Annotated in this window: 53 protein-coding genes (2 of these 53 cut by a window edge); 26 read left to right on the plus strand and 27 right to left on the minus strand. The window is 66.1% G+C overall.

Annotated features, from left to right (window positions below):
* On the minus strand, nt 1–421 hold the start of the coding sequence (nasA, locus tag ACSBP4_RS00280; protein ID WP_435551346.1) for an assimilatory nitrate reductase NasA. Its footprint begins 1,694 nt before the window's first position; the window shows 421 of its 2,115 coding nt (coding positions 1–421); it begins with the start codon at nt 419–421; its stop codon lies off the left edge, out of view.
* Nucleotides 422–770: 349 nt separating this feature from the next.
* A complete protein-coding gene (locus tag ACSBP4_RS00285; RefSeq protein ID WP_435551032.1) occupies nt 771–1,721 on the minus strand; it encodes a twin-arginine translocase subunit TatC in 951 nt (316 codons plus the stop codon).
* Nucleotides 1,722–1,851: 130 nt separating this feature from the next.
* Between ACSBP4_RS00285 and ACSBP4_RS00290 the strand changes: the two genes are divergently transcribed.
* On the plus strand, nt 1,852–4,173 hold the full coding sequence (locus ACSBP4_RS00290; RefSeq protein ID WP_435551033.1) for a twin-arginine translocase subunit TatC: 2,322 nt from the start codon (nt 1,852–1,854) through the stop codon (nt 4,171–4,173).
* 158 nt (nt 4,174–4,331) lie between these two features.
* Nucleotides 4,332–4,511: a hypothetical protein gene (locus ACSBP4_RS00295; protein ID WP_006648586.1), complete on the plus strand. Its 180-nt coding sequence runs from the start codon at nt 4,332–4,334 to the stop codon at nt 4,509–4,511.
* Here ACSBP4_RS00295 and ACSBP4_RS00300 read toward each other — a convergent pair whose 3' ends face one another.
* A complete protein-coding gene (locus ACSBP4_RS00300) occupies nt 4,512–5,285 on the minus strand; it encodes a 23S rRNA (uridine(2552)-2'-O)-methyltransferase (protein ID WP_435551034.1) in 774 nt (257 codons plus the stop codon). It lies immediately after the preceding gene.
* A gap of 228 nt (nt 5,286–5,513) precedes the next feature.
* On the opposite strand from ACSBP4_RS00300, the gene ACSBP4_RS00305 reads away from it, so the two are divergent.
* Nucleotides 5,514–6,257, plus strand: coding sequence for a DNA polymerase sliding clamp (locus ACSBP4_RS00305; RefSeq protein WP_006183237.1), 744 nt, complete (start codon nt 5,514–5,516; stop codon nt 6,255–6,257).
* Between the two features lie 82 nt (nt 6,258–6,339).
* Nucleotides 6,340–6,657: a HalOD1 output domain-containing protein gene (locus ACSBP4_RS00310; RefSeq protein ID WP_435551035.1), complete on the plus strand. Its 318-nt coding sequence runs from the start codon at nt 6,340–6,342 to the stop codon at nt 6,655–6,657.
* A gap of 42 nt (nt 6,658–6,699) precedes the next feature.
* Here ACSBP4_RS00310 and ACSBP4_RS00315 read toward each other — a convergent pair whose 3' ends face one another.
* Nucleotides 6,700–7,569, minus strand: a complete 870-nt coding sequence (locus tag ACSBP4_RS00315; RefSeq protein ID WP_049965159.1) for an alpha/beta fold hydrolase — start codon at nt 7,567–7,569, stop codon at nt 6,700–6,702.
* 254 nt (nt 7,570–7,823) lie between these two features.
* On the opposite strand from ACSBP4_RS00315, the gene priL reads away from it, so the two are divergent.
* Nucleotides 7,824–8,915 (plus strand): DNA primase regulatory subunit PriL, encoded by a 1,092-nt coding sequence (priL, locus tag ACSBP4_RS00320; RefSeq protein WP_435551036.1) that lies wholly within the window; start codon nt 7,824–7,826, stop codon nt 8,913–8,915.
* 93 nt (nt 8,916–9,008) lie between these two features.
* Here the strand turns inward: priL and ACSBP4_RS00325 are convergent, their stop codons facing one another.
* Nucleotides 9,009–9,272, minus strand: a complete 264-nt coding sequence (locus ACSBP4_RS00325) for a DUF7472 family protein (RefSeq protein ID WP_006183232.1) — start codon at nt 9,270–9,272, stop codon at nt 9,009–9,011.
* Between the two features lie 189 nt (nt 9,273–9,461).
* Between ACSBP4_RS00325 and ACSBP4_RS00330 the strand changes: the two genes are divergently transcribed.
* Entirely contained in the window at nt 9,462–10,100 is a 639-nt protein-coding gene (locus ACSBP4_RS00330; RefSeq protein WP_435551037.1) for an SWIM zinc finger family protein, read from the plus strand.
* A 95-nt stretch (nt 10,101–10,195) separates the two neighbouring features.
* Nucleotides 10,196–12,031 carry an acyl-CoA dehydrogenase family protein gene (locus ACSBP4_RS00335; protein WP_435551038.1) on the plus strand — a complete coding sequence of 612 codons (1,836 nt, stop codon included), beginning with the start codon at nt 10,196–10,198 and terminating at the stop codon, nt 12,029–12,031.
* A gap of 6 nt (nt 12,032–12,037) precedes the next feature.
* On the opposite strand, the gene hjc is transcribed toward ACSBP4_RS00335, so the two are convergent.
* From hjc to ACSBP4_RS00350, 3 genes are all read right to left on the minus strand, one after another.
* The gene (gene hjc / locus ACSBP4_RS00340) at nt 12,038–12,559 is read right to left on the minus strand and encodes a Holliday junction resolvase Hjc (RefSeq protein WP_006648579.1); all 522 of its coding nucleotides are present in this window, start codon (nt 12,557–12,559) and stop codon (nt 12,038–12,040) included.
* Between the two features lie 83 nt (nt 12,560–12,642).
* Complete coding sequence (locus tag ACSBP4_RS00345; RefSeq protein WP_049965164.1) at nt 12,643–13,455, minus strand: CPBP family intramembrane glutamic endopeptidase; 813 nt, start codon at nt 13,453–13,455, stop codon at nt 12,643–12,645.
* A gap of 76 nt (nt 13,456–13,531) precedes the next feature.
* The gene (locus ACSBP4_RS00350) at nt 13,532–18,028 is read right to left on the minus strand and encodes a PAS domain S-box protein (RefSeq protein WP_435551039.1); all 4,497 of its coding nucleotides are present in this window, start codon (nt 18,026–18,028) and stop codon (nt 13,532–13,534) included.
* Between the two features lie 262 nt (nt 18,029–18,290).
* Here ACSBP4_RS00350 and ACSBP4_RS00355 point away from each other — a divergent pair, with 262 nt between their 5' ends.
* Both ACSBP4_RS00355 and ACSBP4_RS00360 read left to right on the plus strand, forming a co-directional pair.
* Complete coding sequence (locus tag ACSBP4_RS00355) at nt 18,291–18,548, plus strand: HalOD1 output domain-containing protein (RefSeq protein WP_435551040.1); 258 nt, start codon at nt 18,291–18,293, stop codon at nt 18,546–18,548.
* Nucleotides 18,549–18,611: 63 nt separating this feature from the next.
* On the plus strand, nt 18,612–19,385 hold the full coding sequence (locus ACSBP4_RS00360) for a PAS domain-containing protein (RefSeq protein WP_435551041.1): 774 nt from the start codon (nt 18,612–18,614) through the stop codon (nt 19,383–19,385).
* A 3-nt stretch (nt 19,386–19,388) separates the two neighbouring features.
* On the opposite strand, the gene ACSBP4_RS00365 is transcribed toward ACSBP4_RS00360, so the two are convergent.
* The 3 genes from ACSBP4_RS00365 to ACSBP4_RS00375 all read right to left on the minus strand — a co-directional run bounded on the left by ACSBP4_RS00365 (nt 19,389) and on the right by ACSBP4_RS00375 (nt 23,362).
* Complete coding sequence (locus tag ACSBP4_RS00365) at nt 19,389–20,678, minus strand: adenosylhomocysteinase (protein WP_006648574.1); 1,290 nt, start codon at nt 20,676–20,678, stop codon at nt 19,389–19,391.
* Nucleotides 20,679–20,930: 252 nt separating this feature from the next.
* Nucleotides 20,931–21,914, minus strand: coding sequence for a hypothetical protein (locus ACSBP4_RS00370; protein ID WP_435551042.1), 984 nt, complete (start codon nt 21,912–21,914; stop codon nt 20,931–20,933).
* Nucleotides 21,915–22,063: 149 nt separating this feature from the next.
* On the minus strand, nt 22,064–23,362 hold the full coding sequence (locus tag ACSBP4_RS00375) for an amidohydrolase (RefSeq protein WP_435551043.1): 1,299 nt from the start codon (nt 23,360–23,362) through the stop codon (nt 22,064–22,066).
* Nucleotides 23,363–23,495: 133 nt separating this feature from the next.
* Here ACSBP4_RS00375 and ACSBP4_RS00380 point away from each other — a divergent pair, with 133 nt between their 5' ends.
* On the plus strand, nt 23,496–24,173 hold the full coding sequence (locus ACSBP4_RS00380; RefSeq protein ID WP_049965169.1) for a stage II sporulation protein M: 678 nt from the start codon (nt 23,496–23,498) through the stop codon (nt 24,171–24,173).
* A 101-nt stretch (nt 24,174–24,274) separates the two neighbouring features.
* Nucleotides 24,275–25,246 (plus strand): DUF4382 domain-containing protein, encoded by a 972-nt coding sequence (locus ACSBP4_RS00385; protein WP_435551044.1) that lies wholly within the window; start codon nt 24,275–24,277, stop codon nt 25,244–25,246.
* Nucleotides 25,247–25,345: 99 nt separating this feature from the next.
* Here ACSBP4_RS00385 and ACSBP4_RS00390 read toward each other — a convergent pair whose 3' ends face one another.
* Both ACSBP4_RS00390 and ACSBP4_RS00395 read right to left on the minus strand, forming a co-directional pair.
* A complete protein-coding gene (locus ACSBP4_RS00390) occupies nt 25,346–27,943 on the minus strand; it encodes a heavy metal translocating P-type ATPase (RefSeq protein ID WP_435551045.1) in 2,598 nt (865 codons plus the stop codon).
* 84 nt (nt 27,944–28,027) lie between these two features.
* A complete protein-coding gene (locus tag ACSBP4_RS00395; protein ID WP_049965172.1) occupies nt 28,028–28,618 on the minus strand; it encodes an AsnC family transcriptional regulator in 591 nt (196 codons plus the stop codon).
* A 126-nt stretch (nt 28,619–28,744) separates the two neighbouring features.
* Here ACSBP4_RS00395 and ACSBP4_RS00400 point away from each other — a divergent pair, with 126 nt between their 5' ends.
* Complete coding sequence (locus tag ACSBP4_RS00400; RefSeq protein ID WP_049965173.1) at nt 28,745–28,942, plus strand: CopZ family metallochaperone; 198 nt, start codon at nt 28,745–28,747, stop codon at nt 28,940–28,942.
* Between the two features lie 28 nt (nt 28,943–28,970).
* Here the strand turns inward: ACSBP4_RS00400 and ACSBP4_RS00405 are convergent, their stop codons facing one another.
* The gene (locus ACSBP4_RS00405; RefSeq protein WP_435551046.1) at nt 28,971–30,368 is read right to left on the minus strand and encodes a permease; all 1,398 of its coding nucleotides are present in this window, start codon (nt 30,366–30,368) and stop codon (nt 28,971–28,973) included.
* A gap of 405 nt (nt 30,369–30,773) precedes the next feature.
* On the opposite strand from ACSBP4_RS00405, the gene ACSBP4_RS00410 reads away from it, so the two are divergent.
* From ACSBP4_RS00410 to hisG, 3 genes are all read left to right on the plus strand, one after another.
* The gene (locus tag ACSBP4_RS00410) at nt 30,774–31,142 is read left to right on the plus strand and encodes an SHOCT domain-containing protein (RefSeq protein WP_049965175.1); all 369 of its coding nucleotides are present in this window, start codon (nt 30,774–30,776) and stop codon (nt 31,140–31,142) included.
* 10 nt (nt 31,143–31,152) lie between these two features.
* Nucleotides 31,153–31,791 (plus strand): hypothetical protein, encoded by a 639-nt coding sequence (locus tag ACSBP4_RS00415; RefSeq protein ID WP_006648566.1) that lies wholly within the window; start codon nt 31,153–31,155, stop codon nt 31,789–31,791.
* Nucleotides 31,792–32,004: 213 nt separating this feature from the next.
* Nucleotides 32,005–32,862 (plus strand): ATP phosphoribosyltransferase, encoded by an 858-nt coding sequence (hisG, locus tag ACSBP4_RS00420; RefSeq protein ID WP_435551047.1) that lies wholly within the window; start codon nt 32,005–32,007, stop codon nt 32,860–32,862.
* 16 nt (nt 32,863–32,878) lie between these two features.
* Here hisG and ACSBP4_RS00425 read toward each other — a convergent pair whose 3' ends face one another.
* On the minus strand, nt 32,879–33,298 hold the full coding sequence (locus tag ACSBP4_RS00425; RefSeq protein ID WP_435551048.1) for a DUF7344 domain-containing protein: 420 nt from the start codon (nt 33,296–33,298) through the stop codon (nt 32,879–32,881).
* A 452-nt stretch (nt 33,299–33,750) separates the two neighbouring features.
* Nucleotides 33,751–34,311 carry a TATA-box-binding protein gene (locus tag ACSBP4_RS00430; protein ID WP_004267580.1) on the minus strand — a complete coding sequence of 187 codons (561 nt, stop codon included), beginning with the start codon at nt 34,309–34,311 and terminating at the stop codon, nt 33,751–33,753.
* A gap of 170 nt (nt 34,312–34,481) precedes the next feature.
* Here ACSBP4_RS00430 and ACSBP4_RS00435 point away from each other — a divergent pair, with 170 nt between their 5' ends.
* Together ACSBP4_RS00435 and ACSBP4_RS00440 are read left to right on the plus strand one after the other, a co-directional pair.
* A complete protein-coding gene (locus tag ACSBP4_RS00435; RefSeq protein ID WP_435551049.1) occupies nt 34,482–35,603 on the plus strand; it encodes a TIGR01177 family methyltransferase in 1,122 nt (373 codons plus the stop codon).
* A 274-nt stretch (nt 35,604–35,877) separates the two neighbouring features.
* Entirely contained in the window at nt 35,878–36,816 is a 939-nt protein-coding gene (locus ACSBP4_RS00440; protein ID WP_211249102.1) for a hypothetical protein, read from the plus strand.
* Nucleotides 36,817–37,515: 699 nt separating this feature from the next.
* Here the strand turns inward: ACSBP4_RS00440 and ACSBP4_RS00445 are convergent.
* Nucleotides 37,516–37,953 carry an acyl-CoA thioesterase gene (locus tag ACSBP4_RS00445; RefSeq protein ID WP_435551050.1) on the minus strand — a complete coding sequence of 146 codons (438 nt, stop codon included), beginning with the start codon at nt 37,951–37,953 and terminating at the stop codon, nt 37,516–37,518.
* Nucleotides 37,954–38,042: 89 nt separating this feature from the next.
* Between ACSBP4_RS00445 and ACSBP4_RS00450 the strand changes: the two genes are divergently transcribed.
* Nucleotides 38,043–38,606, plus strand: a complete 564-nt coding sequence (locus ACSBP4_RS00450; RefSeq protein ID WP_435551051.1) for a hypothetical protein — start codon at nt 38,043–38,045, stop codon at nt 38,604–38,606.
* Nucleotides 38,607–38,816: 210 nt separating this feature from the next.
* A complete protein-coding gene (locus ACSBP4_RS00455; RefSeq protein ID WP_435551052.1) occupies nt 38,817–39,173 on the plus strand; it encodes a hypothetical protein in 357 nt (118 codons plus the stop codon).
* Between the two features lie 57 nt (nt 39,174–39,230).
* Here the strand turns inward: ACSBP4_RS00455 and ACSBP4_RS00460 are convergent, their stop codons facing one another.
* The 3 genes from ACSBP4_RS00460 to ACSBP4_RS00470 all read right to left on the minus strand — a co-directional run bounded on the left by ACSBP4_RS00460 (nt 39,231) and on the right by ACSBP4_RS00470 (nt 42,719).
* The gene (locus ACSBP4_RS00460) at nt 39,231–40,340 is read right to left on the minus strand and encodes a hypothetical protein (protein WP_435551053.1); all 1,110 of its coding nucleotides are present in this window, start codon (nt 40,338–40,340) and stop codon (nt 39,231–39,233) included.
* Nucleotides 40,341–40,531: 191 nt separating this feature from the next.
* The gene (locus ACSBP4_RS00465; protein WP_435551054.1) at nt 40,532–41,536 is read right to left on the minus strand and encodes an AAA family ATPase; all 1,005 of its coding nucleotides are present in this window, start codon (nt 41,534–41,536) and stop codon (nt 40,532–40,534) included.
* Nucleotides 41,537–41,600: 64 nt separating this feature from the next.
* Nucleotides 41,601–42,719 (minus strand): DUF7282 domain-containing protein, encoded by a 1,119-nt coding sequence (locus tag ACSBP4_RS00470; RefSeq protein ID WP_435551055.1) that lies wholly within the window; start codon nt 42,717–42,719, stop codon nt 41,601–41,603.
* Nucleotides 42,720–42,984: 265 nt separating this feature from the next.
* Here ACSBP4_RS00470 and rnz point away from each other — a divergent pair, with 265 nt between their 5' ends.
* Nucleotides 42,985–43,929: a ribonuclease Z gene (rnz, locus tag ACSBP4_RS00475; protein WP_006648559.1), complete on the plus strand. Its 945-nt coding sequence runs from the start codon at nt 42,985–42,987 to the stop codon at nt 43,927–43,929.
* Between the two features lie 106 nt (nt 43,930–44,035).
* The gene (locus ACSBP4_RS00480; protein ID WP_435551056.1) at nt 44,036–46,012 is read left to right on the plus strand and encodes a DUF460 domain-containing protein; all 1,977 of its coding nucleotides are present in this window, start codon (nt 44,036–44,038) and stop codon (nt 46,010–46,012) included.
* Between the two features lies 1 nt (nt 46,013).
* On the opposite strand, the gene ACSBP4_RS00485 is transcribed toward ACSBP4_RS00480, so the two are convergent.
* On the minus strand, nt 46,014–46,268 hold the full coding sequence (locus ACSBP4_RS00485; RefSeq protein ID WP_435551057.1) for a hypothetical protein: 255 nt from the start codon (nt 46,266–46,268) through the stop codon (nt 46,014–46,016).
* Between the two features lie 60 nt (nt 46,269–46,328).
* Nucleotides 46,329–46,508: a DUF7470 family protein gene (locus ACSBP4_RS00490; protein WP_435551058.1), complete on the minus strand. Its 180-nt coding sequence runs from the start codon at nt 46,506–46,508 to the stop codon at nt 46,329–46,331.
* 136 nt (nt 46,509–46,644) lie between these two features.
* Between ACSBP4_RS00490 and eif1A the strand changes: the two genes are divergently transcribed.
* Together eif1A and ACSBP4_RS00500 are read left to right on the plus strand one after the other, a co-directional pair.
* A complete protein-coding gene (gene eif1A / locus ACSBP4_RS00495; RefSeq protein ID WP_006183204.1) occupies nt 46,645–46,935 on the plus strand; it encodes a translation initiation factor eIF-1A in 291 nt (96 codons plus the stop codon).
* A 448-nt stretch (nt 46,936–47,383) separates the two neighbouring features.
* Nucleotides 47,384–48,727, plus strand: a complete 1,344-nt coding sequence (locus tag ACSBP4_RS00500; protein WP_435551059.1) for a S8 family peptidase — start codon at nt 47,384–47,386, stop codon at nt 48,725–48,727.
* An 18-nt stretch (nt 48,728–48,745) separates the two neighbouring features.
* Here the strand turns inward: ACSBP4_RS00500 and ACSBP4_RS00505 are convergent, their stop codons facing one another.
* The 4 genes from ACSBP4_RS00505 to ACSBP4_RS00520 all read right to left on the minus strand — a co-directional run bounded on the left by ACSBP4_RS00505 (nt 48,746) and on the right by ACSBP4_RS00520 (nt 52,566).
* Nucleotides 48,746–49,858 (minus strand): pyridoxal-phosphate-dependent aminotransferase family protein, encoded by a 1,113-nt coding sequence (locus ACSBP4_RS00505; protein ID WP_049965186.1) that lies wholly within the window; start codon nt 49,856–49,858, stop codon nt 48,746–48,748.
* 71 nt (nt 49,859–49,929) lie between these two features.
* Nucleotides 49,930–50,517: a plastocyanin/azurin family copper-binding protein gene (locus ACSBP4_RS00510; RefSeq protein WP_435551060.1), complete on the minus strand. Its 588-nt coding sequence runs from the start codon at nt 50,515–50,517 to the stop codon at nt 49,930–49,932.
* Nucleotides 50,518–50,743: 226 nt separating this feature from the next.
* Nucleotides 50,744–51,211 carry a plastocyanin/azurin family copper-binding protein gene (locus ACSBP4_RS00515; RefSeq protein WP_435551061.1) on the minus strand — a complete coding sequence of 156 codons (468 nt, stop codon included), beginning with the start codon at nt 51,209–51,211 and terminating at the stop codon, nt 50,744–50,746.
* 122 nt (nt 51,212–51,333) lie between these two features.
* Nucleotides 51,334–52,566 (minus strand): MFS transporter, encoded by a 1,233-nt coding sequence (locus ACSBP4_RS00520; protein WP_006183197.1) that lies wholly within the window; start codon nt 52,564–52,566, stop codon nt 51,334–51,336.
* Between the two features lie 117 nt (nt 52,567–52,683).
* Between ACSBP4_RS00520 and ACSBP4_RS00525 the strand changes: the two genes are divergently transcribed.
* The gene (locus ACSBP4_RS00525; protein WP_049965191.1) at nt 52,684–53,340 is read left to right on the plus strand and encodes a DUF6517 family protein; all 657 of its coding nucleotides are present in this window, start codon (nt 52,684–52,686) and stop codon (nt 53,338–53,340) included.
* A gap of 32 nt (nt 53,341–53,372) precedes the next feature.
* Here the strand turns inward: ACSBP4_RS00525 and ACSBP4_RS00530 are convergent, their stop codons facing one another.
* Nucleotides 53,373–53,711 (minus strand): DsrE family protein, encoded by a 339-nt coding sequence (locus ACSBP4_RS00530; RefSeq protein WP_049905497.1) that lies wholly within the window; start codon nt 53,709–53,711, stop codon nt 53,373–53,375.
* 147 nt (nt 53,712–53,858) lie between these two features.
* Between ACSBP4_RS00530 and ACSBP4_RS00535 the strand changes: the two genes are divergently transcribed.
* Both ACSBP4_RS00535 and metX read left to right on the plus strand, forming a co-directional pair.
* Nucleotides 53,859–55,238 carry an O-acetylhomoserine aminocarboxypropyltransferase/cysteine synthase family protein gene (locus ACSBP4_RS00535; protein ID WP_435551062.1) on the plus strand — a complete coding sequence of 460 codons (1,380 nt, stop codon included), beginning with the start codon at nt 53,859–53,861 and terminating at the stop codon, nt 55,236–55,238.
* A protein-coding gene (gene metX / locus ACSBP4_RS00540) for a homoserine O-acetyltransferase MetX (protein ID WP_049965193.1) crosses the window boundary here: on the plus strand, nt 55,235–55,767 show its 5' end (the start). The gene runs 727 nt beyond the window's last position; 533 of the gene's 1,260 nt are visible here — the first part of the coding sequence; the start codon lies at nt 55,235–55,237; its stop codon lies off the right edge, out of view. Before ACSBP4_RS00535 ends, metX begins: the two co-directional genes overlap by 4 nt.

The raw sequence follows: 55,767 nt of genomic DNA on the forward strand, positions 1-55,767 counted from the left end.
CGCTGCCGAAGGCGTCGTAGTACGCGGTGACGGCCGACGCCATACACAGCGTCGTGTTGGCGTCGTAGTAGGGCGTCCCGAAGCCGCCACGAGCGAGTTTGCCCAGCGCGTAGGCGGCCTCGTTGGTCTGCTGGCCGCTCCCGAGGACCGCGACGCCGTCGTCGCCACCCTCGAGCGCGGCCTCGAGTCCCTCCGCGGCGCGTTCTACGGCCGACTCCCAGGTCGTCGGTATGAAATCGCCGTCCTCGCGGACGAGCGGCCGGGTCAGCCACTCCCCGTCCGGGTCGGCGGTTTCGCTGACGCCGCGTTGACACGCCAGTCCCTGATTGACCGGGTGGCCGGCGTCGCCCCGGACGGTGTCGAGACCGTACCCGCGGTCGGGGGCCTGCTGGACGTGTCCGCAGCCGACCGCACACCGCATACACGTGGTCGGAACGAGATCAGTCACGGGACCACCGCCGTGGGCCGGCTCGAATCACGGCGTGTGATTTACAATCACACCCTCCGCGAGAGTATTTGCTCGATATCATGGGGCTGTTCACGGGACAGGGAAACGTTTGCACCCACTAAACGCTGATCGTTTACGAACTATTGCTTTTCTTTCGGAGAGGAGCTGGCCCCGACAGTATGCGAACGGATAGGAGGTGTATAAGGGAATTATCCGTCGAGTATCGCCGGGTCGATGTGGCCGTTCGGTCACGAAACTCGAGTCCGCTGGACCGATTGGGGGCCGAATAGCGACGGCGGCGAGCGGGCGCGATCCGGGACGGCTACTCGGTTCCGACCCACTTGAGGACGAACAGCGTCCCCTCGAACAGCAGGATCATCGTGACCGCGACCAGGATGGGCGCCATCCCCGTCGGGTCGAGGGTGAACATGAACGACAGCCCCGCGAAGGCCGCCCAGAAGTACAGTCGCTTCTGGGCCAGCCAGCGGCGGGTCGTCACGCCCATCATGATCGCCAGCATGATAAACAGCGGAATCTGGAAGACGATCGCCAGAAAGCCCGTCAGCGTGATGATCAGGTTAAACGTATCGCCCAGCGCATAGGCGACGTCGGCGCTGCCCTCGGCGTAGTAGGTGAAGTATCGAAAGAGGATCGGCAACACCAGCACGTACGAGAACAGCATCCCGAGCGCGCCGAGGACGACGCTCGTCGGCACGGCCGCGAGGTAATACTTCCGTTCGTGGGGGTACAGCCCCGGTCGCATAAACAGGTAACACTCGTAGACGAACGCCGGCAGCGCGACCATGATCCCCAGCAGCGAGGAGATCTTGATCCGGGTCAGCCACAGCTCGAGCGGGTTGTAGAGATGCGGCGGCGGCACCTCTCCCTCGGCATAGGGGAAGACGTTGAACCAGACGTACTGGATCGCGTCGGAGGCCCACAGCAGGCCGATCGCCGTCCCGCCGGCCCCGAACAGCAACACGACCGCCAGCCGGAGGACCATCTCCTCGATGTGGTCGGCCAGCGGCATCTCCTCGTCGTCCGGCGGCGTCTCGATCCCGCCGATCTCCTCGTCGGCGTCGGGATAGGTCGGCGTCGGATCGTGTCGATCGCCGACGACGCCCTCGCCGTCCGTCTCGAGGTCGGGCCGCTCCGCGGCGGGGTCGGACGCCGGCCGATCGAACTCGGGCTCGTCCGGCGATTCCGAGGGAGCGTCCTCCCGCGGCTCTTCGGGCGCCTCGGCGTCCCGTCCGTCCACCGGCTCGTCCGACATCTACGGGATATTGATAGGCCACCGGTTATAGGCCTTTTTCTTACGGTGACCCCGAGAGAGTGAGAAGCCCGCTGACTCGCCCGTATCCACACGAAAGGTTGATAACTGGATGTCAGTTACCACCTACCCAATGAGTTCTGCCGTCGACGAGGACACCGCCCAGGCCATAAACACCGGCCGGGAGACGATCGGCGCACTACTCTCGGGCGCCCAGCAACACCTCAAGAAGGTGTTCGTCGTCTTTCTGCTCGGGTTCCTCGGCTCCTTCTACGCGCTTCGGATCGTCGTCTGGGACTTCCTCGAGGCGACCGCCAAAGCTCGGATGAGCGAGGGGGTCGCCGGATCGACCGACATCATCACCCGGACGCCGTTCGAGGTGATCCTGTTACAGGCCAAGATCGGGATGATAACCGGAATCATCGTCGCGATTCCTGCGCTTCTCTTTTTCTCGCGGAAGGCGCTTCGCCGTCGAGGCTACACCAGCGCCGTCCCGATCTCGAAGGGGTATATCGCCGGCTTCGTCCTGCTGGCGCTGTCGCTGTTCGTGACCGGCGTCGTCTACGCCTACACCGTCTTCTTCCCCTACGCGTTCGGCTTCCTCGCGAAGAACGCCGTCAGCGCCGGCGTCAAACCGAGCTACGGCATCACCGAGTTCACCGAGTTCATGGCGCTGCTGACGCTTTCCTTCGGGCTCGCCGCCCAGCTCCCGCTGTTGATGGGGGCGCTCTCGTACACCGAGATCATCCCCTACGAGACCTTCCGCGACAAGTGGCGGTTCGCCGTCGTCGGGATCGTGATCTTCGGGGCCCTGTTCTCGCCGCCGGACCCGTTCACGCAGGTCATGTGGGCGATGCCGATGGTCGTCCTCTACGTCTTCAGCCTCGGGCTGGCCAAGGTCCTCACGAACGTCCGGCGACGCGGGGCGGCGAAATCGGCTGGCACCGGGACCGGCCACGTGAAAGGGCGTCTCCTCCAGTTCGGCGGGGTCCTCGCGGTCGTCGCGGTCGCGGCCACCGTCGCCGTCAATCAGGGCGCGTTCGGCTACCTCCGCGAATCGGTGTATCCCGCGTTCCCCTCGGTGATCCGCCCCAGCGGAGCGGGTCCCCTCGAGACGATGGCGGCGAACGGGCTCGCCGGCGAAGCGGCGGTCGGGCTCGTCGTCGCCGCCGGCGTCGGCTTCCTCGTCCTGCTCGGCTACACGATCTACGCGCTGCAACAGCCGGTCTATCCGCGGCCGGACGACATCCGGCGGGCAGACAGCCACGAGGACGTCGACTTCGAGACGCTCTCGACCGAGGACATCGCGGACGTGTCGGCACAGGTCTTCCGGACGATGAGCGAGGATCAGGCCCTGGAGTACTCCCGGCAGGCGATGTACGACGACGACCGGGAGAAGGCCCAAGCGATCCTCGATCGCTTCGACTCGATTCAGGAGTCGGCGGACGCCGGAGACGGGGGCGCGGCGGCGGGCGGTGCGGGGGCGGCGGCCGGTGCCGGCGAGGCCGACGACGACGGGCTCTTCGCGAGTACCGCCGCCGGCATGCTCGATCCGTTCACGGAGGACGAGACCACCGAGGACGACATCGGTGGCTACGCCTACGACATCGCCTTCATCCTCAACAGCCTCACCTCGAAGGTGTTCCGCATCGTCGGCCTCTTCATGGTCGTCATGGGCGGGACCTTCTTCTGGCTGTACTCCGGCGGCCTCGGCGACGTGTTGCGGCTCTTCCTCGATCGGGTCCCCCAACACGTCCTCGACGAGGTCGCGGCCCGCAACGATATCGATCCCAGCCAGATGAGCCTCGACGAACTCATCGAAGCGATGGATATCGTCGTCGCGCTCCATCCCGTCGAGGTCCTCATCTTCGAGGCGAAGGTGAGCGCGCTCGCCGGCATCGTCGCCGTCCTCCCGCTGATCCTGTACTACGCCTGGCCGGCCGCCAAGGAGCGCGGACTGGTCTACGGCGACCGACGCACGTTCGTCGTCTGGGGTGGCGGTCTGCTGGCCGGCTTCGCCCTCGGAACCTACCTCGGGTTCTTCTGGATCGCGCCGTCGGTCATCTCGTATCTGGTCTCCGACGCGCTTGCCAATCAGATGGTCGTCTCCTATCGGATCAAGAGCTTCTTCTGGCTCGTGATCTTCACGACCGTCGGGATCGGCTTCCTGCTGAACATCATCGTCACGATGGCGCTGTTCCACGTCGGCGGGGTCGTCAGCTATCGCTCGATGCTCGAGCGCTGGCGGCCGGTGGTCGTGGGCATCTTCGTCCTCGCGGCTTTCTTCAGCCCGAAGGGCGTGCTGATGATGCTCATCTTCTCGATCCCGATCGCGCTTACCTACCTGCTCGGGCTGGGGATCCTCTACGTCCTGACCGGCGGTGGCCGGCTGTTCGGCGGTGGTGGCGGCGGATCGACCGCCGAACCCGACGAGACAGGCGCGGCCCCGGAGTGAGGATCGACCGACGAGACGACGCACTTTCGAACCGTCCCCCGTGCCACGATAGCGGATCGCCGCTCGAGCGACCGAGAAGCGCAGTTCTCCCTCGAGCGAGACGAACGTCGCCGACCAGCTACGCTTAAGGCCGCGACTTGTGAACGATCGACCGACTGATGCCAAAGATCAGCGTCGAAATTCCGCAGGAACTCCTCGATGATCTCGACGACCACGTCGGCGACGACGGCAAGTTCGTCAACCGCAGCGACGCGATCCGGTCCTCGATCAGAAAGAATCTCGATATCTTAGACGAGATCGACGAACGCCACGACCGCCTCGAGAGCGACGGGGAGTGACTACTCCCGGTCGACGCGCTGGGCGAACCCGAACGTCGGTTTGACGTCCTCGACGCGGACCGCGACCGTCTCGCCGTCCTCGGCTCCGGGCACGAACAGCCGGTAGCCCTCGACCGAGGCGATGCCGTCGCCCTCGCTGCCGACGTCGGTGATCTCGACCTCGAGTTCGTCGCCGGGGCGCACGGGGGCGGTGAGCCGCCCCTTCCCGATGAAGTAGACCTCGGAGGACTCGTCGCGGCTCGCGTCGGGCGAGGTCGCGCGGACGTACTGGAACTCCTCCTCGACGTCGGCCCGGAAGTCGTCGACGTCGGGGCCTTCGAAGACCTTCACGACGAAGTCGCCGCCGGCCTCGAGCAGTTCGCACGCGGTCTCGAAGGCCTGGCGCGCGAGATGCAGCGACCGGGCCTGATCCAGCGAGTACTCGCCGGACATGTTGGGTGCCATGTCCGAGATGACCGCATCGACGGTGCCGTCGGCGGCGTCGACGACCCGCTTGCGGGTCTTCTCTTCGGTCATGTCCCCGCGGAGCGTCTCGACGTTGTCATGGTCCGCGAAGTCGTCGATCCGCTGGAAGTCGACGCCGATGACCTGTCCCTCCGGGCCGACCTCCTCGGCGGCGACCTCGAGCCAGCCGCCGGGCGCGGCCCCGAGGTCGACGACGGTGTCGCCGCGGTCGATGACGTCCTCGAGTCGGTCCAGTTGTTTGAGCTTGTAGGCCGCTCGGGAGCGATACCCCTCCTGTTTGGCCTTGTTGTAGTAGTGGTCGCGAGCCATATATCGTTCTTGAACGGGCTAAGCGGCCGGGACGGATAGGTGTGGCGAGAGCGGGCCGCGCGCGCTGCTCGCTCGGGCCGGCCGAGCCGCGTCGATGGTCGAGGTCCGAGGCAGGCTCGAGTCCGGCCTCGAGATCGGCAGTCGCGTCGGCCGGCTCGAGGACGCTCCACCCTCCCGCCCGCGCGTAAAGGGTGCCTTTTTATGCCGACCGTCCGTACCCCGATCTATATGTTCAAGGCCATCGTGAGCGCCGAAACGCTCACCAGCGCGCTCGATTCGATCAGCGTGCTGGTCGACGAGTGCAAAATCCACCTCGAGGAAGACGGGCTGGAGATCCGGGCCGTCGATCCGGCCAACGTCGGGATGGTCGACCTCTCGCTCGATGCGTCTGCGTTCGAGTCCTACGAGGCCGACGGCGGGCTGATCGGTGTCGATCTCTCGCGGCTCGAAGACATCGCGGGCATGGCCGACGCCGGCCAGCTCATCCAGCTCGAACTCGACGAGGAGACCCGCAAGCTCCACATCCAGATCGACGGGCTCGAGTACACGCTCGCGCTCATCGACCCCGACTCCATCCGACAGGAGCCCGACATCCCGGACCTCGACCTCCCTGCCGAGGTCGTCCTCGAGGGGAAAGACGTCAACCGCTCGGTGACCGCCGCCGACATGGTCTCCGACCACATCGCCCTGGGCGTCGACGAGGGCGAGGAGTACTTCTACGTCGACGCCGCGGGCGACACCGACGACGTCCACCTCGAGCTGACCCAGGAAGATCTGATCGACCTCCAGCTCGGGCCCGCCCACTCGCTGTTCTCGCTGGACTATCTCAAGGACATGAACAAGGCGATCCCCGGCGACACCGAGGTCACGCTGGCGCTGGGCGAGGAGTTCCCCGTCAAGATCTACTTCGGCTTCGCCGAGGGACAGGGGCAGGTCACCTACATGCTCGCGCCGCGCATCCAGAGCGACTGACCGACTCGACCGTTCTCACAACCACTTAAACGTTCGATATGCGAAGGGGAGTTGCTACCCGACCGCTAGCCGACGATCGGGTATGCCCTCCGCGAACGATACGACCGACGACCAGGAACCGGACGATCTCGAGTTCGTGACGACGTTCGACCCCGACGGTGAGCCGGCCAGCGAAGCCGTCGTCACCGCCGTCGCTGCGGTCCGTGGCTCGAAACCGGCCGCGCTCGAGCCGCTACACGCGGTCGTCGATCCGGACGCGCTCGATTCGCTGGTCGGCCACGCCGACCGGGTCGGCACCGCGGGCAGCCATCAGGTCTGGTTCACCTACGAGGGGTTCGACATCGCCGTTCGCACCGACGGCGAGGTTCGGCTCCGGGACGCGACCGTGACGGCCGACTGAGGCGGTTTCGAACCGTCTCGGAGCGGGACGCGGGGTCGTCCGTCAGTCCTGCTCGTCCAGAAACGAACGCAGCAAGTCGGTGACGGTGTCGGCTTCCTCGATGAAAAACAGGTGAGAACCGCCCTCGACGAGTTCGAGTCGACTGTCCCGGATCTTCTCCTCGAGCAGCCGCGCGTTCGTAACGGGGACCACCTCGTCGTTCGTCCCGTGACAGACCAGTGTCGGTACGCGGAGTCGCTCGAGGCGGTCGCTGACGTCGAAGTTCTGGACTGCGGCGGCCTGTGCCTCGCGTGCGGGGTCGTCAGCGTCCTGTTCGAGTCGCCACTCGAGGATCCGGTCGATGAGGTGGGGGTTGCGGTTGGTGAACCGGTCGTTGAACGCCGGCCGCATGCGGTGGCGCAACACCTGGCGTTCGGTTGCGCCGTCCGGCGTATCGAACATGTGTTCCTGCGTCTCGTCGGGGACCGGCGCGGCGTCGGGGCCGCCGTGGCTCGTACAAAACAGCGTCAGCGACTTCGTCCGGGAGTACTCGAGGGCGTAGCGCTGGGCGATCATCCCGCCCATGCTCGCCCCGACGATGTGGGCGTCGTAGACCCCCGCGTCGTCGAGGACCGCCTCGAGGTCGGCTGCCAGCCCGCCGATCGAGTAGCCGGCGAGTTTGAGCAACACGAGCCCCCGAAGCGTGCCGGGCAGCCGCGCGACGAGCGGCGGGAGGCCGACGTCGGAGCGACCCGTCCCCCGGTTGTCGGGGGCGATCACGTCGTACTCGTCGGCGACGGCTTCCCGCTGCCAGCGCCACATCCACCGTCCGAACCCGAGCCCCTGCACGAAGACGACGGGCGACCGACCGTCGCCGTCGCTTCGCTCGTACTCGTAATAGATCGACACGCCGTCTCTCGTCGCCTGTGGCATGGCCGAACCGACGTGTCGAACGCCCTTGAAATCGATCCTCGAGGCTGGGCGGGACGACGACCGCCGGCCGGGACCGATCGGCGATCGCCCGATGGCGTCGGGTAATACGGGTATACCGTCGCTGCAAGGGTCGAGTGGGGGCGAGATCTCGGCGGCCGGTCGCCCGTCTCGGATCGGCGAGCCCGACTGCCACATATAAAAGACGATTATCGCAATCAGGGTGTTTATCCCGCCGGAGTAAAACGTAATTACCGATGCAGCGACTCCACGCCCGGTATCCGTTCCTCGAGGCCGCTCGCGAGACCGTCGCCACGGAAGCGGTCGATCTGGCGACCGTCGTCGAGGGGGACGAAGCGGTCGTCAACCGGGCGCGTCAACGGGTTATTACCGCGATCGAGTCGGGGGAGACGGGGGAGCCACACCGCGATACTCGGATCGAGTTGCTCTCGTATCCGGTCGCGCGGGTACTGGTCTCGATGGTCGACGAACGCGTCCTCGTACGCAAGTACGCCCGCGCCGAGGCCGCGACGGCCTACGACCGGTTCACCGAGGACATGACCGACACGACCGAACTGAAAAGCGTCGAGTCGACGGGACTGGACCTCTCGGACCTCCTCGCCGAGTTCGACCTGCGGGACGCGGTCCGCGAAGGGGCCGACGACGAGTACCGGATCGACGTCGGGACCTACCTGCCGCTGGCCGAGGACCTCTGGGACGACGGCTGGCGGCTCGTCAACCAGCCCCTCGCGGCCGGCGAGGTCCCCGTCGACGAGGACGAACTCCTGACGCTGGTCCGCGAGGCGATCCGGGGCCGGATCGACGACGGGCTCCCCTTCGAGGTGCCCGAGTCCATCGCGACCGCCCTCGAGGACGAGGCCGACGAGATCCGCGAGGTACTCGCGGAGATGGACCTAACACAGGACATCGACACCGTCGTCCCCGACCTCTTCCCGCCGTGTATGAAGGCGCTGCTCGACCAGATCCAGAAGGGCGAGCATCTGCCACATCACTCCCGGTTTGCGATCACGGCCTTCCTGACGAGCATCGGGATGGACACCGACGAGATCGTCGACCTCTATCGGGTCAACTCGTCGTTCGGCGAGGAGATGACCCGCTACCAGACCGACCACATCCGCGGGGACACCTCGCCGACGGAATACTCGCCGCCCTCGTGTGCCACGATGCAGTCCTACGGCGACTGCGTGAACAAGGACGACCTCTGCGAGCGGATCCCCCACCCGATGGCCTACTACGAACAGCGGATCGACGACGCCGACGACGAGGAGTTAGAGGACTGGCGGGAGAACGACGACGGGAGCGACGGCAGCGCCGCGAGCGGCGACTGACGGCGTTCGCTCGCGCGGAGGAAGTGGTACTGCACGGTCGGTTCTCGAGCAGTATCGGCCGGGACGAACCGAAAACGGTGACCGAATACCGCCTCAGAACGTTCCGTTCGTTTCCGTCTCGTCGGCCGTCGCGTCGAGGTCCTCCTCGTCTTTCAGGGTGTAGGCCAGCCCGATACCGACTGCCGTCACCAGGAGGATAAAGCCAGTAATAGCCACAACGAGCAGCTGTGCCCCTTCGGAGGAGAGACTGCCGTTGTCGGCAGTGTAGGAAGAGCCGATGGCGATCATCGTCGCAAGCAATAGGAGGACCGCACCGACCGCCGAAACGATTTCGATGAGCTGTTCGCGATCGAGCATTGTCGGATCGGTTTCGTCGGCCCGGTGAAAAGCGCTTCGAAGGGGGCCTCGGCGGTGGTCGGACGGGAGCCGTCTCGCTTGCTCCTTTAAACGCCGACCTTGCGAGTTCAGGCGAGTTCGTTATCCCCATCGGCCCCCTAGCGCGCTCGAATCGCCAGCCGACCACCGAGTTCACCCCTTGACGCATCCATGAAAACAACAGCGTCACCGAAAGCGCCGCTGCCAGTACCGTCCGCGGATCACCTCACCGAGCGATCCCGCCGCGCCCGCACCGAACCGATGTCGGTGCTGGCGCTGGGCGACGGCCTCTACGAGGTCGAGTCCGCGAGCGACCACACCTATCTCGTCGATCTCGAGGCCGGCAGGTGTACCTGCCCGGATCACGTCTTCCGCGAGGCCCGCTGTAAGCACGTCCGCCGGGTCGCGATCGAGATCACGGAGGGTCGGACCCCGCCGCCGGGCGAGATCGCCGTCGCGTGTCACGACTGCGGCGAGACGTGTTTCGTCGCGGACAACGACCCCGCGCCGTGTTACTGCGACGACCACGCAATTTCGCCGGGCGACATCGTCGTCGATCGCGAGACCGGCGACCGGCTCACTGTCGTCGACATCTCCGAACTCCGTTCCGACGCCGTCGAGATCGGGGCGGCCGACTGTACCGTCGCCGAGTACGGGTCCAACGAGGACTACGATCCCGACGTCCCGGTCGTCGGCGCGGTCTACCCCCACGCAACCGTCGCCGCGAACGGTGTCGTCCCCTCGTCGCTGAAAGTGTACGTCTTCCCGCGGACCCGCCTCGAGCGAGCGACACCGAGGGCGAGCGACTGAGACCGCCGTTCCCTCCAGTCGGGAGACAACGGCTTGCAACGCGCGTGTCGTTGCTATCGTCCCGTTTCTTGTGACCCGGTATCGAATGACGACCCATGGGAACCGGTATCGAGTACGGCGAGTTCGACGAGGGACGGCACGTGAACTACTGGGAACTCGACCGCACGCTCCAGCGGGAACTACGGCGGGTGTACGACGCCGACGAGTTCGAGTGGGCCGAGCCCCGACTCGCCGAGTTCGGCGAGCTGATCGGGCACACCGTCGCCGACAACGCCGATTACGTCGACGACCACGGGCCGGAACTCGAGACCTACGACAAGTACGGCGACGTACACAACGCCGTCCGGTATCCGGCCGAACAGCTCGAGAACGACGAACTGGCCTACGGGGCGGGCATCGTGGCCGACGCCTTCGAGGCCCCGCCGGACCGCGACGAGCCGATGCCGATCAGTCACTTCCTCGGGATGTTGCAGCTGCTGTGTTACGCCGACGCCGGGTTCGGCTGTCCCGTCGCGATGACCGCCGGGTCGGCGCTGGTCCTCGAGCGCTTCGACGACGGCGACCTCGAGCCGTACTACCGGGCGCTGACCAGCCGCGACTACGACGACCTGATCGAGGGCGCGATGTTCCTCACCGAAGAGCAAGGCGGCAGCGACGTGGGAGCCAACGAGACGACGGCGCGGTACGACGACGAGGCGGACTGCTGGCGGCTCACCGGGGAGAAGTGGTTCTGCTCGAACATCGACGCCGAGGGGACGCTCGCGCTCGCTCGGACCGAGGACGCCCCCTCGGGGACCGACGGCCTCTCGATGTTTCTCGTGCCCCACGGCGATCCCGACGAGGGGGTCCTGACGAAGGGGGATCGCCGCGAGTTCGAGGGCCCGCCGCCGGGCGACGCGCTCAACGACCAGCTGTACCGCCGCCTGAAGGACAAACTCGGAACCACCGCCGTTCCGACCGGCGAGGTCGAGTTCGACGAGACGAAGGCCGCCCTCGTCGGCGAGGAGGAAGCCGGCTTCAGACAGATGACCGAGATGCTGAACCTCGAGCGGCTCGCGAACGCCGCGGCCTCCTGCGGACTGATGGGGCGGGCCCTGCTCGAGAGCAAGGTGCAGGCGGCCACCCGCGAGGCCTTCGGGACGACGATCGACGAGTTCCCGCTGATGCGCGAGGACCTCGTCGACATGACCGTCGACTACGAGGCCGCGACGGCGTACGTCCACGAGGTCGGGCGGCTGTTCTCGGCGCGCGAACGGGCGCGACGCAGCGATGCGGCGACCGAGGACGAGGATGCCTACCGGCTGCTGCGACTGCTGATCCCGATCGCTAAGCTCCGCACGGGTCGGATGGCCGTCGACACCGCCTCCTACGCCATGGAGATCCAGGGCGGGAACGGCTACGTCGACGACTTCGTCACCAACCGCCTGCTCCGGGACGCGCAGGTGCTGCCGATCTGGGAGGGGACCGAGAACGTTCTCTCGCTCGACGTCGTCCGCGCCCTCGAGCGCGAGGAGGCCCACGAGCCGTTCACGGAGACGGTCGAGCGGCGACTCGAGGCCGTCACCCACCCCGCGCTCGCGGACGCGGCCGAAACCGTCGCCGCCGAGTACGAGGACCTGACCGGCGCGCTACTGACGCTGGCCGGCGAGGATTCGGAGTACGCCCAACTGTCGGCCAAGCGGCTGGCACACTACCTCTTCGAGGTGTTCACGGCCGCGCTGTTGCTCGAAGAGGCACAGGCCGACCTCGAGGACGGCGACGGACGGACGGCGATGGTCGCACGGCGGTTCGTCACGAACGAACTCGAAGCCGAGGAGGCGCGGGGGATCACCGACGGCGACCGGTTCGTCCTCGAGGCGTTCGAGCCGATCGTCCACCACGCGGCGGTCGATCCCGAGGCGGTCGCGGAGGCGGTGCCGGCAGACGACTGAGATAGGCTACTCGAGGGCGTCGGCGGCCTCGTCGACGTCCATCACGCCCTGCTTGACGGCGTTGAGGACGCGCCGCAGGTCCTCGTCGGTGTCGTCGTCGCCCCCGTCGGCGGCCTCCTCGAGGGTGACCTTCTCGGACTGCCCAGTGAATTCGGGGAAGTCCGTGCCCTCCGCCAGCGCCGTTTCCTTCTTGACGCGGTAGTTGCCCCCGTCGGTGACGTAGAGATCGCCGGGGTGGAAGAAGTACCAGTCCTCGCGGTCGAAGCGGACGCCGATCCGGGGTTTCGCGCCGAAGTTCCGCGCGAAGAAGGTCAGCGCCTCGACCTCCTCGCCGGTGAGATAGATCGGGTCGCCCGAACTCGATTTGGCCTCGATCGCGTAGAAGCGCTCGCCGTCGCCGGCCAGCACGTCGGGGAGTTCCCGCTCGGTCGCGGAGCCGCTGGCGGGCGCTCGCATCACCGCGAAGCCGGCCTCGTCGAGTTCGTTGACGAGTTCCCGCTCGCGGCGGTCGCCCTTCGCCTGAGACATGGACGATTCTCTTCCGCGGGCGGTAATAAAGGACCGGACGGCGGCGGATGGCGCAGTGAAAGTGGTCGCCGATGCAGCAGGCGTTACAGCGGGATCGCCGTGACGACCGCGAGGATCGCCTCGCCGGCCGGCGTCGCCTCCTCGAGGTCGTACTCGAGGGCGAAATACAGCAGGCCGAACTGGAGGGCGTTAAAGGCCGCATGAGCGGCGATCGGGACTAGCAGGTTGTCGGTCTTCGCGTAGAGGTAGCCGAAGACGGCGGCACCGCCCATGACGACCGCGACCGGGACCATGGTCGCGAGCAGCGATGGCGAACTGACCGCGTAGACGGGGAAGTGGATCAGTCCGAAGACGAGACTGGCGATGGCGACCGCCTGCAGCCGGGTGAAGGCGTCGTAGAGGCGTTTCTGGACGATGTTCCGGTAGAGGAACTCCTCGGCCGGCGCGTTGAAGAAGAAGACGATCGCGATCATGACGAGGACCATCGTCTGGTCGTCGCCGATGAAGCTCGCGACCTGGTTCTCCGAGGCCGGCAGCGAGAGCAGTTGAATGGTCACGCTGATCAGGACGTAAAACGCGACGCTGGCGACGATACCGAGCAGGACGTACGCCCAGCCGCGTCGCGTCGGCGGCCGAACGTCGACGTACGACCAGCCCCGGTCGGTGACGACGAGATAGACGGCCCCGACCAGCACGAACCCCGCGAAGTTGAGGACGAAAAAGAGCGTTCGGCTGGCGATCGACGTCTCGGTCGGTGCCGTGGCCAGCCGGACATCGAGCAGGAGTGCGGGCAGCGTCGTGAACTGCGTCGCGAGCAGGCCGACGATCGCGAGTCCGGCGGCGACGAGCGTCGAGCGGAGCGGCCCGTCGGTCCGGCGGCGCGTTGATGTTGCCATGACCGGTCGTACGGCCACCGGACCCTTGGGCGTTTCACTCCCGGCCATGGAGACGGTCGCTCGAGCCGACTCGAACTCAGTTCGAGTCGAGCGGGATCTGATCCTCGAACAGCTGTGCCAGCAGTCGGCCCTGTGCGAGCCGCAGGTGACGGTTGACCGTCGGCTGCGTTACCGCGAGCATCTCGGCGATCTCCTCGCCGGTACTCTCGCGGGGCCACTCGAAGAAGCCGGCGAAGTAGGCGGTCCGGAGAACCTCGAGCTGGCGGTCGGTCAGGGCGTCGAACAGCGACGTCACGAGTTCGCTGCGCGTCCCCATCGACCGCTCGACGTGGCGACGCGCCCGCAACTCGACGCCACCGTGTCCCTCCCCGAGCGTCTCGACGAACTCGCGGACGTCGGTCCCGGTCGGGACGTCGACGACGACCTCGAGCCCCTCGCCGTCGGCCCGTATCGAGCGCGGACTGCCGCCGTGACGGACCAGCCGGGCGGCCAGTGGGTCGCCGGAGACGGTCGCCTCGAACCGACACGTCCCGTCGGCTTCGCTGATCAGCCGGGAGTCGGTGACCGACACCAGCTCCGCGAGCGCCGATCGAACGTCGTCGGGCGCAACGCCGTCGGTCTCGACGAACAGCAGCGTCTCGTCGCTCGAGTGTGACCCCATGCCCGCGTACTCGACGTCGGCCCCTGTCTTCGCCGCGAGCCGCGAGAGGGGGTCCTCGTCGCCGGCGATCCGGAGCGTAAGTTCGAGCAACCGTTCGGCGTGGAGCGCCTCCCGGGTTTTCATCGCGGTGATCGAGTTGGCGATTCCTTCACCCAGTTCCGTCAGGACCGTCCGCTCGAGGTCGCCGAAGGCGTCGGGTTCGTCGGCGTAGATCGTCAGGACGCCGTAGGAGTACTCCGCGTGGGACAGCGGGACACTGATGACCGACTGGAACCCCCGGTCGACCGCCCGACGCCGCCAGGGATCGCCCTGCAGCCCCTCGACGACGTTGGAGACGACCGTCGGCGTCCCGTCGATGGCGGTTCGGACGGCCGGCTCGGCGGCGTCGTCCGCGAGCGAGACGTCGTCGAGATACGCCTCCCCGTCGCCGGCCCAGGCACGGGGCTCGAGACGGGTCCCGCTCGGGTCGCGGTCGCCGATCCAGGCGAACGCGACCGAGTCGGCCTCCAGTAGTCGCTCGGGAACGGTCCGCTCGATCTCCCCGCGGCTCTCGGCCCCGATGAGGACCTGATCGATCCGCCTGATCAGTTCCGTCGTCTCGATCTGTCTGTTGAGCCGCTCGTTTCGGGCCTCGAGTTGTGCCTCCCGCTCGCGGAGGCTGGCCTCGCTCTCGAGGCGGTCGAACGCGGCCTCGGTCGTCGCGACGAGCGTCTCGATCAGCCGCCTCGCCTCGGCGTCGATCGGCTCCGCGTCGGTCGCGACCGTGAAGACGCCGTAATCGCCGATCGGGACGATGACCCCGCTCTCGACGGTCGGACCGAAGACCTGCGACCGATCGACCGACGACGGATCGTCGACGACGGTCCCCGTCCCGGTCACGTAGGTACTCCAGAGGGCGGACTCGCCGTCGCCGATGGCGACCGACGGAGCCCCGTTACAGAGGCGGTCGAACGCCTCGGTCGAGGCGGCGGGGACGAGTCGATTGACCGCCGGATCGAGCCGGTACACGGCCGCGCCCGACGCCTCGAGGATGTCCGCAGCGGTCTCGACGACCAGCGCCGACACCTCCGCTTCGGTGTCGGTGCCGAGCAGGTCCCTGGCCGCGTCGTGTAGCGACTCGAGGGTCAGTTCGCGCTCCTTGCGGTCGGTGATGTCCTGAATCGTCCCGCGGACGCCGACGATGCCGGCGTCATCGGCACCGTCCGCACGGATCGGCTCGCCGGTCGAACGGACCCACCGTTCGTCCCCCGTCATGGTCCGCATTCGGTGTTCGATGTCGTATCCCTCGCCCGCTTCGATCGTGCGATCGACGATCTCGAGGACGCGTTCCCGGTCCTCGGGATGGGGGAACGAGGTCGCCAGCTCCGAGTCGACCGTCGCGTCCAGCGGGAGGTCGTAGAGACGATGCAAGCCGTCGGTAAATGTCACGTCCCGCGTCTCGCCGCTGAGGTCGAGTTCCCAGCCGCCGATGCCGGCGAGGCGCTCGGCCTGTTTGAGGAGTTCGGTCGTCCGCTCCAAGTCGCGTTCGCGCTCCTTGCGCGCCGTGATGTCGCGGACGACCCCCGCGGACCCCACGAACTCGCCGTCGTCGCTTGGCAACAACGCGATGTGGTTTTCGACGTCGATCACCTCGTCGTCGGCGGTCTCGAGGACGATCTCGACCGTCTGGGAGGGAACGTCCGACCGAAGGAGTTCGCGGATCCGGTCCTGTGCCCGCTCGACGTCCGCCGCCGGGATCACTGTCGCCGCGGGTTTGCCGATCAGTTCCTCGGGCTCGTAGCCGAGGATCGGCTTGGCAGCGTCGTTCAAATAGGTGAATCGTCCCTCTTCGTCGAGCGTGTAGACCAGTTCGTCCAGCGCCTGTACGATCGCCTCGAACCGCTCTAGGTCGCGTTCCCGTTCCTTGCGATCGGTGATATCGCGAAGGACCCCCGCGGTCCCGGCGAACTCGCCGTCGTCGCTGGGCAACAGCGCCATGTGATTTTCGACGTCGATCACGTCGCCATCGGCGGTCTCGAGGTCCATCTCGAAGGTTCGAGTGGGCTCGCCGGCACTGCGGAGGTCACGGATCCGGTCCCGGGCCGTCTCGAGGTCGTCGTCGTCCATCATCGTCGAGACGTGGTCGCCGATCAGGTCGTCGGGCTCGTAGCCGGTGATCCCCTCGAGGGCGTCGTTCAGGTAGGTAAACTCCCCGTCCGCGTCGATCGTGTAGACGAGTTCGTCCAGCACCTGGAGGACCGTCTCGGCGCGCTCGAGATCGCGTTCGCGCTCTTTCCGCTCCGTAACGTCCTGGAACGAGCCACGGAGCGTGACGATCTCGCCGTCCTCACGGACCGGTTCGCCGATCGTCCGCACCCACCGCCGATCGCCGTCGGCCGTCCACATGCGAAGCTCTATGTCGTAGGGCTCCCCGTCGGTGATCGCACGCTCGACCGCCTCGCGAATGCGGGGACGGTCCTCGGGGTGGTAGAACTCGAACGCACTCTCGAGGTCGATCGGTTCGTCCGGTGAAACGCCGAGAATGCGGCGGATCTCGGCGGTCCACTGGAGGTCGTACGGCTCCGTGGAGACGTCCAGTTCCCACGCGCCGACGTCGGCCAGCCGCTGGGACTGCTCGAGCAGGGACGTCGTCCGTTCGAGGCGGCGCTCGCGTTCCTTGCGGTCGCTGATGTCGCGGCCGATCCCGACCTCGACCGGGTTCCCGTTCGGATCCTCGAGTACCGACGCGATGAACTCGTAGGGGATCCGCTCCCCCGATTTCGTCCGGAGTTCGGCCTCGACGAGGGTCTCGCCGGTCTCGAACGCCTCCTGCATCGACTCCCGAATCGCCCCCTCGTTCTCGGCGTCGAAGAAGTCGAGCGCGTTCATCTCCGCGATCTCCGCGTCCGAATAGCCCGTCACGTCGACCAGCGTCTCGTTCCACCGCCTGAGGTCGCCGTCTTCCTCGAGCAGGTAGACAACGTCGTCGACGGCGTCTAACATGTCGTCGGTAAACGCCTGTGTCCGCTCGAGGCGACGCTCCCGTTCTTCGATGGCCGCGACGTACTCGCGGCGTTCGAACGCCCCGCTGACCCACCGGGCGAGCAGATCGACGAACGACCGTTCCGCCGGCGAGAACGGCCGGTCCCGCGGATCGTCGCTCACGAAACAGACCGTGCCGTAGAGGTCCCCGTCGACGCGTATCTTCCCGCCGATGTAACAGCCGACGACGGATTCGACGGCCGCACCCACGTCGACGTCGGCCGCCGGCGTCTCCGAGATCCCGACCACGTCGTCCGACGTAACGGTGTTCCGGCAATGGGTCTCCGAAAGGTCCAGTACCGCTCCCTCGAGGTCGGCCTCGGCTCCGACAGCCGCCTCGATCTCGTACCGGTCGGCCGGTTCGTCGACGTGCGAGACGAGTCCCGTCTCGAGACCGAGCCGCTCACAGCCCAACTCGAGCAGCCGGCGGATCTTCGTCTCGGTCCCCAGCCCCGATTCGGACGTGATCCGGGCGATTTCCCGCCGGTAGCGCTCGCTCTCGGCCCGTTGCCGTTCGCGGTCCCGGACCGCCGTCGCCAGGTCGTCGACGGCCGCGGAGAGTCGGCCGATCTCGTCGTCTCGGTCGCGCCCGCACTCGGCCAGATCCGGCTCGGCCGGGAGGGAGCCGTCGTCGGCGGTCGGATCGGCGTCCTCGAGCCGCGAGACGAACCCCCGGAGTTCGTCCGTGAGTCGTTCGATATCGGTCGGACGGTCGGCGTCCCGACGGGCGGCGAGCCCGAAGACGACGAGTCCGGGAATCTGCTCGGCCGGGAGCGAGACGGCGGGCGTCGTCCCGAGGACGAGCGCGACGAGAACGGCGATCGTCCCAACGACCGTGAGCCGTCCCCGCCGTCCCGCGAGCGCCTCGAGAGGAGCCACGGCAGCGATCATACGTTCCCTACGAAACCACACACAATGATACGAGCGGTTACTTTCACGCCCTGTGGGTCGTCCCAATAGTACTGTCACGGACTCCGATCGGTCGGCGGCTCGAGCGGCGGTTCCGGGGACAGCGTGACGATAGCCACCCAGTCGGTCTGCCCCCGACCGTCCCATCGTCGGGACGACGCTATACACATAGTGTCGGGGTCGCGAGGAGATTACGTGTATAACGGCCAGCCCGATACCACCGGGACGCATTGGTGAGTCTACAATGACCGGCGCTACTCTCGACTACCACACTGACTCCGTCAGTCTGCAAGTAATCGACGCAATTGCGGACGCGACGAACACCGACGCCAGCGACCTCGAGCCGCTGTACGACGTGGTCGATCCCGAGGCGCTCGACCAGCTCTTCCAGTCGGGTTCGGGGGCAGCCGTCCGTGTCGAGTTCGAGTATCACGGCATGCCCGTCGAAGTCCGAGGCGACGGCACCGTCACGGTCAACGGGACGGTCCATGGGAGTAGATAGGTCGGGACGGTTCGACCACACCGAAACCGACCGCCGATCACGACCCGACGCCGGTGATCGACGATGCTGAGTCCGCTCACCGACGCAGCCGATGACGGAATTCGAGTACGACCGACCGAGCTGCAGCTCTGTGTCGTCGGCGACGACCTCCGTGAGGCGGTCGCCACTGCCTGCGGCGAGCGCGATGACTACGCCCTCGAGACGGTGCCGTCGCTTTCGGCCGCGCAGAAAGCCGGCAGCGACGCCGACTGTCTCGTCGTTCCGGCGGCGGCGCTCGGTGGCGACGAACGGACGACCGAGGATGCCGACTGCCACGGGGGAGACGGAACGGTCGCGGCCGACGAACCGATGATCGTCGTCGCCGACGGCACCGGTACCGGTTCGGATCACCGTTACGAGCGCCGGCTGACTGCCGTCCTCGAGCGGGACACCCTCGAGCGGCTGCCGGCGCGGGCGTGGGACCTCGTCGAGCGGCGGCGGCTGGCCGCGCTGTCGCGGCGCTCGCTGGCGAGCGTCGAGTTCGTCGGAGAATCGATCGCGATCGTCACTCCCGACGATGAGATCCAGTTCGCGAGCCGCTCGCTCGCGGTGCGGTTCGGCTACGACCTCGAGACGCTCTCGGGGACCGACTGGCGGGCGCTGTTTCCCGACGCGACCGTCGACCGACTCGAGTCGACGGCGATCCCGACGGTCGCCGACGGCTGGCGGTGGACCGGCGGCTGTACGGCGATGCGGCGGGACGGAGAGACGTTCCCCGTCCAGTTGCGACTGGGCGGGCTCGCGGACGGGAGTCTGGTGTTCGTGGTCGATAGTGGCGACGACGGACCGGAGCGCTGACCGCTATGTCCCGTGGTCCCAGCTGTCCATATACTCGTGTTGGGTGTCGGTCAGCGAGTCAAAGTCGACGCCCTCGGCCTCGAGTTTGATCTCGGCGATCTCCTTGTCGAGTTCGTCGGGGACGTCGTGGACCCCAGCGTCGTATGCGTCACCGTTTTCGAGCATTTCTCGGACACAGACGGCCTGAATCCCGAACGACTGGTCCATGACCTCGACGGGATGGCCCAGCGAGACGGGCGCGGCGAGGTTCACGAGTCGGCCCTCGGCGATGACGTTCAGTTTGCGGCCGTCGTCCATCTCGTAGGCCTCGACGCCGTCGCGAGCCTCGTAGCGCTCGACCGCGAGATCGTCCAAGGCCTCGAGGTCGATTTCGATGTCGAAGTGGCCCGCGTTCGCGAGCAAGACGCCGTCCTGCATTTTCTCGAAGTGGTCCTCGACGATGACGTCGCGGTTACCCGTCGTCGTCAGGAAGACGTCGCCGACTTCGGCCGCTTCGGCCATCGGCATGACCTCGTAGCCCTCCATGTGGGCCTCGAGCGCGCGCCGGGGCTCGACCTCGGTGACGATGACGTTGGCGTTCTGGCCCGCGGCCTTCTGCGCGACGCCTTTCCCGCAGTAGCCGTAGCCGGCGACGACGACGTTCTTGCCGGCCCACGAGAGGTTCGTGGTCATGGCGATCGAGGCCAGCGAGGACTCGCCGGTGCCGTGAACGTTGTCGAAGAGTCGTTTCATCGGCGTGTCGTTGACGGCGAAGACGGGGTACTCCAGGGCCCCGTCGTCGTCCATCGCGCGCAGGCGGTGGACGCCGGTGGTGGTCTCCTCCGCGCCGCCGACGATGCCGTCGATCAGTTCGGGGTAGTCCTCGTGGATCGCGGCCACGAGGTCCATCCCGTCGTCGACCGTGATCGTCGGCTCGTGGGCGATGACGGCCTCGATCGCGGCGTAATACTCGTCGTCGTCGACGCCGCGTTTGGCATAGCTGGTGATGTTCTCGTGGGTGTCGAGCGCCGCCGAGACGTCGTCGTGGGTCGAGAGCGGATTACAGCCCGTGACGGCGACCTCCGCGCCGCCCTCCGCGAGCGTCTCGACGAGGATCGCCGTCTTGGCCTCGACGTGCATCGCCATCCCGATACGCTCGCCCGCGAAGGGCTGGTCGGCGACGAACTCCTCGCGGACGGACTCGCAGATCGGCATGTGTTGGGCGGCCCAGTCCATCTTCCGACGGCCCTCCTCGCGAGCGGACTCGAGGTCGTCGAGTTGCTCGCTGATCGGGGGATACTCGGTGTCGGTCATGGCTCGACAGAGTGGGACCGTGGCCAAAACGCTACCGAACCCGGTTCGGCTCCGAACGGTTTCCGGGACTCGAGGCGGCCGCGTACCGACTCGGCGACTGTGAAAAAGGCGTAACGAAAGTGGTGGGTGGATCGGCCGCACTACGTGCCCGCACGATCGCGGCGATCCGGAGACGGCCGCGATCGGGTTCCGCCACCGGCGACGCCGATCCGCTCGGTCATCCCCGGTGTCTGGTATCGATTTCGAGGGGGATTACTGCTCGCTGTCGGGAGTGTCAGCGTCCGAATCGTCGGTGTCGTCGGCGTCCTCCTCGTCGTCGGTGTCGTCTTCGTCAGTGTCGTCGGTGTCCTCCTCGTCGTCGGTGTCGTCTTCGTCAGTGTCGTCGGTGTCCTCCTCGTCGTCGCCGTCAGCCGGCGGACCGGCGTGTTCCGGCGGACCGTGTTCGTCGTCATCGTCGTCGACCTGCTCGTCGTCGCCTTCGTCCTCGTCGTCGCCGTCAGTCGGCGGGCCGGCGTGTTCCGGCGGACCGCGTTTGTCGTCATCGTCGTCGACCTGCTCGTCGTCGCCTTCGTCCTCGTCGTCGCCGTCAGTCGGCGGGCCGGCGTGTTCCGGCGGACCGCGTTTGTCGTCATCGTCTTCATCCTCGTCGTCCTCGTCGTCATCCGCGTCCGGCGGGCCGGCGTGGCTCGGCGGACCGGCGTGGCTCGGCGCGTTGCCGGGGTTGTTGGCGACGACGAAGTTCGCGACGGCGATACCGGTCGACTCGTTGGACTCGTTTTGCTGGGTCTCAACGAAATCGGAGACGAGCGAACCGAAGCTCGTCTCGTTGGCCGACTCGTTGTCGGTCTCGTTCCCATCCACGGTCTCGTTGCCGTCCAGCGTCTCGTTGCTCGCTGCGGTCAGCGTCGCCGTGGTCGAGGCCGTCCGATTGTCGGCCGTCGCGGTCACCGAGACGGTGACGTTTTCGACGGGGTCGGGAAGTTCGACCGTCCCGTCGTTGTCCGTCGTGTACGTCCCGGTCCCCTCGTAGGTCGCGTTCTCGTCAGTTGTCGATACGTCGACGGTCGCGTTCGCGACCGCAGTGTCGTTTGCCGTGACGCCGACGACGACGTCCTCGCCGTCGTCGACGGACACGTCGAGGTCACCGTCGACGGTGGCCGCGGCCGCGCCCGCCGAGGCGAACACGGACGTGACCATAACGGCGACCAGCGTCATCGTGAGCAGTTTGTTCTTCATCCGCTCCTGACTTTCCCGGTTTATTAGATAAACCCCGCCGGCAGTTCTCGGCGTTTGCTTCGTGTTAAAACGGATTCAAACGAGGTTTAAGCGTTTATGGAGCGTTTTGAGCGTTTATCTCGAGTGAGTCGGTGGAGTGTCTCACTGGTTCACTCGCTGGCGCGAGCCACCAACGACTCGGCGGACTCGAGCGCTCGGTCCCGGACCGCCGCCTCGTCGAGGGTCAGGACCTCGTGGTCGCGCATGAGTACCCGGCCGTCACAGACGGTGTGGCGCACGTCGGCCGCTGCGGCCGCGTACGCGAGGTGGCTCACGAGGTCGTGACGCGGCGTCAGATGTGGCGTCTCGAGGTCGATCACCGCGAGGTCGGCCGGCGCGCCCGCCTCGAGCCGGCCCGACTCGAGGCCGATCGCGTCGGCGCTCCCTCGAGTCATCATCTCGACGACCGCCTCGGCGGGCACCGCGCTCGCGTCGTCGGCGGCGAGTTTGCCCAGCATGGCCGCGTCGCGTGCCTCGTCGAGCATCGAGAGGTCGTTGTTCGAGGCCGCGCCGTCGGTGCCGAGCCCGACGGTGACGCCGGCCTCGCGCAGCCGCTGGACGGGTGCCATCCCGCTGGCCAGTTTCATGTTCGAGGCCGGACAGTGGATCACGCCGGTCCCGGCCTCGGCCAGCAGTTCGATCTCTCGGTCGTCGACGTGGACGCCGTGGGCGATGAAGTCCTCGGACTCGAGCATCCCCCGTTCCGCGGCGTACTCGAGGGGACGCTCGCCGTGTTCGTCGACGATCGGCGCGACCTCCTCGGCGGTCTCGTTGGCGTGGTAGTGGATCGGAACGTCGAGGTCGCGGGCCTGTGGCACGAACTCCGACAGGTACTCGCCGTCGACGGTCGTCAGCGAGTGGGGCATAAAGGCCGACGAGATCCGGCCGTCGGCCAGTCCGTCGATCTCCTCGGCGACCGCGAGCCCCTCGCGGGCGTCCTCGCGGGCCGCCTCGTCGTCCTTGCCCACCGAGATCACGCCGTGGCCGAGTCGGGCCCGCAGGCCGGCGTCGGCGACCGTCTCGGCGATCGTCGGCACGAAGAAGTACATGTCCGCAAAGGCGGTGACGCCGGACTTGATCATCTCGAGGACGCCGAGTTCGGTCCCCGCGCGGACGGTCTCGGCGGTCAGTTCGGCCTCGGCCGGCCAGATGTCCTCTTGGAGCCAGGCATCCAGCGGTTTGTCGTCGGCATACCCCCGCAGCAGCGTCATCGCGACGTGGCAGTGGCCATTGACGAACCCCGGGGTGACTAGCGATCCGTCGGCGTCGAGGGTCTCGTCGGCCGCGCCGCCGAGGTCGGGACCGACCTCGAGAACCTCGCCGGCATCCCCATCGATCAGTACGTCCGCGGTCGTCACCGTCAGATCGGGTCGGAGGACCCGCCCGCCGGTGATCGCAAGCGTCGTCATTGCTCGAGGGTTCTCGCCGGGTGGCCTTATACTGTCGATCTGGCGTACCGAGTTCGGTTTCGGCGAGGATCGACGGCTCGAGCCCGACCGGACCAGTCGGCGGGTTTAACAGTTCGGTGACGGAACATCCGGTATGGACGACCCACCCCGACGGAACGGAGTCAGCGCGTTCGTCGCCGGCTACCCGCCGAGAGCGGCACTGGCCGACGCCTGGGACGAACACAGTCGGTTCGTCGGCTTCGCGGCCGGCCTGTTCGCTATCGGCGTCGTCGTCGGCGTCCTCCTGCTGGCGGCCGGCCACAACCTCCTCGAGATCATCGCCGACCTGCTCGGCGAGGGTCTCTTCCCCGAGGAGATCGCCGACTTCTCCGGGCTCGAACTGGCGCGGTTCCTGCTCGTGAACAACAGCCGGGCGTTCCTGCTCTCGATCGTCGGCGCGCTATCGCTGGGGCTCCTGACCGCGTGGGCGATGGTGTTTAACGGGATCATCGTCGGCAACGTCGGTGCCGCCATCGCCGCCGACGTGGGGCCGGGCTTCATCCTCGTCGGCCTGCTCCCCCACGGGATCTTCGAACTGCCCGCCCTGTTTATCGCCGCCGGCGTCGGCTTCCGGCTGCTATACCGGGTCGGACAACGGCTTCGGGGCAGCCGCGATGCGATCCTCACGAAGCGGTACCTCTACCGGACCGGCCTCCTCGTCCTCGCCGGCTGGCTCCTGCTGGTCGTCGCCGCGTTCGTCGAGGCCTTCGTCACGCCCGCCCTGCTCGAGGCGCTGTTCGCCGAGCGGCTCGGGGGGACGGGGGCGCCCTAGGACGCGACCCGACGGTTTCGGCCAGTTCAGCCCGGATGAACGGTCCTGAACGGAGCCAATCGTCGCGCCCCTTTTTACAGGCACACTGACTGTCAGTGGCTATGGACAGACGCACGATCCAACTGGTAGTCGTCGCGGCCCTCGTGGCCGTCGCCGGCTGTGCCGGCGGCATGGGCGGACAACCGGCGACCGACTCGGCGGGCGACGATCCCTCGAGCATGGACGACTCGAGCGACGACGGCATGGGAACGGCCGCCTTCTATGTCAGCGACGAACCGAACGTGATCGACGACTTCGAACACCTCAACGTGACGATCACGAAGGTCGGCTTCAAGAAGGCCGGCGGGTCGTCCGGCGCGGACGACGGAAACGAGAGCGACGACGAAACGGACGACGGGAACGAGACGGACGACGAAACTGGCGGTGAAGAAAGCGAAAGCGACGACGACGGCGCGGCCAACGAGACTGACGCCGACTGGGAGGAGCAGACGGAAGACGACGGGGAAGGCGACGGGGACGGAGAGGACGACGAGAAAGACGGCGACGAAAAAGAGGAGGAAGGCGACAGCGAGAAAGACGGTGACCCAAAAGAGGAGGAGGGCGATGGTGACGAAAAAGACGGCGGCGACGACTGGGTCGAGTACGACGTCGACGAGCGGACGGTCGATCTCACCGAACTGAAGGGTGCGAACGCGTCCATGATCGACGAGTTCGAACTCCCCGCCGGCGACTACGAGAAGGTCTTCATCTACGTCAGCGACACCGAGGGCGTCCTGACCGACGGGAGTACGACGCGGGTGAAGCTCCCGAGCAGCAAGCTCCATCTGAACACGGAGTTCACCATCGGCAACAACGAATCGGTCGACTTCGTCTACGACATCGCGCCCCACAAGGCCGGCAAGAGCGGGAAGTACATCCTCAAGCCGGTGATCAGCGGGAGCGGCACGGGCGACGACGTCGAGATCCGCGACGTCGACAAGGACGACGAGAAGGAAGGCAAGGAGAACCGCGGCAACGGCGGCGGCAACGGCGGGAACGGAAACGGTGCGCCCGAAGCGAACGCCGACGACTGATCGGTCGACCGCACGGTCATACCTCCTCGAGCGCGGCACGCTCGAGGAGCGACGTGGCAGACTTCTTCTGAAACGGATCGACGGTCGCTCGAGCGCCGATCAGCGCCGGAGTCGGCCGAGCAGTTCGTAGTCCCGGTCCGGCGTGTACCGGCGGAACAGCAGGCTGTTCGAGAGGACCGACACCGACGACAGCGCCATCGCGCCGGCCGCGAGGACGGGCTGGAGCAGCCCGAGCGAGGCCAGCGGGATCATCGCGGTGTTGTACCCCAGCGCCCAGACGAGGTTCTGCTTGATCTTCGCCAGCGTGGCCTCGGAGATCCGGATCGCCTTCACCACGTCGAGCGGGTCGTCGCGCATCAGGGTCACGTCCGCGGCCTCGATGGCCACGTCCGTCCCGGAGCCGATGGCGGTGCCGACGTGGGCGACCGCCAGCGCGGGCGCGTCGTTGACCCCGTCGCCGACCATCATCGCCTTGCGACCCGTCGACTGGATGTCCTCGAGGGCGTCGGCCTTGTCCTCGGGGAGGACCCCCGCGCGGACGTTGTCGGGGTCGATCCCCACGCGCTCGGCGACGGCGCGAGCCGTCCGCTCGTTGTCGCCGGTGATCAGCATGACGTCGAGGCCGCGCTCGCGCAGGGCCGCGACCGCGTCCGCGGCACTGTCCTTGACGGTGTCGGCGTCCGCGACCACGCCCGCGACCGCGCCGTCGACCGCGACCAGCATCGCCGTCTTGCCCTCGCGCTCTAACCGCTCCATCTCCGCGGCGGCAGGCGCGGGATCGACGCCCTCGCCCTCGAGTAGCCGCCGGTTGCCGACCAGCACCTCGCGGCCCTCGACGGTCGTCCGGACGCCCTGTCCGGGGACGTTCTCGAACTCCTCGGGGTCGGCTAGCTCGAGGCCCCGCTCTTCAGCGCCCTCGACGATGGCCTGCGCGAGCGGGTGTTCGCTGTTGCGCTCGGCGCTGGCGGCCAGACGGAGGACGGCGTCCTCGTCGAGCGAGTCGCGGGTCACTACCGCCCCGCCGTCGGCCGCCGTCTCGCCGCCGTCCGCTGCAGTCACCTCACCCTCGAGTGCGACCACGTCGGTCAGCGTCATCTCGCCGGTGGTCAGCGTCCCGGTCTTGTCGAAGACGACGGTGTCGATGTCTCGCGCGCGCTCCAGGATGTCACCACCCTTGAACAGGACGCCGTTTTGGGCACCCAACGTGGAGCCGACCATCGTCGCGGCGGGGGTCGCCAGCCCGAGCGCGCAGGGACAGGCGATCAACACGGAAGAGGCGAAGACGACGATCGCGAACTCGAACGCCGAGAGGGTCGCCGGACCGCCACCGACCAGCCCCCACAGCGGCAGCGACCCGACGACGCCGGCCAGCGCCTCGGGGAAGAGGAACCAGATCAGGCCCCAAAACGTCGCGTTCAGGATGACCGCGGGGACGAAGTACGCCGAGATCCGATCCGCGAGGTTCTGAATCTCCGGCTGGCGCGACTGGGCCTCCTTGACCGTCTGGACGATCCCCTGCAGGGCCGTGTCCTCGCCGACCTTCGTCGCCTCGACGACCAGCACGCCGTTCTCGTTGATCGTCGAGCCGATCACCTCGTCGCCCGCTTCCTTCTCGACGGGGACCGATTCGCCGGTCACCATCGACTCGTCGACCGCCGACTGGCCGTCGACGACGACGCCGTCCGTCGGCACCTTCTCGCCCGGCCGGACCTTCATCCGGTCGCCGACCGCGACGTCCTCGAGCGGCACTTCCTCCTCGGTCCCCCCGTCGTCGACCAGCGTGGCCGTCTCGGCTTCCATCTCGAGGAGCTTCCGCAGGGCCTCGCCGGCCTGGCCCTTCGAACGGGCCTCGAGGTAGTTGCCCAGCGTGATGAACACGAGGATCATCGCGGCGGTGTCGAAGTAGAGATTGCCCGCGAGCAGGTCAAGCAGGACGACGAGGCTGTAGACGTACGCCGTCGAGGAGCCGAGCGCGATCAGGACGTCCATGTTGGCGGTCCGGTTGCGTACCAGCGCCGTGTAGGAATTGACGAGGAACTCCCGCCCCAGCAGGACGTAGACCGGCGTCGCGAGCAGGAACTCGACCCAGCCGAAGGAGACCCCGAAGACCGTCTCCGGGACGTAGGTCCCGCCGAGCAGGAACTTGTCGGCGAGGAAGAACAGGAACGGGGCGGAAAGCACTGCACCGAAGAGGGTCAGCCGGAGCTGTTTGCGGATCTCCGCCTGACGGGCCGCGTCACGGCGGTCCTGATCGGACGCTTCGTCGCCCCCGTCCCCGTCTCGAACGGGCGTGTAGCCGGCGTCCTCGACGGCCTCGTAGAGGGCCTCGAGCGAGACATCGGCCGGGTTGTACGTGACGGTCGCCTCGTCGGTCGCATAGTTGACCTCCGCGTCGATGACGCCGGGCACGGACTCGAGAGCCGTCTCGTTGGTCTCAGCGCAGTTCGCACAGCTCATGTCGGTGATCCCGATCGAGCGGCTCGCACGGTCGGCCTCGTAGCCGGCCTCGTCGATCGTCTCGTAGATCTCGGCCAGCGTGATCGTCTCGGAATCGTATTCGACGGTGCCGTCGTCGGTCGCGAAGTTGACGGTCGCTTGCGCCACGCCGTCACGGGATTCCAGGGCGTCACTGATAGTCTGTGAGCAGTTCGCACAGCTCATGCCCCGGATGTCCAAGTGTGTGGTCTCAGTACTCATTACCAGCTAGTAGGGGATCCCGTCTTACCCCCTTTACTGACCAGAATCCAAAGGATATCGAGGTGTTTACTTTCGAGTCGAAAGTCAGGCACCCTCCTCGAGCCGGTCGTAGCGGTCCTCGAACCGACCCTGACAGGACGAACAGCAGAAGTGATAGACGTCGCCGTCGATCCGGCTCGATTCCCCTTCGCTGTCGACGGTGTTGCCACACTCCGCGCAGGTCAAGGCGAACTGCGTCCCATCGAGCGACGGCGTCCACTCGGCGTCGTCCATCAGCGTCACGTCGTAGGCGATGCCCGCAGCGTCGGGGAGCAGTCCCTCGAGCCACTCGCGGACCCGCTGGACCTGTGCGCGGGCGTAGAACCAGACCCCGCCGTCGGCGGTGACGAACACGTGTTCGACGGCGTCGGCCTCGGCGGCCGCCGTTCGGCAGTCCTCGACTGTGCCCGGCGGGGCCGTGACCTGCACGAACACCGGCACCCCCGCCCGGAGCTGTGACTGGTCTACGTCGATCGTAAACCGGTTGATAATCCCGGCCTCCTCGAGGCGGTCGACGCGGTCGGAGACGGCGGGTCCGGAGAGGTCGACTTCGTCGGCGATCTCGCTGAACGGCCGCCGGGCGTTCTCGCCCAGCAGTCGCAGGATTTTCATGTCGGTCTCGTCGAGGTCGCGCATACCGCCCGTTGGGACTCGAGCGCAAAGTTCGTGTCGACTCTCGCTTTGGAATCCGAACTCGAGAGTTGTCCGTCCCTCGTCTCGAAAGCGATAACGTACAAAGAGCCGGCGTCCCTACACCCGCGTATGAGTCGGACCATCACCGTCGAAGGCATGTCCTGTGAACACTGCGAACAGACCGTCGAAGAGGCGCTCGAGGGCGTCGACGGCGTCGAATCGGTAGCCGTCGACCGGGAGACCCAACAGGCCACCGTCGAGGGAGATGCGGACCCGCAAGCGCTCGTCAGCGCGGTCGACGAGGCCGGCTACGACGCGTCGGCCTAACCCGTTTTTTCAACGACTGACGGCGGCGTCAGTGGTGGTCGTGCGACGACCCGTCGTCCGACACCCGCGGCGGGTGCGCCGCGAAGTCGGCCGGCGCGTCCTCGAACGCCCGCTTGCAGGTGGTCGAACAGAAGTAGTAGGTCTCGCCGTCGTGTGTCGCGCTCGGGCCGTCGTCGTCGGTTCGCATCCCACAGACCGGGTCGCGGTACTTCCCGGGGGCACCGAGCCCGCGACGGTACACGAACAGGAGGAACCCGGAGACGGCGAAGGCGACGAGGTTGAGATAGAAGGTATAGTTCAGTTCGAAGTACCGCTGCTCGGTCGCCGTCTCGCCGCCGGCCAGGTTCGGGACGATGCCGAGCGCGTCGAACAGCAGTTCCATGAGAAAGCCGGTAAACGCCATCGTCACGAAGAAGACGCCGAGGATATACAGCATGACGGACCAGCCGTAGTACTTCCGGTAGACGTTCAACACCGGCACCGTGATGAGGTCGGCGTAGACGAACGCGATGACGCCGGCGAAGCTGATCCCGCCACCCCAGAGGGCGACCGCGAACGGGACGTTGCCCATGCTCCCGACGAAGCTGATGACGGCGATCACGACGCCCATCACTGCGTTCTCGGCGGTCACGAGCAGGCCGTCGCCCCCGAGAAACAGCGCGTTCCAGACCGACTGGGGGACGAACACGATGACGAAGCCCGAGACGAGAAACCCCGCGACGACGTCCGTCCAGAGCATCGACCACTCCTTCCGGTACTGGTTCGCGATCTTGTACCAGCCGCCCCACGACCGGAGTTCGTCGGTCCACGCGCCGTTGCTGGCGGTCTGTTGCCGATAGGTCTCGAGACAGCCCTCGGAGCAGAATCGGAGCGTCTCGCCACCGTCGGTCACGATCGTGTGTTCGTCCGACCCCTCCATGCCGCAGGTCGGATCCGTCATTCCGCCGCTCTCGCGGTCCTCGCGCTCGAGTTCCGCACGGACCTCGTCGAACAGCGGCTCCGGGAGCGTCAGCCGGACGATGACTGCCATGACCGCGATGAGGACGAGACCGCCGAGCAGTTCCGCGACGAGGAACTCCCAGCCGAGCAGGAGCAGGATCATCAGGCCGAGTTCGACGATGAGGTTCGTCGAAGCGAACATGAACGCGAGGACGTTCACCGCGTGCGCGCCCTTCGCGAACAGCCCCTTCCCGATGGCGACGGCACCGAAACTACAGCCGCTGCTGGCCGCGCCGAACACCGTCGCCGTCGCGAGACTCGAGAGGTCGCTCTCCCCGAGAACGCCCGCCATCCGCTCCTTCGAGACGTAGACCTGCACGAGGCTAGTGATCGTCAGTCCCATGATGATCGCCCACGCCGCCGTCCAGAGGAATCCGACGCCGATCCGGAGCGACTCGAGGACTCCCTCGACGAGTGATACGTCCATGTGTAGGAGGTCGTGGGAATCGACTATTGCGATTTCCCTTGGGAAACCGATGTCATCGCCCGTCCGGAACGACGGGGTCGAAAGCGGTCGGCGAACCACACGCCGTAGTGGTACGGACCGACCGCCCAGAAGCACCAGAAACCGGTTCAGGAAGACTACACGGTGATCTCCGGGTTACAAGCACCGTCTCCTCGTGGCCGTCTCGCGTCGAACTCCCGATGGGGCGGGAACCGCCTCACTGTGACAGCGAGGGATCACGGTTCGATCGCGTCAGTGGCCGACGATAGAACTGTGAAAGTCGAAGTGAGGGCATTTTCAGACATTGCATTCCAAAGGAGAACCGCATTGAGTCACAACCCCGTATCCCTAGCCGGAGACGGACCGTTCCGTCGCCGGTGAGATCTCATGGCAACCGACACACGCGACACGCGACTCGCCACGATCGTCCTCATCGCCATCGGTGCCCTCGTGGTACTGCCAATGGCGTTCATGGGGGTTGGAATGATGGGATTCGGCCCCATGATGGGCGGCATGTGGGGCCACGGGATGTGGGACGGCGGAACGACACCCGGCTGGCTGCCGCTCGTCGCCGTCCTGATGCAGCTCCTGTTCGTCGCCGCCGTCGTCGGCGGCGGCTACCTCGTCTACCGGGCGATCGCCGGCGGAGACGACACCGACCGCGCGCTCGAGGAACTGCGGCTGGCGTACGCTCGGGGCGACCTGAGCGACGAGGAGTACGAACAGCGCCGAGACGCGCTCGAGCGGGACGAGTAAACGGAGACCGATGCCCGACACTAGCACGGCGGTCGTCGGCCCCGATCGGCACGCGGTCTCCCGGTGGCTCGAGCAGTATACGACGGTCGGACTCGTCGGGCTCGTCGTCGGGACGGGGCTCTGTCTTGCGGCGCTCGTGACGAACCCGGTCCCCGACCCGTCGTTTCCGTGGCTGACGCTGCCGCCGTCGCTCCGGCTCCCGATCGAACAGCCCCGCATCGAACACTGGCCGATCAGCTACACGGTCGGGATCTGGCTGTGGGTCGGTTGTTTCCCGTCGCTGTTTCTGGCCGGCTACCGGCGGTGGGGATCGCGGGTCCGACGCGGGGCCGAGCTGTGGCTCGTCGGCCTCCCGGCGCTTTCGATGCTCAGCCTGACGACCTACTGTCGGTTCTTTTGGCCGAAACTCGAGCCCGCGACGTGGAACGCGCCGTCGTACACGCTGGTCTGTTGGCTGTACTGTTCGTCCTACGACCCGCTCTGGAGCAACGCCGCCTACGCCGTGGCGCTGCTCGGGCTCGGAGCGGCGGCGCTTGCGATTCGACGTCATGGGCTCGCACCGATCGCCATCGTCGGGTTCGGAACGCTGTCGCTTCCCCTGGGGCTGCCCGCACTCTACGAGGGGTATCGACGGCTGCAGGGATCGTGACGGACCGTGCCGATCTACTCCTCGAGCGTTTCGACCGAGCCCGTGCCGGGAAGTCGTCCCAGCGCGGCCCCCACGTCATCGGACCCGATACCGCGCGGCCAGGGTACCGGCGTCCCCTCAATGGGCCCGTTTACCTGACGCACGAATCGCGGTCCCTCGAGCCGACCGCTCGGATGAAAAGACAGTTCCCCGCCGCCGTCCAAGGACGTGCATATGCGAATCGCCGTTCCCAACAAGGGCCGCCTGCACGAGCCGACGATCGATCTCTTAGAGCGGGCGGGGCTGCACCTCGAGAACGGAGCGGACCGAAAGCTCTACGCGGACACCGTCGACCCCGGCGTGACGGTGCTGTTCGCCCGCGCCGCGGACATCCCGGAGTACGTCGCCGACGGCGCGGCCGATCTGGGCATTACGGGCTTCGACCAAGTGCAGGAAGCACGCGTTGACAACGTCTCGGAGCTACTGGATCTCGAGTTCGGGCGCTGCCGACTGGTCCTCGCGGCACCCGAGGACGGCGGTATCGATGGTGTCGATGATCTGGCGGGCAAGACGGTCGCGACCGAGTTCCCGAACATCACGGCGGACTTCTTCGCCGAAACCGGCATCGACCCCGACATCGTCGAGGTGTCGGGCGCGACCGAACTCACCCCCCACGTCGAGATGGCCGACGCCATCGTCGACATCACGAGTACCGGGACCACGCTGAAGATGAACCGGCTGGCGGTCGTCGAGGAGGTCCTTGCCAGTTCGGTCCGGCTGTTCGGTCGCGAGGACGTCCTCGACGACCCGAAAGTCGACGAGGTCCGGACCGCCCTGGGCTCCGTCAAGCAGGCCGAAGGCAAACGCTACCTGATGATGAACGTCCCACAGGACCGACTCGAGGCGGTCCGTGACGTCATTCCGGGACTGGGCGGGCCGACGGTCATGGACATCGCCGACGACGAGGACGGCGAGAAGGTGGCCGTCCACGCGGTCGTCGACGAGAGCGACGTCTTCGAAACGATCACGGCGGTCAAGGAGGCCGGCGCAAGCGATATTCTGGTGACCGAGATCGAGCGACTCGTCGAGTAGCCGCGGGCGGTACTCCTTACTCCAAGCGAGCGGAGATCGGCCGCTCGAGCGAGTCGATCTCGAGGACGGATTCGAACGCTCCGCAGTTGGCGGCCGGGCCGACGAGGCTCCGGGTGCGGTCCCAGGTAACGATATCGTGATCCTCTAGCAGCGGCAGGTGGGTTCGACACAGCGAGGTGTGGATCCGCTGGCGCAGTCGGTGGATCGTCGTCCCGACGGTCGGATCGTATTCGGCGTCTGCGAGTCGGCCGACCAACGTCCGCAATGGGACGGGGCCGTCGGCGACGAGGACACAGCGGATGACCTCGCGCCGCCGGTCGCTGTCGACGGCCTGACGGATCGTCTCTCGCGAGGGCGGTCGGCGACCGATCCCGCCGTCGTTGCCGAGCCGCGACCGGTCCGAAACGACCGTCGAGCGGTCTGGGTGGATCGTCATGGGCACGTGAGAGTCAGGGACGGAGACCCCGATAAACGCGAGCGGTCGTTTCGACGAGTCCGACTCGATTCAGGCGAGTGGGACGCGCTGGGCGGGAATTGAACAGTCGATAATTCGGTGAAAGAGACGATTGAACAGGCGACTATCGAAGCGAGCGATGCGGGCCGAACGGAACGGACGACACTGAAGGCGAGTAAATCGGGATTACCGGTGGACGATACCGCCATCGCTGCTCGCGGCGAGTCACTGTTGGATCCGCTGTTGCTGGAACCGTTGGACCGATTTCACGGCGCGACCGCAGGACGATCGCGGTTGTGCCGAAAACGACGGACAACAGTCCACACGAGAGGAAGGAAACAGTGCCGTCGGATGCGCCGGCATCGACCGGCGTGTCCGCGACTGAAGAGGTGGTAGCGTCGGCCGCGGGTGACGCGGCACGAAAACGGACGCCGTTACTCGAGCAGGCCGAGGTCCTCGAGCCGGGAGACGATCTTGTCGACGGCGTGTTCGGCGTCTTCGGGCTTCTTGCCGCCGGTGATGACGAGCTTGCCCGAGCCGAACAGGAGGGCGACGACCTCGGGGTCGTCGAGTCGATAGACGAGCCCGGGGAACTGCTCGGGCTCGTACTCGATGTTCTCCAGCCCCAGCCCGATCGCGATCGCGTTCAGGTTGAGGTTCCGACCGAGGTCGGCGCTGGTGACGATGTTCTGGACGACGATCTCGGGGTCCTCGTTGACCTGGATCTGGAGTTCACGGAGCTTGTCGAAGACGATTCGAAGACTCTCGTGAACGTCGTCGGTGCTTTTCGCGCCGGTACAGACGATCTTCCCCGACCGGAAGATCAGCGCGGCGGACTTGGGATTCTGGGTGCGGTAGACGAGACCGGGGAACTGCTCGGGATCGTAGTCGGCCCCCTCGAGGTCCATCGCGACGCTCTGGAGGTCGAGTTCCTGTCCGATGCCGGTCGACGCCACCACGTTTTCGATGTTGATGGTGTCCTTCGGATCCGTCATTAGTCGCTTAAAAAGACGTATTTAAGGTTTATAAAGGTTGGTACCGCCACCTGATATATCCGGTATATACCCTCCGTGCCGAAGCGGCCGAGACGCCGATTCCGGGCTGCTTGCGGTTTCAGGCCGTGGTATTCGATCACAGTATACGGTTCGCGGAAAGCGGTAGGCTCATGGCCGCGCCGCCGCGACCATCGGGCGTGTATCTGCTCGAATTGGGCGGCGAGGACGACGCCTTCGCGGCCCGAGAGGCCGAAAGCGCCGCGGTCGGCGTCGAAAGGATCGCGCCCGGGCTGGCCGTCGCCGACGCGGTCGTCCCCGAGCGGGTCCGCGGCCTCGCCTACACCCACCGCGCGAGCGAACTGGTCGGGCGGGGCGACGCCGACCTCGCGAGCGCCCGCGCGATCCTCGAGGCCGCCGCGATCGACCGCGAGGGGTCGGTCGCCGTGCGCGCGACGGACGTCCACGGCTCGACGGGCGTGAGTACCGAACGGGCCGAACGCGAGCTGGGCGCGGTGTTGGTCGACCGGGGGTTTTCGGTCGACCTCGAGGACCCCGATCACTGCCTGCGGGTCGTCTTTTCGGAGGGGGCGCTCGCGGGCAGCGGTGACGTCCTCGAGTCGGCCGGCGACGAGACGAGTGTCGGGGCCGGAACCGACGGCGACCCGGCCTCGGTCTGTGCGCTTGGCTGGCTCGCGGCCGAGAGCGTCCGCGATTTCGGCACACGCGCACCGACGGACAAACCGTTCTTCCAGCCCGGCAGCATGGACCCCCTGCTCGCGCGGGCGGTCGCAAACGTCGCGGGCGCTCGAGCGGGAGCGACGATCCTCGACCCGATGTGTGGGACCGGTGGCGGCCTCGTCGAGGCCGGCCTCGTCGGCGCGGACGTGATCGGTACCGACGCGCAGGCGAAGATGGTCCGGGGCGCGCGGGAGAACCTGACCCACTTCCTCGAGCCCGAGCGCCCGTCGCCGACCGGCGTCGCCCGCGGGGACTGGCACGTCGCCCGCAGCGACGGGACCCGGCTGCCGCTGGCCGACGACGCGGTCGACGGCGTCGTCTTCGACGCGCCCTACGGCCGCCAGTCGAAGATCGACACCCACCGGCTCGAGGACCTCGTCGCGGGCGCGCTCGCGGAGGCCCACCGGGTCGCGCCGCGGGCCGTCATGATCGCCGACCGCTCGTGGGCCGACGAGGCGCGGGCCGCGGGATGGGAACTCGAGTCGGCCTTCGAGCGCCGCGTCCATCGGTCGCTGACGCGGTACGTGCTGATCCTCGAGCGGCGCCCGTCTTGATCGATTCCTCGAGTCCGTCGGAGGCCGAAACGGCTGAACCACAGCGGCTAGGCTATTTCAGTAACCTGAACCGCTCGGCGTGTTCCCGGTATCGTTGTGATTTCTGAATCTGGTCGGGCTCGAAAATGGAGTGATTCGAATCGGTGTCGTACTGAGACCCGAGCTGAATTCGGCCAGAACCAACCCATATATAATTGAACAGAATTAGAAGCCACCATTAATATCATCCTAATAGAAAAATTTATATTCATATGCGTCAACATTAATCTGGGCCATGGGAAATAGACGTGAAAGCCCATTCTCACGACGATCAGTTCTTCGAAATACTGCCGCTGCAGGCATCGGCCTTGGAGCGCTCGGGACCGGATCCAGTTCTGTAGGAGCAGTCGGTTCGGAAACAGATCCGCTTATCGAGGAGATCGAAAACAAGCAGGCAGACAGACTGAAAGAACTAGTTCTCGAGAGTAATGAGCTAGCAAAATATAGAGAATACATACGGAATGAATGGGGCGGTGGAATTGCCGAGAGCGATACAAGTGTCTACAAATACCAGCGGAAGAACGCTGGATACGTCGTTTCCTTGCTCGTTGAGTCTGACGGACAACCAATCGCTGATCTGGCGTTTTTGGTTCAAGATGGCCGTATCCAAGCAAGTCAGTCGATGAGAAGTTGGGCTTACAAGAACTGGTCCGGTGAACAGAGATTAGTTCTGGAGCGGCTGACAGCAGACGGAGGAGAGTCTAATTCCTCCGGTCCGGGTGTTCTCAGCACTGGTAATTATGATGTTCAGGTTTCACGGGCTGGTGTAAACCTCAATGATCTCGGTTCACACTCCGTTTCTACCAGTGAACACGACAAGAGTGTTACAGCGGCCGGACTTATTCCGGATGTGCCTAGTTTCGATCCTGAACTTCCTGAGATAGATGGGCCGGAAGATATCCCTCACTGGGACGACATCCCTGGGATGCCCGATATAGATCCCTCTTGTGGCGATTGTAAGGGAACGTACGAAGCCGCCTGTACAATAGGATGCGGTGTATCAATTGGCACTATCTGTTTAACTGCCACCGTCGGAATCGGGTCGCTGGCCTGTGGCGCATTAGCATCAGTCATCTGTATAGTCTTCGATAAATTTGGCCAAGATGCTTGTATGCCGGCTGGAAACGATTATATCAATGCAGAAACAACTTGCAGTAAATTAGGATTCTGCTAGGCTATCTATTGACTACGATTATCTATATCAGGGTTTTTTGGGACGTAGAACAAGTAGAATAATGTGAAAAAACGGGGAATCCAATCACGACGAACAAGACCGCAGTAGATACGTCCCAATCTAAGAATAGAACACCAACTACTGCTGCAATTCCCATACCCGCAACCGCTGCAAGAGCGCGGCCTAACCTCTGTGTATCCACCATATTGTTTTTACATCTCCCCCACATTTCATTTTTTTCCCACCTTATCTTAACAATGAGTTGGACAAACACTGGTTGAGACCTAAAGGACACGGCCAATGATACAGGATCGACGCCACCGATCATCCCCAGCCAACTCACGAGAAGTGGGCGGCTAGTCCCGGACATCAGATGCACACATTGCCGACACCGCCGACACGTTGCACAAAACTGGGATCGCAGAGCCATCCACCACGGTACGCTCTGGTATGGTAAGTTCGGCCCCGTCAATGCGCTGTTCGCGGGCGCACGCACTGGCTGTGACGGGACACTCGTGAACGAACTGGGGTGGAGTACCTCGCTCGTCGGAACTTCGACGGCGCCCTATCTTGGCCCGGTCACGCCCCAAGTCCGTGAATCTGAACCTCGTCGACAGGGACAACGACCTGATTACTTCCTCCTTCGGCTCCAAACTCTGAACGCATTGCCGTGGATTCTCTTGCTCGAGTGAGACAGAGTCAGTCCCCGAGCTCGTGGACGCGATCCCGAAGCCGTTCCCCCTTCTCGGTCTCGACGGTGATATCGGGGACCGGGACCGTCTCGCCGTTCTCGTCGATCGCGACGAAGGTAAACGTCGACTCGGTGGTCTTCTCGGTCTCGCCGCTGCGGGGTTCCTCGCGCCACGCGCGCAGTGCGACGTGGACGCTCGTCCGGCCGGCGTCGTAGACGTAGGCCTCCACGAGGGCCGTGTCGCCGATCCGGATCGGGCGCTCGAAGTCGAGTTCGTTCACGCGAGCGGTGACGCAGGTCTCGCCGGCAAAGCGCATCGCCGACATCGCGCTCACCTCGTCGAGCCACTTCATCAGGTTGCCGCCGTGGAGCGTGTCGTTGTTGTTCGCGTGATTGGGCTGGACGCGGAACCTGTTCCGGATGTGGGTCTCGAGAAGCGTTGGCATACGGAGACGTTCGCACGACGACCTGAAGAAAACGACCCCCACGTGTGAGAGAGGAGACGTTTTTTCGCACCGAACTCGGAGGAAATCCCATGAGTCGAGAGACCCCAGCCCGGGAGCCGCCGCGGTGGGCCCACCTCCTCGGTCTCGGGCTCGTTGCTGTGATCGTCGTTGGACTCACGTATCGGACCCTCGTGGACGCGGCGTCGGTACAGGACGCGGTCCGGGGACTCGGCGGTGTCGGGCTACTCTGCCTGTGGCTCGGCTACGGCTACGTCTCGCGGACCCGCTGGCGCGATCGCAACGCCCGGGCCGGGCTGGCGTTACTCGGCTGTCTGGCGATTACCGCCGCGGTGCTTTCCCTGCTGACGGCCGCCGACGGGCAGTGGCTGGACCGCGAGTTGGCGATCACCTTCGCCGCGGCGATCCCCTTCGCGCTCGCGTTGGTTCTCTCGCGGTACGTCTCCCTCTCGAGTCGCGCGTTCGGCGTCCTCGTCTCGGCTGCGGGCGTCGGCATCGTCGGCATCGGGCTGACCGCCCACGGAACCGAGCGATCGCTCGATGCGATTAGCACCGGCGGAATCTGCCTCGTGATCGGCTGCCTGCACGTCTGGAAACCGAACGCGATGGAACGACTCGAGAACGGGACCGGCTGATCGGGAATGAGCCACAGTCTCCCAGAAGCGTCGTCAGTCAGGCCTCTCGGCCCAATTCGGCCAGCAGCCCCGAGACGTGAAGCCGATCGCTGGTCCCCTCGTGCATCTCGAAGTCGATGCCGTGACGACCAGCGCCGTCGGTTCGACATCAGGAACCGCCGTCCCGAGTCGGGACGAAACAGTTATCAAGTACTCTTTAGGAGTTGAATTATGGAACTAGAAGGCGTCAGAGAACGTCTGCTCGACGACGGTCTCAAGTGGATCCTCGTCGCCGTACTCCTCGTCGCCCTTCTGGCGTGGCTGATCGGTCTCGTAACGGGAGTAGACAATACCGAATACGACGGGTACTTTGCCGCTGGGTTCCTCCTCGTCCTGATCTACGTACTCATGGACAGTTCCGAAAACAGTCGGTTCGTCGGCGCACTACTGGCCGTAGCGGGAGGGATCGCGTTTTGGTTAGGTGCGGTGGGTCACCTCCGTTCCGGGACCATCTACCTCGGTCTCTTTTCGATCGGCTACGGCGTGGCAATACTTGTGAAGCCCGACCTCCTCAATCGGAATCATTGAGTTCTCGCGCGGGCAGTTGTGAGTCGGTCGAGACGGCCCAGGAAGGCTCGCGTCCGCTCAGGGGATGGAGGGGCGCGACGGAGGAGACGGCAACTCGTCCCACACCCACGCAAGCGCATCCGCCTCGTCGGGGATATCGGGATCTTCGTTCGTGAGCAGGCATGCGAAACAGGCGGCGCACTCTACCTTGTCCGACACTTTGCCACACCACGCATAGTAACACGTCACGAACAGTATCGCACCGACACCAGATGCGCCGGTTCCCATGAGAGGTCTACACAGGGAGCAACCGCCTAGGATGCTGATAATGACGTTCGCACAGTCACCACAGGAATCACATTCGCGCCCCAGGAACTCGAGGCTTTCCGAGACCACCTTGTCGACGAGCCAACTTTCGATGATATCGAGAACGATATCCTTGGGATTGGGGTACGAAATCGCAGCCGTCTGGACGAGCGGTTCAGCTGTCAGAATGTCAGCCGCGTCGTCCTCAACGGTGAGTACGTCCGACATCGACTCAGACCGCGGGTCAAAGTCAGGGCCGACGGAAATGACGTACTCGCGCGTATCGAGTTCGTCCGGTTCTTCGGACGCAACCTGCACGGTCGCCCGGAATCCGTTGGCCGCCGTCGTGGCGTGTACTCTCGCGCTGTCGATGTCGCCGTCGACGTCGATCACCGACAGTACGTGTTCAGTTTCGGCATCGGTGGCGTTGCGACTGAAAACGAGATCTGATCCGCTGGCACCCAGCGACGCGTTCGCTTCCGCCGCCATCGAGTACCCTGCAGGGATCCTCGCAGTGTCGAGATCGAACGTGAATACCGCACCAATTCGCTCCTCGTATTCGAATGCGTGCAAGATACCGTACGGGCGGATCTCGATCTTCCACGTGACGAGTTCACCTTCGGTGAGGCGTCCGTCGTCTTCGATTCGTCGCTTTTCGGCGCGTCCCGGTCCGGGGAGGCGCTGAACGCCGAGTTCAGTGAGAATCTCCCACACTCCGGGCGCCTCCTCGATCTGGTCGAGATCGTCCCGAGTCGTCTTCTCGGCGCTTACAGTCCCGAAAAGGGTGCTCAACGCCGATCCCGCACCGACACTGCTCGCAGCAGTTCTCCGCAAGATCTCTCGTCGGTTCAATTTATAGGTATCGTCTTTTTCATCTACCATCTATAAGATAGTATTCTTATGTTTCAGATAAAAATCCTAACAGCCAGGAAGATGTTTCCTAGTGGGGTTCTCTGGAAACAGAACACCGGAATGTCGTACTGGTGATCAGACCGTCCGGCCGGTACTCGCCCGTCGTATCCGATCAGTTGACGCAAAAACAGTATTGATCGGTCGATTTGTCCGCTGTGACGCTACCCGTCCCGGCCGAGTTCCGCAAGCAGCCCCGAGACGTGAAGCCGATCGCTGGTCCCCTCGTGCATCTCGAAGTCGACGTCGGCCGCCAGCCGGTGGATCTCGGCGAGTTGCTCGCCCTGATATCGCTTGCGAGCGATCCTGAGGATACTCTCGAGGACCTCGTTGCCGTCCAACCCCTCGTCGACGAGCAGGTCGTCCAGCGTCGACCGGGCGTCGGTAAAGTCGCCGGCCTCGGCGTCGTCGAGCATCGACTCGATCTCGTCCTCGAGGCCGACCTCGCCGAGGGTCTCGTAGGCCGCGCTCATCGTGAGTTCGCCCGCGTCTTCGACGGTCGTCTGCGCCGCGAGAATTGCCTGCCGGAGGTTGCCATCGGCGTAGCCCGCGACGAACTCGAGGCCGTCGGCGTCGTAGTCGACGCCCTCGCGCTCGACGATGCGCTCGAGGACGGCCACGATCTCCTCGCTGGTCGGCGAGGGGAAGGAGACGGGGAAACACCGCGAGCGGATCGGCGGGATGAGCTTGGTGGGCTGGCGCGTCCCGATGATAAACTGCGTCGTCCGATGGTGTTGCTCCATGATCCGGCGCAGGGCCTGCTGGAAGTCCTCGCGGACGTCCTCGGCGTTGTCCAGCAAAATAGTGGTGTACCCGCCCGAAACGGGCGCGTAGCTCGCGGACTCCTTGAGGACGTGGTTGATCATATCCCGTTTGGACAGCGACGAGCGCCCGACGAGGAAGTGTTCGAATCGCGGATCGTTCTTGATCTCGGTCTTGGTCCGGCCGAAGAAGTCGGCGACGTTGATCTCGACGAAGTCGTTGTCCGGGTCCGCGTGGGCCTCGCGGGCCAGTGCGCGCGCCGCGGCGGTCTTCCCGCTCCCGGGCGGGCCCTGCAGGAGGAGGTTGATCGGCTCCTCGACGGCTCGCTCCAAGTACTCGCGAGCGTCGTCCTGTGGCAACTCGGCCAGCTCCGGGGCGTGGGTTTCGGTCCACAGCGGCGCGTCCATCGCCAGCAGATAGGGGACAGGCGGGTAAGAATCGGTCGGTTAGTCGTCGGCCGGGGCGGGTCGGCTACCCGCCGTCGGACTCGTTTCCGCCGCCGTCGTCCGCGCCATCTCCCACGTCCACGATCGTGAACGTCGTCTCGACTGGCTCACCCTCGAACTCGATCGGCGACGCCGCCTCGGCGTCGGCCGGGCTCCCCGCGTAGAGGGCGGCCGTCAGTTCGTCGTCTTCATCGATCGACGCGTCGTCGGCCAGATCGATCGTCACGTTCTCGTGTTCGCCCGGCTCGAGCTGGTCACTCGTACCGACCACCGACCCGTTGTCTTCGACGGCCACGAACCCCTCCTCAGGCGTGGCGGCGGCCACCGTCACGCTCCCGTTGCTCGCATCGGTGACCGAGACGCTCGGCTCAGTGTGGAACTCGAGGTCGATCGTCGAGACCGCGCCGTCGGCGTCGGTGTAGATCCCGATCGTCCGCTCGCCCGGCGGCGCGCCGCTCGTATCGGTCTCGAAGGTGACGGTTCGGGACTCGCCACCCTCGAGTTCCAGGATCTGCCGTTCGAAGACCGCGCCGTCGATGCGGACCTCGACGGGCTGTTGGGTCTGGAACTCGGTCGGGTTGCGGATCGTCGCGTTCACCCGGATCGTCTCGTTGGTCGTCGCCGACGCCGGCGCGTCGATCGATTCGACGGCGAAGGAATCGCTCAGGGCGTCTTCCTCGCTCGTGGTCACCGTCGCGGTGTCGCTGACCGGGAACCCGTCCTCGAGGTAGGGCTGGTCCTCCTCGCCGTCGGTCTCGCCGTAGGCGTAGCCCTCCTGGTCCGAGGTATCCCGGTGGACCGTCGCCGTCAGCTGGCCGACGAGTTCGCGGGTCGCGTCGTCGGCGCGTTCGACGGTGACGTCCTCGTGAGTGCCGGCCTCGAGCCGGTTCGACACCGCGAGCGGCTCGTCGCCGCCGTCGGTGACGACGACGTAGCCGCCCTCGGAGAGTGAGACCTCGCGGATCGTGACCGCGGTACCGTTGCCCTGCTGGTCCTCGAACGTGACCGAGGCCTCGGGGTCCTCCTCGACGCCGAAGATGGCGGGGGCCTGCCCGACCACGATCCCGGCGGCGAGGACGATCGCGATCGCGAGCAGGATTGCGCCGATCCGCTTTACCGTGCCGAACGTCAGTTGCGGGCTCATCTGGGAGTCGTTCCCCCATTCGGGCCGACGGTGGTAAAACGCGTCGTCCGTTCGCAGGACGGCGAATCGGTTCGAATCGGTTTCCCCGAATAGTCTCCGCTTACCACAGTTCACGGAGGCTGTCCGTTCGGACGCCGACCCGAAACTCGACCGGCACGCGCCCCCGCTACGGCGTTTGTCACCGCCTACTATCGCACGGCGGTGTCGAACGCCGCCCTCGAGCGATCCGAAGCCGGTTTAGTCGCGGCCCGCCGAGTCTTGGGCGATGCCACTGCGCGTGACGTTTCTGGGGACGGCCGGGGCGATCCCGACGACCGACCGGAATCCGAGCAGCGTCTTCGTCGCCCGCGAGGGCGAGGAGTTGCTGTTCGACGCCGGCGAGGGGACACAGCGCCAGATGATGCGCTTCGGTACGGGATTTTCCGTCTCGCAGCTATTCGTCACGCACTGTCACGGCGATCACGTCCTCGGGATCCCGGGGCTGCTCCAGACGATGGCGTTCAACGACCGCGAGGAGCCGCTGGCGATCCACACCCCCCACGGGACGCGCGGGCAGATCAAGGGCCTGATCAACGCGCTCGGAAACCGCCCCTCGTTTCCCGTGCGGATCAACGAAGTCGGGGACGGCGACGTCGCCTACCGCGCCGACGAGTACGAGGTCCGCGCGTTCGGAACCGATCACGACACCCGCTCGGTCGGCTACGCGCTCCTCGAGGACGACCGCAAGGGCCGGTTCGACCGCGAGCGCGCCGAGGAACTCGGTGTCCCCGTCGGCCCGAAGTTCTCACGACTCCACGAGGGCGAGTCGGTCGAACTCGAGGACGGCACCGTCGTCGACCCCGAACAGGTCGTCGGTGACTCCCGCCCCGGCCGGTCGATCGTCTACACCGGCGACACCCGCCCGACCGAGGCGACGATCGAGGTCGCCGACGACCCCGACCTCCTGATCCACGACGCCACCTTCGCCGACGACCGCGCCGACCGCGCGGCCGAAACCGCCCACGCCACCGCGAGACAGGCCGCCGAGATCGCGAACCGGGCGGGTGCGGACCGGCTCGCACTGCTGCATCTGTCCTCGCGCTACGCCGGCTACACCGCCGATCACGAGGAGCAAGCCCGGGAGGTCTTCGCGGGCGACCCCGACGCCGTGTTCGTCCCCGACGACGGGGACGCTCTCGAGATTCCGTACCCCGACGGCGACGAGACGTGATCGACGGCGAACCGGTCGAGTGTGTGCCACGCTCGATTCCGGCCCGCAGTCGAAGCAGGTGCGACCCCGCGTCGGATTTATAGCCGTCTCGTCCCTACGACCCCCTGTGAGTACCCGAACGAGTGCGCTCGATGCAGTCGTCTTCGGTGTCGACATCCAGAGCGGTGACGTACGCGGCGACGCGCCATCGTACGCACTGGCCGTCTACGACGGCGACGGCGTCACACGTGACGTCGTCACCCACCGGAAACTCCGGCGACTGATCGACGACGAGGAGCCGGCGATCGTCGCGACCGACAACATGTACGAGCTGGCCGCCGACAAGGACCAGCTCATCCACTTCCTGGGATCGCTGCCCGCCGACACCATGCTCGTTCAGGTGACGGGTGCCGAGCAACCCGAACCCCTCTCGCGGGTCGCGAAACGCCACGGCGTCCCCTACGGGAAAGACCCCATGCAGGAAGCCGAGGCCGCGGCCCGACTGGCCGCCCACAACGTCGGCCACGAGGTGTCGGCATTTACCGACACGACCGAAGTGAAGGTTTCACGGGGTCGCTCGACCGGCAGCGGCGGCTGGAGCGAGGACCGCTACACCCGCCGCATCCACGGCTCGGTCAAGAAGCGGGCCCGCGAGGTCGAGTCCGAACTCGAGGACGCGAATCTCGCCTACGAACGCGAGGTCCGGGAGGCCTACGGCGGCTTCGCAAACGCCGTGTTCACCGTCGAAGCGCGCCCACAGGACATCCCCGTCTCGCGCAACCGCTCGGGCGACGTCCGCGTCGAGATCGAACGAGAGCGCCGGGACGGCATCGAGTTCCGCCCGCTCGCGAAACGGCGCGATCACGTCGTCGTCGGCATCGACCCCGGGACGACGACCGCCGTCGCCATCGTCTCCCTCGAGGGCGAGGTGTTAGACGTCTGGAGTTCACGGACCAGCGACACCGCCGACGTGATCGAGTGGATCGTCGAGCGCGGCCGGCCGGTCATCGTCGCCGCGGACGTGACGCCGATACCCGAGACCGTCGAGAAGTTCCGCCGGAGCTTCGACGCCGCCGGCTGGACGCCCGACAGCGACCTCCCGGTCGACGAGAAGCAACACCGCACTCGCGAACAGCCCTACGACAACGACCACCAACGCGACGCGATGGCCGCCGCCCTCTACGCGATCGACGACCACGCGGATCAGTTCGACCGGATCGCCGACAAGCTCCCGCCGGGGATCGACCGCGGCGAGGTCACCGCCCGCGTCGTCGCCGGCGAGGAGAGCGTCGAGGCCGTCCTGACGGACCTGCGTGACGACGGCGGCGGCGAGGACGACGAGGCCGCCGAACACGAGCCCCGCGAACTCACCGAGGAAGAACAGCGGATCAAGGACTTGGAGCGGCAGGTCGAACGGCTGCAGTCACACGTCGAGACCCTCGAGGGCCGGGTCGAGGACCGCGACGACCGCATCGACGAACTCGAGTCCGAACTCTCCCTCGCTCGGCGCGAGGAACGCACGCAGGTCCGCAAGGACCGCGAGGTGAACCGTCTGGAACAGAAGGCGAACCGTCTGGAGCGCGAGCGCGACGAGGCCCGCGAGGAAGTCGAGGACCTCGAGCAGAAAGTCGAGCGCATGAAGGCGCTCTGGAAGCTCGATCACTCGAATTTCAGCGACGTCTCGGCGGAGAAGGAGGGGCTGGTTCCGGTCAAGGTCGTCGAGAAGTTCACCAAGGGTGCGATCCGCGAGGCCGACGAGCAATACGGGATCGCCGGCGGCGACGTAGTCTACATCCGGGATGCCAGCGGCGCGGGTCGCTCGACGGCCCAGCTCATGGCGGAGTTCGACCCCCGTGTGATCCTCAAAGAGGGCGGCCTCTCGGAGATCGCCGATGAGATCCTCTTCGAGGCCGAGGTTCCGGTCGGCCCCGCCGACGACGTGGCGATGCAGGAAGTCGACGAACTCGCCGTCGCCCGCGAGGACGACGTCGAGGCCGTCATCGACGACTGGCACGACCGGGCCCGCGAACGACGGAAACAGCGCAAGGCCTCGATGGTCGACCAGGTGATCAGCGAACACCGGGCCGGCGACAACGAAGTGTGAGTCAGTCGGCCGACTCGGTCGACGACAGCACCTGCGGCACCTCCTCGAGATCGAGTTCTGCGCCGAGATCCTCGGTATCGTCGACCGGGCCGTTGATAAACAGCGCGTGTCCGATGAAGGCAACCGCGACGACGCCGAGGGCGAGGATCGCCATCGGTGACGGGACCGGCGTCGCGTCCTCCACGAGGGCACCGGTCCCGAGACTCGCCGCGATGGCGAGCAACACGAGGTCGGAGTAGTGAAGCGACGGCCCCATACCGGAACCGACGAGAGGGAGACCAAAACACAGCAGGAGAACGGAACGGGCTCGAGACCGTCAGAACATGCCGAAATTCTGGAGCATGCTGGAGATCAGGGATTTGACCACGAGCCCGAGCCCGGCCAGGACCAGCGCCATCCCGACGGCGACGATCCAGTTCGCGTACGCGATGAGGCCGATTCCCGCGAGCAAGAGGACGATACCGGCGAGACCGAGCGCGCCGAGATTACGGAGCATACGCTGGGTTGCAGAGCCAAGCGAAATAAGCGGCGTGGTTTCGGGGGCCGAGCGATCGGGCCGTAACCGCGACGGCTAGCGATTCCGTCCACGCAATCAGTAAAGGGTTAAACCCCTCGACCGCCAATCTGGGGCCATGAGCGACGACGGCGAGGGCGGTCGGAAGAACCTCCGGATGCCCGAGGACGACGAGGTCTTCGCGACCGTCACGAACATGCTCGGGGCGAATCGAGTCAAGGTACGCTGTGCCGACGGCACCGAACGCACCGCGCGGATTCCCGGGAAGATGCAAAAACGCATCTGGATCCGTGAGGACGACGTCGTCCTCGTCGAACCCTGGGACTGGCAGGACGAGAAAGCCGACATCACCTGGCGCTACGAGAAAAGCGAAGCCGACCAGCTTCGCGACGAAGGCCATATACAGTAGACCGAACTTTTCCTCTGCGGGTGCGCCGAAGGCGCACCCTCGGGAAAACTTCGATGAAAAGCGCCGGAAGACGCAAAGCGTCTTCCGAGCCCTCGTTCGTTTTCACTCACGAGGACACTCCTCCTTCCCCTCCATTCACTGCGTTCATTACGGGTCAGTCGTCGGCCCGCGAGCGCCTGTGGCGCTCGCGGTGAGCGGCGTCGTTCGGGTTCTTCGAACCGCTCACGGGTCGCTACGCTCCCCGTTCACGTTCTCGCGGTTCTCACTCGCTCCGCTCGTTCCGAACCGCGCACCGCTCACTCGCCGACGATACGAGTGGGGTTAGTTCCGCTTTCCGACACTATTCACTATCGCCGGCACCGATACCGCTCAAGGACGAGACAGATCGCTCCGACTGACTGTCGGCCGACACAGAAGACTTATTCGGTCGTTGTGCATCGACCCGCGCATGAAATGCAGCCGGCGGCGAGTACTCGGCGGTATCGGGGCCGGCGCTGTGGCCGGGCTGGTCGGCACGCCCGCGTCGGCTACGGAGTTCGAACCCGACACCGAGCGGGTGTTCGTCCACCCCGAAACGGGGCTGCTCGACGGACTCAGCGACCTGTTCGACCTCGTCGATGCCGTCGGCGGAACCACGCTCCTCGAGTTCGACAACTTCGAGTTCGTGGTCGCGGAGGTCCCGTCGGCCGGACTAGAGGAGTTGCGTCGCGACGACCGGGTAGCGTTCGTCGAAGACGACGACGAGACCGGAATCCCCGGTGACTGGTCGCCGTCCCTGCCGGACCTCCTGGACCCCCCGGACGGCGCCGACTGTGCCACCCATCCCGACCAGCGACCGTCGTGGGGGCTGGAACGCATCGGTGCCGACGGCGTCGAGCAGAACGGAGCGGGCGTCGACATGGGGATCCTCGACACGGGGATCCAGTCGGGACACTGCAGTCTGTCGGTCGCCGGCGGGCGGAACTTCACCGGCGATGGGCCGCCCGGGGACTACGAGGATCGCCACGGCCACGGGACACACGTCGCCGGGATCGTCGGCGCGCTGGACAACGACCGCGGCGTCGTCGGCGTCGCCCCCGACGTGAACCTGCACGCGGTGAAGGTCCTCAACGACGACGGCTCCGGCCGCTACAGCCAACTGGTCGCCGGGATCGACTGGTGCATGTCGAACGACATCGAACTGATCTCGATGAGCCTCGGCGGTGAGTCCGAGAGTTCCTCGCTGGCTCGGGCCATCGACAAAGCACACTCGGCGGGACACCTCCTGCTCTGTGCGGCCGGCAACGAGGGCAACGACGGGCCCGACTCCTGCGACGCGGCGACGATGACCTACCCGGCGACCCACGAGAACGTCGTCGCGGTCACCGCGATGAACGAGGACGAGACGCTGGCGTCCTACAGCAGCGTCGGGTCGGCCGTCGACCTGTTGGCTCCGGGAACGGAGATCAACTCGACGACCGTCGACAACCGGTACGCACAGGCGAGCGGGACGAGCATGGCCTGTCCGTTCGTCACCGGCGTCGCGGCGCTCGTCTGGGAGAGACGCGATGAAAACGGGCCGGGACCGAACGATCCAGTCCGGGAGATCCTCGGCGGGACGGCCGAGACGGTCCTCGGAACGTGTGCGGAGGGAGACGGGCTCGTCAACGCCCGGGCGGCGGTCGGCGACGAACGCGCGACCGAGGGTACCACCTGGAACGACGGCGTCGTCGCCGGACTGCGATCGCTTCTCGAGCGGGTCGTCGATCTGATCGCCGACTTCTTCGAGTGGCTCCGGGGACTGTTCTCGTAGCCGCGGCGACGACCGACTCTAGAGCCCGGCGACGTCCTCGATCGCGTCGGTCAGTTCTTTGATCGACTCGAGGTCGTGTTCGCCCATGTGGCCGATGCGGAAGGTCTTCTCGCCGAGTTGCGAGCCGTAGCCGTTCGAGAAGACGAAGTCGTACTCCTCGGAGACGGCCTCGATCGTCGCGGCGACGTCGATGTCCCGCGTGTTCTCGATGCAGCTGACCGTCTGGGACTCGTAGCCCTCCTCGGGGAACATGTCGAAGTGGTCACGCGCCCACTCGCGGGTGTACTCGGCCATTTCGCGGTGGCGCTCGTCCCGGGCATCGTGGCCCTCGGAGAGCATGTGTTTCATCTGCTTGCGGTAGGCCAGCATGATCGGGATCGCCGGCGTCGAGTGGGTCTGGCCCTTCCGCTCGTAGTAGTCGATCGTCCGCTGGAAGCCGCCGTACCACGAGGCGGAGTCCTTCTCGAGTTCGCGTTCGTAGGCCTCGTCACTGACGACACAGACCGCCAGCCCCGGCGGCATCGCGAACGCCTTCTGGGTCGACGCGAAGATGACGTCGATATTGTGTTCGTCGATGTCGACGTAGTCCCCGCCCAGCGAGGAGACGGCGTCGACGACGAAGTAGGTGTCCGGATACTCGGCGACGACGTCGCCGATCTCCTCGATGGGGTTGCGCACGCCCGTCGAGGACTCGTTCATCACGGTCGCGACGACGTCGTAGTGTTTGTCGCTTGCCTCGAGTTCCTCGCGGATGTCCTCGGGTTTGATCGCTTGGCCCCAGTCGTACTCGAGGCGGTCGACGTTCTTGCCCAGTCGCTCGGCGACGTTGGCATGGCGCTCGCTGAAGCTACCACAGGTCGGAACGAGGATGTTCTCGTCGACGAGGTTGAGCGTCGACGCCTCCCAGAACTCCGTGCCCGATCCCGTCAGGATGACGACCTCGTTGTCGGTACCGAGGAACTCCTTGGTGTCCTCGACGATGGTCGTATAGAGGTCGGTCATCCGGTCCATGCGGTGGCCGAACATCGGCTCGCACATCGCCTCGATGACGTCCTCGCGCACCTCGGTCGGGCCCGGAATATACAGCGTCTTGTCGGGGTAGTCGCCCGTGTATTCGCGTTTTTCGGTCACGGATATCACCTGATACGGGCTACTGCGGAACGAGGCGGTATGGTACTTTTGATGCCCGATCGCCGCCGGCGTCACTCGGTACGGACCTCGATATCGCCCGCCATTCCCACGCCGTAGTGGGGCTCGCAGACGTACTCGACGGTGTCACTCGAGGCTTCGAACTCGACGCTCAGGTCGGGTTCGTCCTCGCTGACCAGTTCAGTCGGTCCGGCGACGGCCGACTCGCTGTCGTCGTAGATCGCGAGGTTGTGCATCCCCTGCTCGTTCTCTGCCCAGGTAATCGTGTAGCTCTCGCCCTCTTGAAGGATGAGGTTCGGGTTCTCTGCGCCTTCGATCGGTGACGGCGCGACCCCTTCCCAAGACATGGCCAACGATCGGAACACGACGGTCGTCCCGGGCTCAATCTCGTACCCGCGATCAGTCTCGGTCGGTTCGCCCTCCCCGTCCTTCGAATCAGTGTCGTCGGTATCGACGGTATTGTCCCCGTTCGACGCCGCCTCGCCGTCGGACCCGTCCGCGCCCGACCCGTCATCTACGTCGGTTTCACCGCCAGTCCCGGGTTCGTCGCCATCGTCGTCGTCGTCAGTCGAGTCGCCGGGGTCATCGTCGGTTGTACTCTCGTCCAGACACCCCGTGAGGACACCGGTTACAGCCGTCAATCCAGAAATCCGAAGCAGACGACGACGAGTCGGACCGCTGTCGTTTCCCATAGATTCGGTAAAACGTCAACGGGACTAAAGTTACCCGGTTCGACGTAGAACAGCGATCGCTACCGACTGCTGTGTCGCCGTCGTCGCCCGCCGAAGAAAACCGTCAGAAAGCGATCCGAAACTGCAACGGTCAGACGGTATCGACCGTTCCGCCCGAATCGTGGCGTCGACGCCGTTATTCGAGCTGGATGCTGCCAGCCATCCCGATGTCGTAGTGGGGCTCGCAGACGTACTCGACGGTGTCACTCGAGGCGTCGAATTCGACCGACGCGCCGCTGGGTTCGCTGGTCTTTTCAGTCGGTCCTGCGACGGCCGACTGGCTGTCGTCGTAGACCGCGAGGTTGTGTGTACCCTGCTCGTTCTCGACCCACTCGATCGTGTAGGTCTCGCCCTCGGTGAGGCTGAGGTCGGGGTTCTCCACGCCTTCGATCTTGGACGGCGCGACGCCTTCCCAGGACTGGGCCAGCGATTTGAGTTCGATGGTCGTGCCGGACTCGATCGTGTACGGGCCCTCACTGTCGCCGTTGCCGTTACCGTTGCCGCTGTCGTCGCCACCGCTACAACCGGCGAGGAGCGCAGTCGTCGCCGCCGCGCCCGTCACCTTCAGCGCTGTCCGCCGTGAAACCGGATTATCTCGTGCCATCACCGGGAATAGGGACTGAGAGCATAAAAGTTGATACCTTCTCCCACTACAATGATGTGAATATACATACCACAATATTTGTACGATCAAGACGGGTTGGCCTGTCGGACGCACGGCCACCGTCAGGCATCGCCCCGGTCGCCGGATCGGAACCGCTCGGTCGGCTCGAGCGAGAGCCGGAGAAACGCCGGGATCGTGACGACGGCGATCGCGATCTCGAAGCCGCCGACGACGAGGAAGGCCAGGTCGTAGCCGTGGTTGCTGGCGACGGTGCCGCCGACGAGGAAGCCACCGAGGAAGCCGAGGCTTCCGGCGAGGTTGAACCCGGCCATGGCGACGCCGCGTTCGCTCTCGTCGGCGAGGTCGGTAACCAGCGCCATCGTCGCGGGGGAGACGAGCGCACCGAGGATCCCGACGCCGATCATCGCGATGGCGGCGGTAGCGACCGACGGGGACGCCCCGACGAGGAGGATCCCGCCACCGTAGCAGGCCGAGCCGACGACGATGGGGACGGTTCGTCCGATCCGGTCCGAGAGCGCGCCCATGGGGTACTGCAACAGGGCGAACGGACCGAAGAAACACGCCAGCATGAGACCGGTCGCCCCGGCGTCGAGTCCGAACGTCTCCTGGAAGTACAGCGTGCCGACGAGCGCGAAAAACCCCGCGGTGAGCCGGTCGACGAAGCCGAAGGCGTACGGGATCGACAGGACCGGTTGCCGCCGGAGACCGTCGACGAGGGCGCGAGCGCTCCGCCCACGGTCGGGCGTTCGGTCCTCGACGCGGGTCACGAGCGCCCCGACGCAGACGAGGAGCCCGGCGGCGACCAGCAGCGGCGCGAGCGGATCGACCTCGGTCAACTGGCCGCCGATCGGCGCACCCAGGGCCGCGCCGGTGCCGATGGCGATTCCCGCCGCTCCCATGTTTCGTCCGTGGCCCCCCTCGAGGTCCATCAGCATGGTCATCGTCAGCGAGAACGCGCCGATGGTCATCGCACCCTGGAGGACCCGGAGGGCGAGGATGCCTTCGAAGGGAATCGAACCGACCGCCGGCACCGCGGCGAGGGACGCGTAGCCGACCGCGCCGGCGAACGAGCCCGCGACGATGAACGGGACCCGTCGCCCGGTCGCGTCGCTCGCGACCCCCCAGACGCCGACGAAGCCGACGTAGGCGGCGAACTCGGCCACGAGGAACCACATGCTCGCGTCGAGTGGCGTCGCCGCGAACGCCGACGTCGCCGCGTCGGCCCCCAGCGCCTCGACGAGCGTCGCGACGCCCGGATAAAGCAGCAGCTGGGAGAACATCACTGCGAAGACGAGGGCTGCCAGCACGACCCGATCACGGTCACTCGAGTGCACGGGCGGCCCTTGGTACTACGGGGGTATCAAGTCGTCCGTCTCCGACGACGCCTTCGGCCGGTCCCCCGTGTAGCCGAAACCGACGCGCTTTCGTCGGCGAACGACCTGCATCGATCGATGGCACTCACGCGTCGCCGACTGCTCGCCACGGGTATGACCGCCGGGACCGCGACTGTCGCCGGCTGTGCCGGAGTCCTCGAGGACGAACTGGCCTCGGAGGCGGCGACCGTCGCCCCGGCCGCGCTCGAGGAGACCGGGTACGAGGAACGCACCGTCGAGGACGTGCCCGTCGAACGGACCGTGAGCCGGTTCGGGATCGAACGGACGATCGAGGCCCGGAACTGGTACGCCGAGTACGACCGCTCGATTTCGCTCGCTGCCGTCGGACTGACGCGCGTCCAGGCGGCGGTCGTCGCCGTCCTCTCGACGCCGCAGGTGTCGGTCCTCGGGAAGACGTTCAACCCCGTCGGTGACTACTCGACGGACGAACTCGTCGCGTTGCTCCAGGACCGATACGACCGACTCGAGAACGTCGAGCGCGTCGGATCGGAGTCGGTGTCGGTCCTGGGGACCGAGACGACGCTCGCGCGGTACGAGGCGCGCGCACGACTCGTCAGCGCCGGCGCATCGCTCGAGGTCTTCCTACTGGTCGGCGAACCGGTGACCCACGGCGACGATTTCGTGATTCCCGTCGCGGTCTTCCCCCGGGTTCACGGGTTCGAGACCGAGTCCGGGGCCGTTCGGACGATGCTCGAGTCGCTCGAACACGCGTAGCGACGCCCGAGCCGAGGCCGTGCGGAGGCGGGCTACGGACGAATATAAGCGTAGCCTTCGTTCTGTAGTCGCGTGAGTTCGCCGCCGCCCGAGGGGACGGTCTCGACGCCCTCGACCAGGTCCGATTCGGCGAGGTCTTTCAGGTCGAGCGTGTTCCCGCAGGCCTTGACCGCGACACCCGTCTCGAGCAGCGATTCGACCATTCCGCTGCCGTCGCCGCCGGCCGTCAACGGTTCGATGCCGTCGGCCTGTGCGACGATAGCGATGTCGTCCACATCGACGGAGTCGTCCTCGGTGAGGTTCTGCGCGATCGTGAGTGCGGTCGCTCGCTGTGCCGACTCGTCGGCGATGAGGTGAAACACTGTCTGCACGGCTCGAGGGTAGCGGCCCCCGCGGATAGCGATTGAGCCTGCAGGTGACGTGGAGTCGTCGACGGAGCCCGTGCGTGTGAATGTCTAGGCTGCTATTTTTGCCGTTACTGCGGTGCATATGAATGTGGAGAAGTATGCATATGAAACATGAGCGACGACGCCAGCGACGGGTACGACGCCGACGGTGAGACACCGGAGGTGTCCCGGGATGGAGGCGGTGACACCGCCGATAGCGAGGAGCGCGGGCTCGGCACCCGCAGCGTCCACGCCGGCCAGTCTCCCGATCCGGAAACCGGTGCGATGGCACCGCCGATCTACCAGACGACCTCCTACGTCTTCGAGGACGCCGATACTGCCGCCGACCGATACGCCCTCGAGGACGACGGCTACATCTACTCGCGGATGGCCAATCCCACGGTCACCACGCTCGAGGACCGCCTCGCCGACCTCGAGGGGGGTGCGGGCGCGGTCGCGACCGGCAGCGGCATGGCCGCCCTTGACGCCGCCGTCCTGATCCTCGCCGAGGCGGGCGACAACGTGGTCTGTTCGACCGACACCTACGGCGGGACGACGGCCTACTTCTCGAAAACCGCAACTCGGCGGGACATCGAACCGACGTTCGTCCCCACGCTCGAGTACGACGCCTACGCCGAGGCCATCGACGAGGACACCGCTTTCGTCCACGTCGAGACGATCGGCAACCCCTCGCTGGTGACGCCGGATTTCGAGCGGGTCGCCGAGATCGCCCACGACAACGGCGTCCCCCTCGTCGTCGATAATACGTTCGCGACGCCGGCGCTGTGTCGACCGCTGGAACACGGGGCCGACGTCGTCTGGGAGTCGACGACCAAGTGGCTCCACGGCTCCGGGACCACGGTCGGCGGCGTCCTCGTCGACGGCGGCTCGTTTCCCTGGGGCGACCACGGCTACGACGAGATCGCGGGCCAGAACCACGCCTATCACGACATCGACTTCTCGCGGGACTTCCCCGAGGCTCCCTTCGCCGCCGCGGCCAGGTTCCGCTCGCTGCGCAGCCTCGGTAACCAGCAGTCGCCGTTCGACGCCTGGCAGACGCTGCAGGGCCTCGAGTCGATGCCGCTGCGCGTCGGGAAACACTGCGAGAACGCCCGGATCGTCGCCGACTACCTCGACGATCACGAGGCCGTGGCCTGGGTCACCCATCCCGGCCTCGCGGACCACCCGACCCACGACAACGCCGAGCGATATCTCGAGGACTACGGCGGGATGGTCGCGTTCGGCCTCGAGAAGGGGTACGAGGCGGGCAAGGCCTTCTGCGAGAACGTCGAGTTGGCCTCGTTCCTCGCGAACATCGGCGACGCGAAGACGCTGGTGATCCACCCAGCCAGCACCACCCACGGCCAACTCACGCCCGAAGAGCGCAAGGAGGCCGGCGTCACCGACGATCTGGTCCGAATGTCGGTGGGTATCGAGGACCCCGAAGACATCCTCGCGGACCTCGAGAGTGCGATCGCCGCCGCGACGCAAGCGGCGGGTGAGACGGCGTGACGACGAAAGAGACGGCCGACCTCGGGGAGTTCCAGTTCCTCTCGGGGGAGTCGATCCCGACCCTCGAGGTGGCCTACGAGACCTACGGCGAGTTCACCGGCGATAACGCGGTGCTGATCTGTCACGCGCTGACCGGCAGCGCCCACGTCGCCCGCCGGCCGGACGCGGGCGACGAGACCGCGGGCCAGGCTCGAGCCTGGTGGGGCGACGTGGTCGGCCCCGGGAAGGCCATCGACACGACGGAGTACTACGTCGTCTGTGCGAACGTGCCGGGATCGTGCTACGGGACGACCGGCCCAGCCAGCGAGAACCCCGAGACGGGCAAACCCTACGGCACCGACTTCCCGCCGGTCACGGTCGGCGACTGGACCCGCGCCCAGCGGAAACTGCTCGACGAACTCGGCGTCGGCCGGCTCCGCGCGGTCGTCGGCGGCAGCGTCGGCGGGATGAACGTCCTGGACTGGCTCCGGCGCTATCCGGACGACGTCGAACGCGCCGGTGCGGTCGCGACCGCCGCCCGCCTCGATCC

The organism is Natrinema sp. CGMCC1.2065 (genome assembly GCF_051225675.1).
Lineage (GTDB): Archaea > Halobacteriota > Halobacteria > Halobacteriales > Natrialbaceae > Natrinema > Natrinema thermotolerans.

Excerpts from the sequence above, each read along its gene's own strand:
- ACSBP4_RS00285 (WP_435551032.1), bottom strand. The coding sequence starts at position 1,721 with ATGTCGGACGAGCCGGTGGACGGACGGGACGCCGAGGCGCCCGAAGAG.
- ACSBP4_RS00290 (WP_435551033.1), top strand. The coding sequence starts at position 1,852 with ATGAGTTCTGCCGTCGACGAGGACACCGCCCAGGCCATAAACACCGGC.
- ACSBP4_RS00295 (WP_006648586.1), top strand. The coding sequence starts at position 4,332 with ATGCCAAAGATCAGCGTCGAAATTCCGCAGGAACTCCTCGATGATCTC.
- ACSBP4_RS00300 (WP_435551034.1), bottom strand. The coding sequence starts at position 5,285 with ATGGCTCGCGACCACTACTACAACAAGGCCAAACAGGAGGGGTATCGC.
- ACSBP4_RS00305 (WP_006183237.1), top strand. The coding sequence starts at position 5,514 with ATGTTCAAGGCCATCGTGAGCGCCGAAACGCTCACCAGCGCGCTCGAT.
- ACSBP4_RS00310 (WP_435551035.1), top strand. The coding sequence starts at position 6,340 with ATGCCCTCCGCGAACGATACGACCGACGACCAGGAACCGGACGATCTC.
- ACSBP4_RS00315 (WP_049965159.1), bottom strand. The coding sequence starts at position 7,569 with ATGCCACAGGCGACGAGAGACGGCGTGTCGATCTATTACGAGTACGAG.
- priL (WP_435551036.1), top strand. The coding sequence starts at position 7,824 with ATGCAGCGACTCCACGCCCGGTATCCGTTCCTCGAGGCCGCTCGCGAG.
- ACSBP4_RS00325 (WP_006183232.1), bottom strand. The coding sequence starts at position 9,272 with ATGCTCGATCGCGAACAGCTCATCGAAATCGTTTCGGCGGTCGGTGCG.
- ACSBP4_RS00330 (WP_435551037.1), top strand. The coding sequence starts at position 9,462 with ATGAAAACAACAGCGTCACCGAAAGCGCCGCTGCCAGTACCGTCCGCG.
- ACSBP4_RS00335 (WP_435551038.1), top strand. The coding sequence starts at position 10,196 with ATGGGAACCGGTATCGAGTACGGCGAGTTCGACGAGGGACGGCACGTG.
- hjc (WP_006648579.1), bottom strand. The coding sequence starts at position 12,559 with ATGTCTCAGGCGAAGGGCGACCGCCGCGAGCGGGAACTCGTCAACGAA.
- ACSBP4_RS00345 (WP_049965164.1), bottom strand. The coding sequence starts at position 13,455 with ATGGCAACATCAACGCGCCGCCGGACCGACGGGCCGCTCCGCTCGACG.
- ACSBP4_RS00350 (WP_435551039.1), bottom strand. The coding sequence starts at position 18,028 with ATGATCGCTGCCGTGGCTCCTCTCGAGGCGCTCGCGGGACGGCGGGGA.
- ACSBP4_RS00355 (WP_435551040.1), top strand. The coding sequence starts at position 18,291 with ATGACCGGCGCTACTCTCGACTACCACACTGACTCCGTCAGTCTGCAA.
- ACSBP4_RS00360 (WP_435551041.1), top strand. The coding sequence starts at position 18,612 with ATGCTGAGTCCGCTCACCGACGCAGCCGATGACGGAATTCGAGTACGA.
- ACSBP4_RS00365 (WP_006648574.1), bottom strand. The coding sequence starts at position 20,678 with ATGACCGACACCGAGTATCCCCCGATCAGCGAGCAACTCGACGACCTC.
- ACSBP4_RS00370 (WP_435551042.1), bottom strand. The coding sequence starts at position 21,914 with ATGAAGAACAAACTGCTCACGATGACGCTGGTCGCCGTTATGGTCACG.
- ACSBP4_RS00375 (WP_435551043.1), bottom strand. The coding sequence starts at position 23,362 with ATGACGACGCTTGCGATCACCGGCGGGCGGGTCCTCCGACCCGATCTG.
- ACSBP4_RS00380 (WP_049965169.1), top strand. The coding sequence starts at position 23,496 with ATGGACGACCCACCCCGACGGAACGGAGTCAGCGCGTTCGTCGCCGGC.
- ACSBP4_RS00385 (WP_435551044.1), top strand. The coding sequence starts at position 24,275 with ATGGACAGACGCACGATCCAACTGGTAGTCGTCGCGGCCCTCGTGGCC.
- ACSBP4_RS00390 (WP_435551045.1), bottom strand. The coding sequence starts at position 27,943 with ATGAGTACTGAGACCACACACTTGGACATCCGGGGCATGAGCTGTGCG.
- ACSBP4_RS00395 (WP_049965172.1), bottom strand. The coding sequence starts at position 28,618 with ATGCGCGACCTCGACGAGACCGACATGAAAATCCTGCGACTGCTGGGC.
- ACSBP4_RS00400 (WP_049965173.1), top strand. The coding sequence starts at position 28,745 with ATGAGTCGGACCATCACCGTCGAAGGCATGTCCTGTGAACACTGCGAA.
- ACSBP4_RS00405 (WP_435551046.1), bottom strand. The coding sequence starts at position 30,368 with ATGGACGTATCACTCGTCGAGGGAGTCCTCGAGTCGCTCCGGATCGGC.
- ACSBP4_RS00410 (WP_049965175.1), top strand. The coding sequence starts at position 30,774 with ATGGCAACCGACACACGCGACACGCGACTCGCCACGATCGTCCTCATC.
- ACSBP4_RS00415 (WP_006648566.1), top strand. The coding sequence starts at position 31,153 with ATGCCCGACACTAGCACGGCGGTCGTCGGCCCCGATCGGCACGCGGTC.
- hisG (WP_435551047.1), top strand. The coding sequence starts at position 32,005 with ATGCGAATCGCCGTTCCCAACAAGGGCCGCCTGCACGAGCCGACGATC.
- ACSBP4_RS00425 (WP_435551048.1), bottom strand. The coding sequence starts at position 33,298 with ATGACGATCCACCCAGACCGCTCGACGGTCGTTTCGGACCGGTCGCGG.
- ACSBP4_RS00430 (WP_004267580.1), bottom strand. The coding sequence starts at position 34,311 with ATGACGGATCCGAAGGACACCATCAACATCGAAAACGTGGTGGCGTCG.
- ACSBP4_RS00435 (WP_435551049.1), top strand. The coding sequence starts at position 34,482 with ATGGCCGCGCCGCCGCGACCATCGGGCGTGTATCTGCTCGAATTGGGC.
- ACSBP4_RS00440 (WP_211249102.1), top strand. The coding sequence starts at position 35,878 with ATGGGAAATAGACGTGAAAGCCCATTCTCACGACGATCAGTTCTTCGA.
- ACSBP4_RS00445 (WP_435551050.1), bottom strand. The coding sequence starts at position 37,953 with ATGCCAACGCTTCTCGAGACCCACATCCGGAACAGGTTCCGCGTCCAG.
- ACSBP4_RS00450 (WP_435551051.1), top strand. The coding sequence starts at position 38,043 with ATGAGTCGAGAGACCCCAGCCCGGGAGCCGCCGCGGTGGGCCCACCTC.
- ACSBP4_RS00455 (WP_435551052.1), top strand. The coding sequence starts at position 38,817 with ATGGAACTAGAAGGCGTCAGAGAACGTCTGCTCGACGACGGTCTCAAG.
- ACSBP4_RS00460 (WP_435551053.1), bottom strand. The coding sequence starts at position 40,340 with ATGGTAGATGAAAAAGACGATACCTATAAATTGAACCGACGAGAGATC.
- ACSBP4_RS00465 (WP_435551054.1), bottom strand. The coding sequence starts at position 41,536 with ATGGACGCGCCGCTGTGGACCGAAACCCACGCCCCGGAGCTGGCCGAG.
- ACSBP4_RS00470 (WP_435551055.1), bottom strand. The coding sequence starts at position 42,719 with ATGAGCCCGCAACTGACGTTCGGCACGGTAAAGCGGATCGGCGCAATC.
- rnz (WP_006648559.1), top strand. The coding sequence starts at position 42,985 with ATGCCACTGCGCGTGACGTTTCTGGGGACGGCCGGGGCGATCCCGACG.
- ACSBP4_RS00485 (WP_435551057.1), bottom strand. The coding sequence starts at position 46,268 with ATGGGGCCGTCGCTTCACTACTCCGACCTCGTGTTGCTCGCCATCGCG.
- ACSBP4_RS00490 (WP_435551058.1), bottom strand. The coding sequence starts at position 46,508 with ATGCTCCGTAATCTCGGCGCGCTCGGTCTCGCCGGTATCGTCCTCTTG.
- eif1A (WP_006183204.1), top strand. The coding sequence starts at position 46,645 with ATGAGCGACGACGGCGAGGGCGGTCGGAAGAACCTCCGGATGCCCGAG.
- ACSBP4_RS00500 (WP_435551059.1), top strand. The coding sequence starts at position 47,384 with ATGAAATGCAGCCGGCGGCGAGTACTCGGCGGTATCGGGGCCGGCGCT.
- ACSBP4_RS00515 (WP_435551061.1), bottom strand. The coding sequence starts at position 51,211 with ATGGCACGAGATAATCCGGTTTCACGGCGGACAGCGCTGAAGGTGACG.
- ACSBP4_RS00525 (WP_049965191.1), top strand. The coding sequence starts at position 52,684 with ATGGCACTCACGCGTCGCCGACTGCTCGCCACGGGTATGACCGCCGGG.
- ACSBP4_RS00535 (WP_435551062.1), top strand. The coding sequence starts at position 53,859 with ATGAGCGACGACGCCAGCGACGGGTACGACGCCGACGGTGAGACACCG.